This is a genomic window from Klebsiella spallanzanii (genome assembly GCF_902158555.1).
Lineage (GTDB): Bacteria > Pseudomonadota > Gammaproteobacteria > Enterobacterales > Enterobacteriaceae > Klebsiella > Klebsiella spallanzanii.
Genome location: NZ_CABGGS010000004.1, coordinates 173,015 through 230,685, shown reverse-complemented (window position 1 = coordinate 230,685; position 57,671 = coordinate 173,015). Strand labels below are relative to the sequence as shown.

Genomic DNA, 57,671 nt, shown 5'->3' with positions numbered 1-57,671 from the left:
TCTTCGGTTTTGTTCTGGGCCTGCCGGTTGGCGTACTGCTGTACGTTACGCGCCCAGGGCAAATTGTTGCTAACGCGAAGCTTTACCGCACGCTGTCAGCGGTGGTAAACATTTTCCGTTCGATTCCGTTTATCATCCTGCTGGTCTGGATGATTCCCTTCACTCGTATAATTGTAGGAACGTCGATTGGCCTGCAGGCTGCTATTGTCCCGCTGACGGTGGGCGCGGCGCCATTTATCGCCCGTATGGTGGAAAATGCCCTGCTGGAGATCCCAACGGGTCTTATCGAAGCCTCCCGTGCGATGGGCGCTACGCCGATGCAGATCGTGCGTAAGGTTCTGCTACCGGAAGCGCTGCCTGGCCTGGTGAACGCGGCAACCATTACTCTCATTACGCTAGTCGGCTATTCCGCTATGGGCGGTGCCGTTGGTGCCGGTGGGCTGGGGCAGATTGGCTACCAGTACGGCTATATCGGCTACAATGCAACGGTGATGAATACCGTACTGGTATTGCTGGTTATTCTGGTTTACTTAATTCAATTCTCTGGCGATCGTATCGTCCGGGCTGTGACTCACAAATAACATTACACACAATACCGAATCTTACAGGAAGGAAATAACATGGCCTTTAATTTCAAAACCTTTGCGGCGGTCGGCGCGTTAATCGGTTCTCTGGCTCTGGTGGGTTGCGGTCAAGACGAAAAAGACCCAAACCATATTAAAGTTGGCGTTATCGTCGGTGCGGAACAGCAAGTTGCTGAAGTTGCACAAAAAGTTGCAAAAGAAAAATACGGTCTTGATGTTGAGCTGGTAACCTTCAACGACTATGTTCTGCCAAACGAAGCGCTGAGCAAAGGCGATATCGATGTCAACGCCTTCCAGCATAAACCGTATCTTGACCAGCAGATTAAAGACCGCGGCTACAAACTGGTTTCCGTGGGTAACTCTTTCGTTTATCCGATTGCTGGTTATTCGAAAAAAATCAAATCGCTGGATGAGCTACAGCCGGGCTCGCAGGTCGCCATTCCTAACGATCCAACCAACCTGGGTCGTTCCCTGCTGCTGCTGCAGCAAGTTGGTCTGATCAAACTGAAAGAAGGCGTTGGTCTGCTGCCAACCTCTCTGGATATTATTGAAAACCCGAAAAACCTGAAAATTGTTGAGCTGGAAGCCCCGCAGCTGCCGCGCTCTCTGGATGATGCGCAGATCGCCCTGGCGGTTATTAATACCACCTACGCCAGCCAGATTGGCTTAACTCCGGCAAAAGACGGTATTTTTGTAGAAGGTAAAGAGTCTCCGTATGTAAACCTGATTGTTGCTCGTGAAGACAACAAAGATGCGGAAAATGTTAAGAAATTTGTTCAGGCTTACCAGAGTGACGAAGTTTACGAAGCGGCCAACAAAATCTTTAACGGTGGCGCGGTGAAAGGCTGGTAATCTTTTTTCAGCGTAATATCATGCAGGACGGGCTTTATGCCCGTCTTGTCATTTATGCAAGCACCTGATTCAATAGCGCCCTGTTTGATTATTTATTGAGGAAATACTATGCGTGCTTTACCGGTCTGTTTGTTAGCACTCATGTTAAGCGGTTGTTCTATGCTAAGCAGATCTCCCGTCGAGCCTGTACAAAGCAACGTAACTCCGCCAGCCAAATCGGAACCGGCAAAACCCAAAGCGACGCGCCCGGCCCCGGTAAGAATCTATACCGATGCAACTGAACTGGTGGGTAAACCTTTCCGCGAGCTGGGAGAAGTGACTGGTGAATCATGCCAAGCCTCAAATCAGGATTCTCCCCCAAATATTCCGACAGCCCGCAAGCGTCTGCAAATTAATGCGGCCAAAATGAAAGCCAATGCCGTGCTGCTGCACCGCTGCGAAGTCACCAGCGGAACCCCTGGCTGCTATCGTCAGGCGGTCTGCCTTGGTTCGGCTCTTAACGTTACGGCGCAATGAGTGCTTTTCAGTTTGCGCAGATAGGCGTTATTCGATCGCCCTATAAAGAAAAATTTGCCGTTCCTCGCCAGCCTGGATTGGTCAAAAACGGCGGCGGTGAATTACATCTTCTGCCCCCCTATAACCAGGCCGACGCCGTGCGCGGCCTGGAAAGCTTCAGTCATCTCTGGGTACTGTTTGTTTTCCATCAAACGATGGAAGGCGGCTGGCGCCCGACAGTGCGTCCTCCCCGCCTCGGAGGCAATGCGCGAATGGGCGTTTTCGCCACCCGTTCAACCTTTCGCCCTAACCCCATCGGTATGTCACTGGTCGAGCTAAAAGGTATTCGCTGCCAGAAAGAACTTGTCGTTCTTGAGTTGGGCAGTCTGGACCTGGTGGACGGAACGCCGGTCGTGGACATCAAGCCTTACCTGCCCTTTGCCGAAGCGCTGCCGGATGCCTGCGCCAGCTATGCCCAGCAGGCTCCGCAGGCGGAAATGACGGTGAGCTTTACACCAGAAACGGAATCCCAGATCCTGGCCCTGGAAAAACGCTATCCGCGGCTCAAGCTGTTTATTACCGAGGTTCTGGCGCAAGACCCGCGGCCGGCATATCGTAAAGAAGAAGAGGCAGGAAAAACCTACGCCGTCTGGCTGCTCGATTTTAACGTGCGCTGGAGAGTGATTTCGTCCGGTTTTGAGGTCTTTTCTCTCGAACCACGCTAATTTTATTTTCCTCTCTTTTGGCATCTTTGCCACACTGGTAAACTAAACCACTTTTTTTGTGTCAGGCTGGCTTCCAGCCTGTATCGATCGTCCAAATGGAACCGTAACAACATGCGTACTAGCAAATACCTGCTCTCCACTCTGAAGGAGACACCTGCCGACGCCGAGGTTATCAGCCATCAGCTGATGCTGCGCGCCGGGATGATCCGCAAGCTGGCCTCCGGGTTATACACCTGGCTGCCGACCGGCGTGCGCGTTCTGAGAAAAGTCGAAAAAATCGTGCGTGAAGAGATGAACAACGCCGGTGCGATCGAGGTGTTAATGCCGGTAGTTCAGCCATCAGAGCTGTGGGAAGAGAGCGGTCGTTGGGAACAGTATGGCCCGGAGCTGCTGCGTATTGCTGACCGTGGCGATCGTCCGTTCGTACTCGGCCCAACGCATGAAGAAGTCATCACCGACCTGATTCGTAACGAGCTCAGCTCTTACAAACAGCTGCCGCTGAACTTCTATCAGATCCAGACCAAATTCCGCGACGAAGTGCGCCCGCGCTTTGGCGTAATGCGCTCCCGCGAATTCCTGATGAAAGATGCTTACTCTTTCCATACTTCTCAGGAATCCCTGCAGGAGACCTACGACGCGATGTACGCTGCGTACAGCAAGATCTTCAGCCGTATGGGGCTGGATTTCCGCGCGGTACAGGCTGACACCGGTTCTATCGGCGGCAGTGCCTCCCACGAGTTCCAGGTACTGGCGCAGAGTGGCGAAGATGACGTGATCTTCTCTGACTCTTCCGACTATGCGGCCAACATTGAATTTGCTGAAGCCGTTGCGCCGAAAGAGCCTCGCGCAGCTGCCACTCAGGAAATGACCCTGGTCGATACGCCGAACGCGAAAACCATCGCCGAGCTGGTTGAGCAGTTCAACCTGCCAATCGAGAAAACCGTGAAAACCCTGCTGGTAAAAGCGGTAGAAGATAGCAAATCTCCGCTGATTGCCCTGCTGGTTCGCGGCGATCACGAGCTAAATGAAGTGAAAGCCGAAAAACTGCCGCAGGTTGCCAGCCCGCTGACCTTCGCAACGGAAGAAGAGATCCGCGCGCTGGTGAAAGCAGGCCCAGGTTCTCTGGGTCCGGTTAACATGCCGGTTCCGGTCATTGTTGACCGTACCGTTGCCGCCATGAGCGATTTCGCCGCAGGTGCAAATATCGACGGCAAACACTACTTCGGTATCAACTGGGATCGCGACGTCGCAACCCCGGAAGTTGCGGATATCCGCAACGTCGTCGCAGGCGATCCAAGCCCGGACGGTAAAGGTACGCTGCTGATTAAACGCGGCATCGAAGTCGGTCACATCTTCCAGTTGGGTACCAAGTACTCGGAAGCGATGAAAGCCTCCGTACAGGGCGAGGATGGCCGTAACCAGATTCTGACGATGGGTTGCTACGGTATCGGGGTGACTCGTGTGGTGGCAGCAGCCATCGAGCAGAACTTTGACGATCGCGGGATCCTGTGGCCAGAAGCTATCGCGCCGTTCCAGGTGGCGATTCTGCCGATGAACATGCACAAGTCCTACCGCGTGCAGGAGCTGGCCGAGAAGCTGTACGCAGAGCTGACCGCCCAGGGCATTGAGGTACTGATGGACGACCGTAAAGAGCGTCCAGGCGTGATGTTCGCCGATATGGAACTTATCGGTATTCCGCACACCATCGTGCTGGGCGATCGTAACCTCGACAACGACGATATCGAATACAAATATCGCCGCAGCGGCGAGAAGCAGCTGATTAAAACCGGCGATATCGTGAGTTACCTGGTACAACAAATTAAAGGTTAACGCCAACTGAGGCTCTGGTTTCCAGAGCCTCTTTTTTTACAAGGATTGTAATCATGGCTAAACGAGTGGCAGATTGCTGCCTGCTTATTCCCGCATTGATATTGCTTTCCGCCTGCACAATGGACGTAGGCCAGCCAGAGTCTTCAGCATCCGCCATTAACCCGCAATCAACGCAATGGGCAATAAAATTTCAGCGTCAGGGCTCAGTAACCAACAAAACGTTGCTTGAGATTAGTGAACAAGACCTGCGTCCCGGCGACCTCCTTTTCTCTTCCAGTATTGGCGTGACATCATTAGGGATCCGTGCTTTTAGCACCTCTTCCGTTAGCCATGTCGCTATCTATATCGGTGATAACCAGGTTGCCGAAGCAACCGGCGCAGGGGTTCAGATTGTTTCCCTTCAGCAAGCCATGCAGCACAGCGATAAACTGTTTGCGCTAAGAGCGCCGACCCTCACGCCGCAACAGGCCGCAGGCATTAAAAACTTCGCGTATAAAAACAGAGACAGTGGCTACAATTACCGCGGCATCATTGAATTTGTGCCCTTTATGGTGACAAAACAACTGTGCTCCCTGAATCCATTCTCCAGAGATTTTCGCCAACAGTGCGTTAATGGCCTGGCCAAAGCGCAGCTCAGCGATGCGGATAGCGCAGAGAAGAAAGCCTGGTTTTGTTCTGAGTTTGTCAGCGATGCCTTCGCGAAGGCCGGACACCCGCTGACGATGGCCCAACCGGGCTGGATTAGCCCATCAGACCTGCTGCATATGCGCGAGGGTGATGTAGCAAACTTTAAGCCCGAAACACAATTGCAGTATGTCGGGCATCTTAAGTTGGGAATTTATATTAAGACAAGCCGCCTCGTAGGGCTTAATTAACGAGAATTGCAGTCTTCGTTTTGGTAAAACTTCCCTGCCGAATCGACTGCCAGCACTTTCACCGGCGCTCCCGAATCCGGATTTGCGTCAAGCGTAAAGTGCCCCTCAACCACCAGCAGTACCGGACGGGTATCCGTCCCGCGCGCGGCGGCATAATCGCGCTCAAGCTGAGCATTATTCGCGACAGCCACCCGCTTACCGGTGGCGCAATCGGTAAAGGTCGCGGCATCCGCCATATAGAAGTACATTCCACGCATCGCCATCGGCGTAATCGGCAGGCTGGCTTTGACGGATTCAAGCGTGTAATTCAACGTCGACTCTATTGGGTTACCATCGCGATCGAGCATCTCCAGCTTGTCGCCCTTCGCCCGGTAATAGGACTTCTCACCTTTGCTATCGGTCAGCACCAGCTTATCGGCCGTACGCGCCCAGCTACCGTATGACGCAAAAGAGGAAGGTTCACGACTCACGCCCTGATAGCGTTCATTCATTACCCAGGTGCCGTCTTTCTCAAGAAAGAGCGAGGTTTCGATGCCTTCGCAGTCGGCGCACGGCAGCACGCCTCGCCAGCTTTGCTGCATTGGTTTTAGTTCTTCCATCGGCGCTGGCTGTATCGCTTCTACTTCCGAGCGATGGTTACAGCCGAATAAGGCAAAAAGCGAACAGGCCGCCACGACTGAGAATACGATTTTCTTCACTGTAAATTCCTTATCATCCATTCCACCGGTTCGCCATACCCTTAAGGGCGAACTTTCCCACGCAGCGCTTTGACTGAGGACTTCTGCGCCTTCGAAGCAAGCCGACGCTCTTTTGACGCCCGAGTCGGTCGCGTCTCCCGGCGACGCTTTTGCACTGCGGTTAATTCTTGTATTAAAGCAACCAGACGAACTATCGCCGCTTCGCGATTCATTTCCTGGCTGCGATATTCCTGAGCCTTAATGATAACCACACCATCGGCAGAAATTAAGTGGTGGCTGGCGGTAAGCAGACGCGCCTTATAATGCTCTGGCAGGCTCGATGCTTTGATATCAAAGCGCAAATGAATTGCCGTTGATGCCTTATTGACGTGCTGACCGCCCGCGCCCTGCGCGCGTATCCCGGAAAGTGAAACCTCTTCATCCGCAATCGCTACGCTGCGGCTAATCGTAATCATGCTGGTGTTTGCCAGGCCGTCAAATGAATTTCCAGATTATTCTTAGCATCAGATAACCAGATACTGCCGTCCTGGATGGTCGCCTGTAGCGACATCGTACGATCGGCAAAAGCGCTGAGCTGTGCCAGCTGAGTATCATCTAAATACCACACCGTCAGCTTTGAAAACTGTGCCATTTTGCTCTTATTCTGCTGCCACCAAATTTCTGCCGCTCGACTATTATAGGCAAACAGCGCCACCTCTTGCGCCCGCGAGCAGGCTTTTTTAATCCGCCGCTCATCCGGCAGCCCTAGTTCAATCCACAGATCCACGCCCAGATGATCGTTAAGCAGCCAAAGTTCCGCTTCATCGTCGGAAGACAAACCGCGGGTAAACTGCAGACGCTCGTCGGCGTATTTAATCCACGCCAGCAGGCGCAGCATCATGCGCTCCTGGGTTTCTGACGGATGCTGGGCAAGCGTCAAGCTGGCATCCAGAAACTGGTTGCGGTCAAGGTCGGCTACATTCACCGTCGCCTTATAAATAGTCGCTTTTAGCGCCATGAGTAAACTCCTGATAAAAATGGCGTACATTGTAGCTAAACTAGCGACAAAAGGCTGTCAGCAATCAAAGGTTCCCCTTTCATCCTGCTGATATTGCTTAAATGACTATGGTATAGTCACCTTGCTAAACAGAGTTTATCTTCGTAGGCTTAAACTTACATCCCACGGTTAAGTCAGAACGCTGACAGGAGGGCATGTGGACAAATATTGTGAGTTAATACGCAAGCGGTATGCGGAAATAGCCAGCGGGGATCTGGGGTATATCCCGGATGCGCTCGGTTGCGTGTTGAAAGTATTGAATGAGGTTGCGGCGGATCAAGCCCTTGCTGAGTCAGTCAGGGAAAAGGCCGCATATGCGGCGGCAAACTTACTGGTGAGCGATTATGTCAATGAATGATACTTATCAACCCATCAATTGCGATGATTATGACAACCTCGAGCTTGCCTGTCAGCACCATCTGGTCCTGGCGCTGGCGCTAAAAGATGGCGAACAGTTACAAGCGAAGGCCAACGATCTTATCTCGCGCAAAAATATCGAGTATCTGGTTGTGGAACTCGCCGGCGACGTCCGCGAGCTGCGTCTGGATAAAATCGCCAGCTTCAGCCATCCGGAAATCGGTACGGTAGTCGTCAGCGAATCCTGAATCAAAACGGGTGGCTCAGCCGCCCGTTTTCCTCCATAGCATCTGCACACCTTCACCTTCCTGAACTTTCCCATCCTCGGTGACAAACAGACCATCTGCCGCGGCGATTAGCGTTTCGCCATAAAACAGTAACGGCGTGGTATCGCGACGCCAGGGGGCAACGCCCAGCTCTTGCCAGATTTTTTTCAGCTTACGCCCACCGTGCCGGCCCACAATATGCAGATTACCGCTGGCGCGAAAGCGGATGCTTACCGCTTCTCCTGTGTGCGGCCTGCGCAATGGTCCTCCGGGCAGTAACGCCAGCTCACCGAGGCTATCAGGTAGTAGCAGAGGCTTAGCGATATCCCCCCACTCCAGCACCGTCTCACTCTGACCTGGAACGTACTTAACCCAATACAGCCGCTGCTGATAGCGACGGACGGTAAATTGACCAAGGCGCAGACAGGGGAAAGCGTCTTCCCGGGCCTGCGCGACCTCACGCCAGATTCGCTCCGGTACCTCACGTGAAGGCATCGGCGCATGATGCCCTGCCAGCCAACGGCGTAGCAGCGCGGCCCGACGCGGCGCGCTCATGGTCATCAAGGGTTCGATTGCCAACGCGCCCCCCTCGTCAACCAGCGTCGCCAGCTCCTCCGCTAACATCTCATCCAGCAGTTGTTCCTGTTCGCCGCACAGGCTGGCGCTACGCGCGACGGCCTCAGCAAAGTGCGGCCAGCGCGCGCAGATCTGCGGAACTATCCGCAAACGAAGAAAGTTGCGGTCATAAGCGTCATCCTGATTACTTTCGTCTTCAATCCAGGTGAGCTGTTGGTCCATCGCCCACTGGTGTAACGCGTCTCGGCGTTCATCGAGCAGCGGACGCAGCAGTTTCGTTCCGGCAAAATCAGACTCGCCGGCCATCGCCGAAAGCCCTGTAGGACCACTCCCCCGCTTCAGCGCCAACAGAAAGGTTTCACACTGATCGTCAAGATGCTGCGCGGTGACCAGCACTTCGCCAGGCGCAAGAGCCGCACGAAACGCCTGATAGCGCGCCTGACGCGCATGGGCCTCAATCCCCAGCCCTTCATCCGCAAGCACAACCCGTTCGACTAAAAGCGGCACCTGCCATTGCTGGCAAATTTGCTGGCAGTGCGCCACCCAGCCGTCGGCATTAGCGCTGAGTCCGTGGTGAATATGAATTGCTCGCAGTTGAATCGTTGGATCCTGTTCACGCCAGCAAACCAGGCGGTGTAAAAGAACTGTCGAATCCAGCCCGCCGCTGAAGGCCAGCAAAAACTGGCGGTGCGGTTGGAGCTTTTGCGCAATATCCGGGATTATCATCATGAGAGTACTAACAGAGGAAAGCGTGTCCGGCACGTTACCCGGCGGGACACGCTCTGACAAGAATTACTGTTGATAAATCTCCAGCGGCAGCCCGTCTGGATCGTTAAAAAAGGTAAAACGTTTATCGGTGAACGGATCGATACGAATACCTTCACAAGTGACGCCATGCGCTTCAAGGTGAGCAACGGCCGCGTCAATATCATCAACGCTAAACGCCAGATGACGTAAGCCGCAGGCCTCAGGACGGCTCGGACGTGAAGGAGGAAACGGGAAAGAAAACAGTTCAATGACATATTCGCCATTCAGCGCCAGATCGCCCTTCCATGAATCGCGCTCTTCACGGTAAAACTCGCCCTGGAGAGTAAAACCAAGAATGTCGCAGTAGAACGCCTTACTTTTCGCATAATCCGTCGCAATGATGGCAATATGGTGAACCCGTTTTAAACCCAGCATGGTAAAACTCCTCCAGTTGAAGCCGATAACGTTACTCGCTCAGTTCATTATTGCGCAAGCGCTTAGTCATTTTTTAAGACTCGAACGTGGTACACGCCATCTTCATCACGTTTCGCACCATGGATATCCGTTTCAAAGCCCGGATAATGGCGGCCAATTGAACACAGCATCAACAGAAAATCGAGCACCGCGCGGCTCTCCTCGGTGATCATCTCACCCGGCATCAATAACGGCACGCCAGGAGGGTACGGCAGGATCATATTCGCCGAAATTCGTCCAACCAGATTTTCCAGTTCAATGGTTTCCACTTCACCTTTAATCTGCCGCTGCCAGGCCTGGTGTGGCGTCATTTTCATCTCCGGCAAAACATCGAAAGCGCTGAGCATCAGCTGCGAAAGCTGGTGCTGGCGAATCAGCCGATGAATGCCCTGCGCCAGATCCTGAATGCGCATATTGCGATAAAAATCCGGATCTTCCGCATAGAGATCCGGCAGCATATTCTTCACCCGCAAATTCAGATCGTAAGAGCGTTTAAACTCGGTCAATCCGCGCAATAATCCCATAGCTCGGGTTTTATCAATCCCTATACTGAATAGAAACAACAGGTTGTACGGCCCCGTTTTCTCGACCACAACGCCACGTTCATCAAGGAATTTCGCCACCAGCGCGGCCGGTATACCTTCGCTATCCATATTGCCCTGTTCATCCATACCGGGCGTCAGAATCGTCACCTTCACCGGGTCAAGGAACATGTGGTCTTCATCGGCATCCTGAAAACCATGCCACTGTTCACCGGGGGAAACTGACCAGCACAGGGCTTCATCAATCTCTTCCGGCTGCCAGATATCAAAGAACCAGCCGTCAGACTCTTCGCGCAACCGCTGAACCTCTTTGCGGAAATCCAGCGCCCGTTCAATTGAACGCTGGATTAGCCGCCTGCCGGAATTACCGCGCAGCATTGCGGCTGCCGTTTCAATAGAGGCAACGATCGGGTAGCTCGGGGAGGTCGAGGTGTGCATCATAAAGGCTTCATTAAAGGTATCTTCATCGTAGCGACCTTTAATATGGATAAGCGAAGCCTGCGATAACGCGGCCAGCATTTTATGCGTCGACTGCGTTTCAAAAATAACTTTCCCCGGAATGCGGTCGCCGCTCATTCCGCTTTTGCCCTGATAAATCGGGTGAAAATGGGTATAGGGCACCCAGGCTGAGTCAAAGTGGATTGACGGCACGTCGAGGGTCTCTTTGATCCAGGTGGTGTTATACAGCAGCCCGTCATAGGTGGAGTTAGTGATCACCGCATGTACTGGCCACCCGGCACCGCCAGTAGCATTCACTTTTTGCTGAATGTTATCGCGGGTAAATTCACGCTTCGGAATACCGCCGAGGATCCCCAACGCGTTGCGCGTCGGTTTTAGCCACAGCGGCACCACATCGCTCATCATCAATAAATGAGCCAACGATTTATGGCAGTTGCGATCGATAAGCAGGGTACTTCCCGCCGGAGCGGAATACATACCGACAATTTTATTCGACGTCGAGGTGCCGTTAGTCACCATGTAGCTTTGCTCTGCCCCGAAAGCGCGGGCGATATACTCTTCAGCTTCCAGATGCGGGCCGCTATGATCAAGTAGAGACCCCAGTTCCGTCACGGAGATAGAGACATCAGCTTTTAGGGTATTCCCGCCGAAGAAATCATAAAACAGGCAGCCAACCGGACTTTTTTGATAGGCCGAGCCGCCCATATGCCCCGGCGTACAGAAGGTATATTTCCCTTCCTGGACATAGTTAAATAATGCTTTGGTAAACGGCGGGGTAATGTTGTCAAGGTATTCGCGGGTGTACTGGCCGATGCGGGTCGCAATTTCCTCAGAAAGCCCGAGAGCGTATTCAAAGAACCATAGCGTCATACGCAGGTCCTGACTGCTGACATCCATCGTCGAATGCGCGTTGATAAACGCGTAAAGCGGCAGATACTCATTTAAGCGATTAATATCGCTGCACAGGTCAACGCTATATTCATCCCAATCAAAAATAACCCCGCAGATCCGCGGATTATGCTCGATGAACTGCAAAAGGTCGGCGCTATTTTGCGGCCAGATGGTCTGGAAGCCTTGCCGTTGCAGGGCGGCTTCCAGCTCTTTGATCGGTTCGTCTTTATAATAGACGCCGTGGGGTCCCATGATCGCAATGATATTCACGCTTTCCTCCAGGAATTTACCTAAGGAAAGCATAATAACACCCGCCAGCGCTAAACACTGGCGGATTTATCTATATTACAACGCTTTCCACGCATCGCCCCAGGCAATACCAGCACCAGGCTCATAGTAGGTCGGAGCACTGTTGCACCATGCGCCTTCCGGCAGTGGTTTACACTGGTATAGCGCGCCGTGGTTATTAACAATATCACCCGCTTTCCAGGTCTGGGTGCTGCTCCAGGAAGGATAGCTAATGCTACCGCCATCAGTTTCACCGGTTGCTTCATCCGCTGCGGCTTTAGCTTTCACGTTCAAAGTATACGTTGTGATACTGGACAGCGTACCATCGCTCACCGTCAAACTAACCACGTACTGAGCATCCTGATCTTTCTCCGGCGCGGTAAAGGTCACTACTGCTTTATCCTGACCGCTGACAGTCTGACCATCCTGCGACATCCAGGTATAGGTCAGCTTGTCGCCGTTGGCATCGGTAGAACTTTCTGCACTCAGGGAAACCTGGGCACCCGCTTCAATGGCACCAATTGGTCCAGAAATACGAGCAACGGGCGCAACGTTAGTTTCCGGCGCTGGCGTGGTATCGTCGGTCGTATCAGTCGTCGTATCGGCCTGACCGCTATCATCTACGATGTTGACGTTAAAGTGGCTCTGGACACATTTCGCATAGTCGCCCGCTTTAAAGGCGGTATACGGCGTCTGGTAGCCCACCAGTTGGCAAGCGTTAGTTTTGCCGTCAGAGGTATCCGCGCTCCATCCCCAATCTTCTTCCCAATAAATCGGTAATGCGCCTGCGCCACCTTCATCAAACTGCTTCATGTTCTTACAGCCAAGTACTTCATCATCGGCAATTGGCACTTTCAGGTAGTTTGCAAACTCTTTGTAGTAGGCAATACGGTTCAGAGACTGTGCATTCTCATCCGCCCCGCCGCATTCAACGCCACCGTTAATAATCTGAATGGTAACCCCAAAACCTTCAACCAGACCGTTCGATTTATCATGGTCATTAGGCACCCAGGTCCCGTCGATCACGTGCAACATAGAAGGTTTCGGCGGCTGCGGGTAAACGAAGAAGAAGACAGCGCTTGCCAGGTTCATCCAGGTATCCGCTACCAGTTCAGGTTTATCCAGCAGCGGACGGACGTCGCCATCGTACATGGCATCGGAGAACGGACCGTAGTTGTAGTTATAGGAGAGCTGCTTCGCGCCGCGGCCAAAGTAGCTCAGGTAGTCGCCGTCCTTATCTTTGCCGCAAGGCCAGGTCTGCCCCTGCCAGATATCCGGGTTACATTCACCGTTGTAGCCGCCTTTCTGGCCTTCTACCCAACCCACCTCTCGCAGATAGACCAGCGCCTGACGCCACTCGGGAATATCGCGCCAGCTTTCATGACCGCCGGTTTCCTGGGCAAAGTGGGCAAACATAGTTGCCAGGGATTTACGGCAGATAGCATCGCTGTCACGCCCATCGGTATAAGTACCGCAAACAGCCGGGAATTTACCGATAGCTTTCAGAAAGTTAGAGTATGTATATTCTGCAGCGCGCATCGGGAACAGATATTCCCAATCCTGTTCAGACAGCATGCTTTCCACACGCTTAACGTTTGCCGGATTGCTCACCAGACCCGGTTCGATTTTTTCAACTTCGCTGTTAGGCAGCGTTTGAATCGATGATTTTACCGATTCCATCAGCGGAAAATCGGTTAATGCCTTTTCTTTAGCGGCCAGATCGCTCGCCTTAATGGTTGTCGCTTCCGTTGCGCCAAGCAACGGTGCGGCCTGTGCGGCCCCCAGGCTTAACATGATCCCTGCGGCCACGGCGCTCAATGCGACGGTTTTATACAATGCCATAGTATTTCTCCTTTATCCTTGTTAACTGCCTGCCGGGTCGCAATACCTGGCAGTTGCTGCAGTTTTAGGGGAGACGGGCATCATCCGCTAATCACATTACCTCTCGCTGATCTCATCTCGCATCAGTAAACAACACATAAAAAAAGGGCCGGAAAATCCGACCCTTAGAGATAAAATATGAGATTAATAATCAGGCGTAGCCGTAGCTCATCAGACGCTGATAGCGACGGTTGAGCAGCTCTTCTTCGCCCAGCACGTCGAGGTCAGCCAGATCGGCCAGCAGTTGTTCTTTCAATGAGGCCGCCATCACTTCCGGATTACGGTGCGCGCCGCCCAGCGGCTCAGGAATGATGGAATCAATCAGCTTCAGCTCTTTCAGACGCGGGGCAACAATCCCCATCGCTTCAGCGGCCAGCGGCGCTTTATCGGCGCTTTTCCACAGAATGGACGCACAGCCTTCCGGGGAGATAACGGAATAAGTGCTGTACTGCAGCATATTCACTTTATCGCCCACGCCAATCGCCAGCGCGCCGCCGGAACCACCTTCACCGATAACGGTACAGATAACCGGTACGCTCAAGCGCGACATTTCACGCAGGTTACGGGCAATCGCTTCAGACTGACCGCGTTCTTCTGCGCCAACTCCCGGATAGGCTCCTGGGGTGTCGATAAAGGTGATGATGGGCATTTTGAAGCGCTCAGCCATCTCCATCAGGCGCAGCGCCTTACGATAGCCTTCCGGAGCAGGCATACCGAAGTTGCGGCGAATTTTCTCTTTGGTTTCGCGCCCTTTCTGGTGGCCGATAATCATCACCGGGCGCCCATCCAGACGCGCAATCCCGCCAACGATAGCTTTATCGTCAGCGTAGGCGCGATCGCCAGCCAGTTCGTCGAATTCATCGAAAGCCAGGCGGACATAATCCAGGGTGTATGGGCGACGTGGATGACGAGCCAACTGGGCTACCTGCCATGCACCAAGATCGGCGAAGATCTTGCGCGTCAACTCTACGCTTTTTTCACGCAGTCGATGCACTTCTTCATCGATATTAATATCCAGTTTCTCATCCTGGCGGCTTACCGCAGTCAGAGAATCGATTTTCGCTTCCAGCTCTGCAATCGGCTGTTCAAAATCAAGGAAATTCAGACTCATAGTATTCCTGTATTAGTCAAACTCCAGTTCCACCTGCTCCGAGCCGATAAGGCCACGCAGATCGTTAAGTAAACGATCGCTCGGAGAGACGCGCCATGTTGCGCCAAAACGCAACCGCGCGCGCGCATCCGCCCTCTGATAATAGAGGTGTACTGGAATGGTTCCCGAACGATGGGGTTCCAGAGACTGACGGAGTCGGTTTAAAAGCTGGTCATCAATTTGCCTGTCCGTCAGCGAGATAGCAAGCCCGCGAGCATATTTTTCCCGGGCTTCGTCAATGTCCATGACTTCACGAGCGGTCATTTTAAGCCCCCCGCTGAAGTCATCAAAGCTGACCTGTCCGCTGACGATAAGTATGCGGTCTTTTTCCAGCAATTGCTGGTATTTATCCAGGGCGTCGGTGAATAACATCACCTCCAGACGCCCGGAACGGTCATCCAGCGTACAGATGCCGATACGATTACCGCGCTTGGTGACCATGACCCGCGCGGCAATAACGAGCCCCGCCGCCGTGGTCACTTTACCACGATCGGTCGGATGCATGTCTTTGAGTCGTACGCCGCCAACATAGCGCTCGATCTCTTTCAAATACTGGTTAATCGGGTGCCCGGTCAGATAGAGCCCCAGGGTCTCCCTTTCGCCATCCAGCACCACCTGCTCCGGCCAGGGCTGGCAGCTGGCGTAGGATTGTTCAATTTGTTCCGGCTCTTCCGCCAGCACGCCAAACATATCAGCCTGACCAATAGCTTCGGCTTTAGCATGCTGATCGGCAGCCTTCAGCGCATCGCTCAGTGAATTCATCAACGCCGCGCGATGCGGCCCGAGGCGGTCAAAAGCCCCGGACATAATCAGTTTTTCCAGCACCCGACGGTTGAGCTTTTTAATATCCGTACGCGCGCAAAGATCGAATAATTCGCGGAAATAGCCGCCCTGATTACGGGCTTCAATAATCGCTTCAATTGGGCCTTCGCCGACGCCTTTAATCGCGCCGATACCGTAAACGATTTCACCATCGTCGTTAACGTGGAAATGGTACAGGCCGGAGTTAATATCCGGCGGCAGGATTTTCAGCCCCATTCGCCAGCATTCATCCACCAGCCCAACGACCTTCTCGGTGTTATCCATATCGGCGGTCATTACCGCCGCCATAAACTCGGCCGGATAGTGCGCCTTCAGCCACAGCGTCTGGTAAGAAACTAAAGCATAAGCGGCGGAGTGCGATTTGTTAAACCCATAACCGGCGAATTTCTCCACCAGGTCAAAGATTTTCATCGCCAGCTCGCCATCAACGCCGCGCTTTTTCGCCCCTTCTTCAAAGGTGCCGCGCTGCTTGGCCATCTCTTCCGGTTTTTTCTTACCCATCGCACGACGCAGCATGTCAGCGCCGCCGAGGGTATAGCCGGAAAGCTCCTGGGCAATCTGCATGACCTGTTCCTGGTACAGAATGATGCCGTAGGTTGGCTCCAGTACCGGTTTCAGACATTCGTGCTGCCACTGTACGTCCGGGTACGATATCTCTTCGCGCCCGTGCTTACGGTCGATAAAGTTATCTACCATCCCCGATTGCAGCGGGCCAGGACGGAACAGGGCTACAAGGGCTATCATATCTTCGAAGCAGTCGGGCTGCAGACGTTTGATCAGATCCTTCATGCCACGCGATTCAAGCTGGAATACCGCAGTGGTTTCCGAACGTTGCAGCATGTCGAAGCTTTTCTTATCATCCAGCGGGATAGCGGCGATATCCAACGGTGGCTCGCCGTTCTTCTCGCGGCGGGCGTTGATCATCTCCAGCGCCCAGTTAATGATGGTCAACGTTCGCAGGCCGAGGAAGTCAAACTTCACCAGCCCGGCGTATTCCACATCGTTCTTATCGAACTGAGTAACCGGATGCTGACCCGCCTCATCGCAGTAAAGCGGCGCAAAATCGGTAATTTTCGTCGGTGCGATCACCACCCCACCCGCATGTTTACCGGCGTTACGGGTGACCCCTTCAAGCTTACGCGCCATATCAATCAGCGCTTTAACCTCTTCATCCGCCTCATAAATTTCAGGCAGCTGCGGTTCGGCTTCAAACGCTTTAGCCAGCGTCATGCCCGGATCGGGCGGCACCAGTTTGGAGATACGGTCTACAAAGCCGTACGGGTGGCCCAGAACACGGCCCACGTCGCGGATAACCGCTTTCGCTGCCATGGTACCAAAGGTGATAATTTGCGATACCGCATCGCGACCGTACATGTCCGCAACGTGTTCAATCACCTGGTCGCGTTTCTCCATGCAGAAGTCAACGTCGAAGTCGGGCATGGAAACACGTTCCGGGTTAAGGAAACGTTCGAACAGCAGGTCAAATTCCAGCGGGTCAAGGTCGGTAATTTTCAGCGCATAGGCCACCAGCGAACCCGCACCGGAACCACGTCCCGGCCCAACCGGCACGCCGTTATCTTTCGACCACTGGATAAATTCCATAACGATCAGGAAGTAACCCGGGAACCCCATCTGGTTAATAACCTGCAGCTCAATGTCCAGGCGCTCATCATATTCAGGACGGCGTTGACTCCGTTCATCCGGATCGGGGAACAGGAACTCCAGACGCTCTTCCAGACCCTCCTTGGATTTCTTAACCAGATAATCTTCGGTGGTCATGTCTCCGGTCGGGAACTGCGGCAGGAAGTATTCGCCGAGACGCACGGTTACGTTACAGCGTTTCGCGATTTCAACGGTATTTTCCAGCGCTTCGGGAATATCGGAAAACAGCTCGCACATCTCTTCTTCGCTGCGCATATACTGCTGCGAGGAGTAGTTACGCGGGCGCTTAGGGTCATCCAAAGTAAAACCGTCGTGGATAGCCACGCGGATTTCATGGGCGTCGAAGTCGCCCGGTTCGAGGAAGCGAACATCGTTGGTCGCCACCACCGGCAGGCCCCGGTTTTCCGCCAGTTCCACCGCGGCATGCAAATAGGATTCTTCATCCTGACGACCGGTACGAATTAGCTCAAGGAAATAACAGTCCGGAAAATGTTCTTCATAAAAATCAACGCACTGATCCACAAGCGCCATATTTCCGCGCAGCAAGCTGCGGCCCACGTCGCCCATACGCCCGCCGGAGAGCAAAATTAGCCCTTCTTTTAGTTCAACCAGCCAGTCGCGGTCGATAATCGGGCCTGCTGCACCGTAGCCGCGCTGGTAAGCCTTTGAGATAAGCAGCGTTAGATTCTGATAGCCAACATTGTTAGCAGCCAGCACCGTTAGCTGGCTCAGCTCATCGCCAAGCAGCTCGCTCTGGACGTGAAAATCAGCGCCAACAATCGGTTTAATCCCGGCACCATGTCCCGTTCCGTAGAACTTCACCAGCCCGCAAAGGTTGGTAAAATCAGTGATCGCCAGCGCAGGCATACCGAGCGCGGCCGCCTTTTTCACTAACGGCCCGGTTTTCGCCAGGCCATCGATCATGGAATAGTCGCTGTGCACCCGCAGGTGTACGAAACGTGGTTCAGCCATCTTCAGATTCCGCGTTACTTAATTGCTTGCGTGTCAGTTCAGGACGCCAGGCCCAGCGCGCGTTTTACCGGGCCAAAGCTGCGCCGATATTGTTCGATTACGCCATGTTCCAGCAGCTTTTGCAGATGAAAAGCGGTGGGATAACCTTTGTGTTGTGCAAAACCGTACTGGGGGAATTGCCGATCCAGTTCGGTCATTTCAGCATCGCGCGTCACTTTCGCCAGAATAGACGCGGCGCTGATTTCCGCTACTCGACTATCGCCTTTAACAACAGCCAGCGAAGGTACAGGTAGCGGCGGACAGCGGTTACCATCAATAAGAACAAACTCAGGGGAAATACTCAAACCCGCAACAGCACGCTGCATTGCCAGCATGGTAGCGTGCAAAATATTCAGTTCATCGATCTCATGCGGCTCCGCACGACCGAGGCTCCAGCACAGCGCTTTTTCTTTGATCTCATCAAATAGCGCAAGGCGACGTTTCTCACTTAATTTTTTGGAATCATTAAGACCCACAATTGGTTTTGCCGGGTCAAGAATCACCGCAGCAGTCACTACCGCGCCAACCAGCGGACCGCGTCCGACTTCATCGACTCCGGCAACCAGATGGGTATGCGGGTAAACAAATTCCATCATTTTGCTAACTCCAGTACTGCGTCCGCCGCCTGCTCATCAGCGTTGCAGCGGATCTGCTGATGCAGGGTGCGGAAGGTTTCATGCATATCGTGGCTGGTTTTACCATCGACCAGCAGCGGCTTCAGCGCGTCGGCTAACGCCTGCGGCTGGCACTCATCCTGCAGCAGCTCTTTGACCAGCTCACGCCCGGCCAGGAGATTTGGCAACGACACATAGTCGGTTTTAACCAGCCGCTTAGCTAACCAGAAGGTAAATGGCTTCATACGATAACCAACCACCATCGGGCACTTGGCCAACATACACTCCAGCGCCGCCGTTCCCGAGGCCAGCAGCGCAGCATCGCTGGCGATCATCGCATCACGCGCCTGACCGTCCAGCATATGCACGGCGAGATCCGGCGCAGTTTCTGCTTTAATACGCTCGAACTGTTCCCGACGCTTCGCGTTGACCAGAGGCACAACCACTTCCAGGTCAGGATAATAGCCTCGCAGGATCTGCGCCGTTTTCAGGAAATCAGCGCTAAGCATCTCGACTTCAGCCCCACGGCTACCGGGCAGTAGCGCCAGACAGTGTACGTCACGGGCAATTCCCAAACGGTCGCGCGCGGCGCCTTTGTCCGGATCCAGCGGCATCGCATCCGCCATCGTGTGACCGATAAACCGGCAGGGAACGTTAAACTTGTCATAAAACGCTTTTTCGAAAGGCAGAAATGCCAGCACCAGATCGGTGGATCTGCCAATTTTGAAAACGCGTTTTTGTCGCCATGCCCACACCGACGGACTGACGTAATGGATAGTTTTGATACCCTGCTTCTTGAGATTACCTTCAAGGGTAATATTGAAATCAGGGGCGTCAATACCAACGAAAACGTCTGGCTTAAGTTCGGTGAATCGACGGGTAAGATCGGCGCGAATATGCAGCAGTCGACGCAGGCGACCCAGCACTTCCACAATGCCCATCACCGCCAGCTCTTCCATCTCATACCAGGCTTCGCAGCCTTCGGCCTGCATCAATGGCCCGGCAACACCGACAAAGCGGGCATCAGGTATGCGGGATTTGAGCGCTCGAATAAGACCTGCGCCAAGAATATCGCCGGAGGTTTCTCCGGCGACCAGGGCAATCGTCAGGGGACGCGATTCAGTCATTAACGAATCAGGCCGCGCGTAGAGCGGGCAAAGAAGTCGCTGAATGCCTGAACTTCAGGGTACTGTGCCGCCAGCTCGGCAATCTCGGGTTTCGCTTCGTCCAGCGTTTTGCCGCTGCGGTACAGCAGCTTATACGCGTTACGAATCGCGGTGATCGCCTCACGGCTGAAACCGCGGCGTTTCAACCCTTCGATATTGACGCCAAACGGCGTTGCATGGTTGCCCTGAGCAATAACAAACGGTGGCACATCCTGCGCGACGCCTGAGCAGCCGCCAACCATCACGTGCGCGCCAATAATGCAGAACTGATGCACTGCGGTCATGCCGCCGATGATAACAAAATCATCCAGCGAAACATGGCCCGCCAGCGTTGCGTTATTGGCCAGAATACAGCGGTCACCCAACGTACAATCGTGCGCCACGTGGGCGTTGATCATCAGCAGGTTATCGCTGCCCACCTTCGTTAATCCACCACCCTGTACTGTGCCACGATGAATGGTGACGCTTTCGCGGATGCGGTTGCGATCGCCAATTTCCACGCGGGTGGGTTCGCCAGCATATTTCAGATCCTGGTTAACTTCACCGATGGAAGCGAACTGATAGATCTCATTGTCGCGGCCAATTTTAGTATGGCCATTAATGACAACGTGAGACTTCAGTACGGTGCCTTCGCCGATTTCGACGTTAGCGCCAACAATACAAAACGGGCCAATGTGGACGTTAGCGCCAACAACGGCACCTTCTTCTACAATGGCGGTAGGATGAATAAAGGCGGTTTTATCAATCACGTATCAGGCCTCCCGGCTACGGGCACACATCATCGTTGCTTCGCAAACCACTTTTCCGTCCACCAGCGCAACGCCTTTGAAACGCGTCAGGCCGCGGCGGGTTTTCTCAAAAGTGACTTCCATAATCATCTGATCGCCAGGCACGACCGGACGTTTGAAACGCGCTTCGTCAATCCCGGCAAAGTAATACAGCTCGCCCGGTTCCAGTTTTCCAACGCTTTTGAATGCCAGAATGCCGGTAGCCTGAGCCATCGCTTCCAGAATCAGTACGCCCGGTAAAATCGGCTTACCAGGGAAATGCCCCTGGAAAAACGGCTCATTTACAGAAACATTTTTTACTGCGCGCAGAAAACGACCTTCTTCAAAATCCAGCACACGGTCTACCAGCAGGAACGGGTAACGGTGAGGCAGAAGTTCCAGAATCTCTTCAATGTGCAGAGTATGAGTGTCAGTAGTCAAAATACTCTTCCTGTCTAAATATACTAAAAGGCAATAATAACACGGCCTGCGGCAATCTCATGAATGCAACAGGCCGAAAATTTAATGTGGCTGGATGCAGCACTAATCTTGCTGATTAACCTTGCGCTCGATGGCTTTGAGACGCTTGCTCATATCATCAATATTCAGAACCAGCGCAGCCGTTTTACGCCAAACCTTATTCGGCTGCAGCGGGATACCTGAAGAGTAAACCCCTGGCTCGGTGATAGGACGCATAACCATCCCCATCCCCGTAACGGTGACTTTATCGCAGATCTCCATATGCCCGTTGATCACGCTGGCTCCGCCAATCATGCAGTAGCGGCCAATTTTCAGACTGCCTGCCATGATCACGCCGCCGGCAACCGCGGTATTGTCGCCAATCACCACGTTATGCGCAATTTGACACTGGTTATCGATAATCACACCATTACCGATGACGGTATCGTCCAGCGCGCCACGGTCAATGGTCGTACAAGCACCGATCTCCACGCGATCGCCAATAATCACGCGACCTAACTGTGGGATCTTTACCCAGTTACCGCGATCGTTAGCGTAGCCAAAGCCATCTGCCCCGATCACCGTGCTGGACTGGATCAGGCAATTTTCGCCAATCTCAATGTCGTGGTAAACGCTGACATTGGCCCATAAACGCGAGCCAGAACCTATTTTCGTATTTTTCCCAACAAAGCATCCGGCACCGATAATAACGTTGTCACCGAGCACAACGCCCGATTCAATAACGGCATTCGGGCCAATAGCCACGTGGGTACCCAGCTTCGCCGTAGCATCAATGACCGCACTGGGTGCGATATCCTGCGCCGGCTGCGGCGTGGTATCAAGAATTTGAGCCATGCGCGCGTAGGTCAGGTAGGGATTACGCACTACCAGCGCGGCGCTCTGGGCAAAGGGCAAATCATCCTGCGTCATCACGACGGCAGAGGCCTGGCAAGCGGCCAGGTGTTCACGGTACTTTGGATTTACCATGAAAGTAATATGGCCCGCTTTAGCGGACTGCATGGACGCAACGCCGGTGATGACGATATCGCCATCACCGTGTAGTTCTGCATCCAACTGCTGGGCTAAATCAGCCAGTCGAATTGAAGGCATTACTTATTTAACCTGTTTCAGCACGTCAGCGGTGATGTCTTTTACATCGCTGCTGTTGTATGCAACGGCATTGGAGTCAACAACCAGATCGATGCTCTGATCTTTAGCCACGCTCTGTACAGCAGACTGGATACGAGTCACCAGCTTGCCGCGCTCTTCGTTAGAACGACGTGCACGATCCTGTTCGAAAGACTGTGCTTTCTGGGAGAAAGTCTGGCGCTGCGCCATCACGTCTTTTTCCAGTTTGGTACGGTCAGAGCCCGCTTTCATGGACTGCAGACGCTGCATTTTAGACTGCAGGTCGCCTTCCATACGCTGAAGCTCGCTCGCGCGGCCTTTGAACTCGTTTTCCAGCGTGTTAGAAACGCCTGTTTTCTGGGCAACCTGTTGGAACAGGCTGTTCATGTTAACCATTGCAATTTTATCTGCCGCCTGAGCGGAAGTTACCATTGCTAAACCCAGACCTGCAGCTAATAACCACTTTTTCACAATTAACTCCTTACCATCCCATGAGTACCCAGGGGTACCGTTATTTGCGTGGCCAGGCGATAACCTCAGCTATCGCCAATAGTCAGCGCTATACTGCACTTACATTCCATTGTAGCTAACACAATTACCAGGTTTTACCGATGTTAAACTGGAATTGTTCAGCTTTGTCTCCATCGTACTTTTTAAACGGCTGGGCGTAGGAGAATACCAACGGCCCTAACGGCGACATCCACTGTACTGCGATACCCGCAGACATACGAATGTTGTTCGGATCGCTGTAGTCCGGCACGCCAATAGCTCGAGTGTCGGCGGTATTCTGCCAGTTCGTATCCCATACGGTACCCATATCCCAGAAGACGGAAGTACGGACCGAGTTCGCATATTTATCACTGATAAACGGCGTTGGGGTGATCAGCTCCAGGCTGGCAACCGCCATAGCGTTACCACCGACCGCATCGTCAGATTTACAGTCTTTACCATCAGTATTAGAGCACTCTTCGTAGTCATCATCATCCCCAGCATAGGCCCCAGATTTATAGACCGCCTTCGGACCGATGGTATTAGACTGGAAGCCACGCACGGTACTGGAACCACCCGCGTAGAAGTTCTCATAGAACGGCATCTCTTTGCTTCCAATACCGTCACCATAACCCAGTCTGGTACGTCCCAAAACTACCCATTTGTGATCGTCATCAATCGGCACATAGGTTGCCGTATCCAACGTCGCTTTATAGTATTCGTTATCAGAGCCGGGAATGGTGACTTTACCATTCAGGTTGACGCGCGAACCTTCGGTCGGGAAGAAACCACGGTCCAGCTTGTTATACGTCCAACCGTAGTTGAAGGTGAAATCATCAGCAGAGAAGCTGTTGGTATTATCTGTACCCATTGATGCAAGGTAACGATCCATCGCCACCTGGGGTTGCATATTAGACAGCTTGTTATGCACATAGCCCAAGCCCATACGCAGCGAATTATATTCGTTTACCGGGAAGCCCAACGTGAGGTCCGTACCATAACTTTTATTGGTATAGTCAGACAGGTCGGCATCGTTAGCATCAAAGTCGTTATAGAAGACACGACCACCGAGACTGACACCGTCCACGGTAAAGTACGGGTTGGTTACCGACAGTTCAGTATAGGTCTGATAATCGTTTTTGGTACCGTTAATCCCAACGGAATAACCTGTACCTAACCAGTTATCCTGCTGAACGCCGGCCTGGAAGCTCACACCGCTCTCAGTACCGTAACCAACGCCGAAGTTAAAGCTACCGGTGTTACGCTCTTTAACCTTGTAAACAACGTCAACCTGATCCGGGCTGCCCGGTACGCGCTGCGTATCGGTATCAACCGTTTCAAAGTAGCCTAAGCGGTTCAGACGATCTTTACCTTGATCGACCAGGTCGCTCCCCAGCCAGGCGCCTTCCATCTGACGCATTTCGCGACGCAGAACGGCATCTTTCGAAGTATCGTTGCCTTCAAAGCGAATTTTACGCACGTAGTAGCGGTTGCCCGCATCCACGTTGACGTGCAGCTTCACGGTCTTATCGCTATCGTTGATTTCCGGCTGGGACTGAACGCGCGGATAGGCATAGCCGTAGCGACCGAGGAGTTTCTTAATGTCATTCTCCATTTTGGTCACTTTGGTGCCGTTATACAGCTCGCCCGGCTCGACTTTAGTCAGCGTTTCGATTTCTGCCGAATGTCCTGCCAGGTCCCCCGTCACCTGAACACCAGAAAGCTTATACTGATCGCCTTCGGTAATGTTGATGGTGATGTAGATACCTTTTTTATCCGGCGTCAGGCTAACCTGCGTGGAATCGATGTTGAAACGAGCATAGCCACGATCCAGATAGTAGCTGCGCAGAGTTTCAAGGTCACCAGCCAGCTTCTGTTTCTGATATTTACGATCGCCAACTACGTTCCACCATGGCACTTCATCGCGCAGTTGGAAGGTAGAAATCAGTTCATCGGTGCTGAATGCATGGTTGCCGACGATGTTGATCTGCTGGATTTTCGCCGAGACGCCTTCCTGGAATACCAGTTTCAGGTCGACACGGTTACGCGGCAGCGGCGTCACGACAGCTTTTACGCTGGCGCTGTACTTACCGACGCTGTAGTAGAAATCTTCCAGCCCTTTTTCGATATCAGCAAGCGTAGTGCGGTCGAGGGATTCCCCTACGCGTACGCCGGATGCCTCAAGGTTTTGCTTGAGCATGTCATCTTTCACCGACTTGTTGCCGGAGAAAGTGATGCTGGCAATCGTTGGACGCTCTTTCACCTGCACCAGCAGGGTATCACCATCGCGCAGAACGCGAACGTCCTCAAAGTTGCCAGTGGCAAACAGAGCACGGATGGTGTTACTGATATCATCATCGGTTACGGTATCGCCAGGACGCACTGGCATACTGAGGAGGGCCGCACCAACAGCGACACGCTGAAGGCCTTCGAAATGAATGTCCTTCACCACGAACCCGTCAGCACCGTATACGGTTGCGCTGCTAAACAGCAGCGACGCTATGAGCAACTTTTTCATCGCCATCGTTATTATGCGTTCTTCCTAACAAACTCTCTTACAACCGAGAGAAATCATTGAAAAGTGCAAGCCCCATTAACAGCACCAGCAGTATTGAGCCAATGCGATAACTAAAGTCTTGAACTCGCTCGGATACCGGTCCGCCTTTCAGCTTTTCAATCGCCAAAAACAGCAAATGTCCCCCGTCAAGAACAGGAAGCGGGAACAGGTTGATTATTCCGAGGTTCACGCTAATCAGCGCAAGGAACATCAGGTAATAAATCAGCCCGTACTCCGCTGACATCCCAGCCCCCTGGGCGATAGAAATCGGCCCGCTGAGGTTGTTCAGTTTGACATCACCGGTTATCAATTTGCCCAGCATCCTGACCGTTAACGACATCAGCTGCCAGGTTTTATCCGTGGCTTCAGCGATGGCGGCAAACGGCCCGTACTGACGCACTGTCTTATATTCATCAGGCAGCGGGATGACCTTAGGTACGACCCCTGCAAACCCCTCAGCTTTGCCCCTGGTGGACTTTGAATCTGGCGTCAAGGTTACCGATAAAGGACTCCCCTGCCGTTCGATGTCCAGAACTAACGCACTTCCCGGATTATCACGCACAAGATTAACAAACGTCATCCACTGCGTTAACGGTTGACCATCGACTTTAACGATCCTGTCGCCCGCTTGCAAACCCGCCTTCTGCGCCGCCGAGTTAGATTGAACTTCTGCCAGGACGGTATCAATCTGCGCGCTGCGCGGCTGAATGCCTAACGAAGCGACCGGATCTTGTTTATCCGGTTCAAACGCCCAGTGCTGCAGATCGAGGATTTTATCCTGGCGTTGATTAGTCCCGAAAGGGGCGACGGTAACTATTGTTTGCCGATCGCCTATCTTCGCCACCAGCGCCATACGCACTGCATCCCAATCAGGCGTTTCGATACCATCTATCGCTTTAAGTTCCGTTCCTTTTGCAATTTGTGCTTGCGCGGCAATCGAGTTGGGCGAGATATCGCCAACAACCGGACGAACGCCAGGGACGCCGATAATGAAGACTAGCCAGTAGGCAAAAATAGCAAAAAGGAAGTTGGCGATAGGCCCAGCGGCAATAACAGCAGCACGCTGACCAACGGTTTTGTTGTTGAAGGCGTAGTGGCGCATCTCGGGTGCCACCGGCTCGACGCGTTCGTCGAGCATTTTGACATAGCCGCCTAACGGGATAAGAGCAATGACGAACTCCGTGCCCTGCTTATCGCAGCGCCGCCAGAGAGCTTTACCAAAACCAATGGAGAAGCGCTCAACGCGGACGCCACAGCGGCGAGCAACCCAGAAATGGCCGAACTCATGGACGGTAATCAACACGCCCAACGCAATAATAAAAGCAGCCAAATTCCAGAGAACGCTCAGCATAAAACCTTCCGTCAAATCGTCCTGAAAACCAACAATAGCAGACACGCGAACACGGGTACCGCAGCCGTCAGGCTATCAATACGATCCAGAATACCGCCATGTCCGGGAATCAGATTCCCGCTATCTTTAATGCCAGCTTCTCGTTTAAACATGCTTTCTGTGAGATCGCCAAGTACCGAGGCCAAAGCCGCAATAACGGAGCAAACCAGCAGGACCGTCGGCGTGACATCCAGATGAGCCCACCAGCCGTAAGCCCATGAGATAACTGCCGCCGTGAGCAGCCCACCAAAAAATCCCTGCCAGGTTTTGCCCGGAGACACTTTTGGCGCCAGCTTATGCTTGCCGAACATTTTACCAAACATGTAGGCACCGGAATCCGCGCCCCAAACCAGGATCATCACGTACAGCAACCACAGCGCACCGCTGTAGTGATCATCGGCATAATGCCAGGCGCGCAGCGCCAGCATGCCCCAAAAAAAGGGGACAATGGTCAGGATGCCAAAAATCAGACGTAGCGTTTTTGAGTTACGCCAGAAGGCGGCAGAAGCGGGATAGGTCAGTACCAAAATAAGCGCAACTATCCACCAGCCAAATGATGCCCATAGCGACCCCTCAACCAACGGTTGGTGAACGTCGTAATGGTATTCCGGCATAAGAAAAAGCATCAGCGCCAGCAGCAGGCCGCAAAGCACCGACAGCCAGACTCTCTGCGTTGTTGAAGTGAAACCGCTAAATTGCCCCCACTCCCACGCAGCGAGCATACAGACGACCAGCGTGACGATGGCAAAACCCGCAGGCGGCAATAGAAAAAGCGCCGCAATGACGACGGGGATTAAGACGAAAGCAGAAATCAGGCGATACTTCAGCAAAAGTGACCCCCATCAGGCATTGTTGCCACCCGGCTCAGTGCCGCCGAAACGACGCTCTCGATTAACAAAGGCATGGAGTGCACCTTCAAAGTCCTGTTCAGCGAAATCGGGCCAAAGAACATCCGTAAAGTAAAGTTCGGCATAGGCAATTTGCCAAATCAAAAAATTACTAATGCGATGCTCTCCCCCGGTCCTAATAACTAAATCTACGGGAGCCAGTTCATGCATGCAGACCTGCTGACTCAGCATCTCTTCCGTGATTTGATCGGGCTCGAGTGCCCCGTCTTGTACCTGTTTGGCCAGATGTCGAACGCCCTGAACGATATCCCAGCGTCCACCGTAGTTCGCGGCAATGTTCAAGGTCAAGCCGGTGTTATTCTCAGTCAATGCTTCCGCTTTGCGGATACGCTCTTGCAAACGCGCATTGAAGCGCGTGGTCTCACCGATAATACGCAGACGCACATTATGCCTGTGCAGGCTTTTCACTTCGCTATCCAACGCCCAGACAAACAGCTCCATCAGCGCACTGACTTCCTGCGCCGGGCGGTTCCAGTTTTCACTACTGAACGCGTATAACGTCAACGCTTCAATACCATTATTAGCCGCGAAAGAGACGGCGCGACGCACGGACTTCGCGCCGGCTTTATGGCCGAAAGCACGAATTTTTCCTTGCCGTTTCGCCCAGCGACCGTTGCCGTCCATAATAATGGCAACATGGCGACAACCATGCGCAGGCGACATTTCGCTGACAGTTTGATTAGCAGACAACATAACGCGTTTTAAGTCCATAATAAGGATTAGCTAAGCCACCAAACACGGGCCACCGGTCAGCGCTGGATACGCATTTTTATCCGGTACCGGAGCTACGGCCAATCGCAGAGAACAACCAAAAGCTTTACGCAAAAAAGCCGTGTTTTGCCACGGCCACCGTAATCTTTCACAACAAAATGCAACGATCGGGTGGCGCAGACTATATCACCGAAGCCCAGCGCCCACAAATATCACAGTGAGTATCAGAATTTGCTCCGAGCGGCCAGTAACTGGCTTGCGCTCACCCGAGCCATCGCGTCAATCTCCAGCACTTCATCAATACTTTGCGGCTCATTTAGCGTCTGTTGATCCAGGACCGACTGATTGACTGCTGCAATATCAGTGAAACGGATATCACCGTTCAGGAACGCGGCTACGGAGACTTCATTCGCCGCATTCAGCGCCGTTGTCGCCGCCTGCCCCACATCAAAGGCATCCATCGCCAGCTTCAGGCAAGGATAACGCCCGTAATCCGGTGCGGAGAAGCTCAGGTTACTCAACTGGCAAAAGTTCAGCGGTTTCACTCCAGAGTTAAGACGCTTTGGCCACCCCATAGTGTGGGCAATCGGCGTACGCATATCCGGCTCGCCGAGCTGCGCCAGGACGCTGCCATCCTGGTAGCGCACCATCGAATGAATTACCGATTGTGGATGGATCAGGACTTCCATTTGCTGCGCTGAGGCATTAAACAACCAGCGAGCTTCGATATACTCCAGTCCCTTGTTCATCATGGTGGCTGAGTCGACGGAAATTTTGCGCCCCATTGACCAGTTTGGATGATTACAGGCCTGGTCTGGCGTCATTGCCGCCAGTTCGGAAATCGCCGTTTCCCGAAAAGGGCCCCCGGAGCCGGTCAGCAGAATCGACGCCACGCCGTTCTGCGTTAAATCAGCGTATCCCAGATTGTGTTGAATTGTTTCCGGCATACTCTGAAAAATCGCATTGTGTTCGCTATCAACCGGCAGCAGACGAGCCCCGAACTGCTGCACCGCCTCCATAAACAGGCGACCACAGGTCACTAGCGACTCTTTGTTCGCCAGCAGCACCGTTTTCCCGGCGCGAATGGCTGACAGCGTCGGTACCAGCCCTGCCGCTCCGACAATCGCCGCCATCACCTGATCAACATCGTCCAGTGCCGCAACCTCAGCAGCGGCCTGCTGGCCACTCATGACTTCAGTACGGCTGCCGTGTTCGCGGAGTTTTGTCCGCAACAGCTCAGCACTGTGCGCATCATCCATAACCGCGTAACGAGGGGAAAATTCCAGACATTGTTCAACCATGCGGTCGACATTTTTCCCGGCGACCAGCGCGGTAATAGAAAAGCAGTCAGGATTATGGCGCACCACATCCAGCGTGCTGCAGCCGATAGAACCGGTCGAACCGAGAACGGTTAATTGCTTCATGAGACGCCCAGAAGAATTAAGACAGGATAAAAAGCAAAACGCCGCCAGCAAGCCCTTATGCATCAATTATCAGGTGAGAGCGGAGGCACAGAGCCTTTGACATGGTGCCAAAGGCTACAAGGCCAGCCGTCTAAACGCAATCCCGAAAATTGAGCGTACGGTCTCCTGTACGGCGTTTCAGATTTTACGCAGGCCGCACTTCCGGCCCGCGAATTGGCAGAGAATCAGAACTGCATCAGTTCCGCTTCTTTATCCGCCAGCGCCGCATCAACTTTCTTGATAGCAGCGTCGGTCATTTTTTGCACGTCGTCCTGAGAGCGGCGATCGTCGTCTTCGCTGATCTCTTTCTCTTTCAGAAGTGCTTTTACTTTGTCGTTGGCGTCGCGACGAACGTTACGCACGGCAACGCGCGCCTGTTCAGCTTCACCACGCACGATTTTGGTCAGATCTTTACGACGTTCTTCGGTCAGAGGCGGCAGCGGAACGCGGATATCGCTACCGGCAGAGCTTGGGTTCAGACCAAGGTCGGAAGCCATAATCGCTTTCTCAACGGCCGGGCTCATGGAGCGATCGAAGACGTTAATCTTCAGCGTGCGGGAGTCTTCTACCGTTACGCTAGCCAACTGGCGCAGCGGAGTCGGCGTACCGTAGTATTCCACGATAATGCCATCCAGCAGGCTGGGAGAAGCACGACCCGTGCGTATTTTGCTGATTTGGGTTTTGAACGCTTCGACGCATTTATCCATGCGTACTTCAGCATCTTTTCTGATATCGCTAATCACGTTACGAATCCTTGAAAACTTGTCTCAGACAGACCAGACGGTCGCCCACCACAAAAGTGAGCTAAGTATAGTCATGTTTATGCTCAACGTATTTCATACTACGGGTCAACCGCAGTATTCCATCCATGAGCATGTTGAAAACCATCGGGCCATAAACCCGTAAAAGTAAGGCCGAATATTACCCGCATTTGACGCTGACGGGAATTACTCCGTAATTAATGTGCCTTCTTTTTCACCCATCACCACGCGACGCAGCGCGCCAGGCTTATTCATATTGAATACGCGAATCGGCAGTTTGTGGTCACGAGCCAGGGTAAAGGCTGCAAGATCCATCACTTTCAGCTCTTTATCCAGCACTTCGCTGTAGGTCAGCTGATCGTACATGGTAGCAGAAGGATCTTTGGCCGGGTCTGCGGTAAATACACCGTCAACTTTCGTTGCTTTCAGAACAACATCGGCTTCAATTTCAATACCGCGCAGGCAAGCTGCGGAGTCGGTGGTAAAGAATGGGTTACCGGTGCCCGCGGAAAGAATCACCACGCGGTTGTTACGCAGCAGGCTGATAGCTTCAGCCCAGCTGTAGTTATCGCACACACCGTTCAGCGGAATCGCTGACATCAGGCGGGCGTTCACATAGGCGCGATGGAGAGAATCACGCATTGCCAGGCCGTTCATGACCGTTGCCAGCATGCCCATGTGGTCGCCCACAACGCGGTTCATACCCGCTTTCGCCAGACCAGCACCACGGAACAGGTTACCGCCACCAATCACTACGCCAACCTGAATACCCAGCTCAACCAGTTCTTTGATTTCCTGAGCCATGCGGTCAAGTATGCTTGCATCAATACCGAAGCCTTCTGAACCTTGCAGAGCTTCGCCACTTAACTTAAGCAGAATACGTTTGTAGACGGGTTTTGCATTGGTAGCCATGTTTCTTTCCTGAGACTGTCAACGAATGAGATGAGTTAATTCCGGCGACATTGTACGTCGCTTTTCAGCGTGCCCACTATAGCGGTTGGCTGAATTTACACATTAGGCGCAAAAAGAAGCCGCCCTCAGGCGGCTCCTTTTGAAAATTAAGACTGCTTGGACATCGCAGCAACTTCTGCTGCAAAGTCAGTCTCAACTTTCTCAATGCCTTCACCCACTTCAAAGCGGATGAAGCCGGTTACGTCAGCGTTGTGCTCTTTCAGCAGCTGAGCAACAGATTTGCTCGGGTCCATAACGAACGGCTGACCGGTCAGAGAAACTTCGCCGGTGAATTTCTTCATGCGGCCTTCAACCATTTTCTCTGCGATTTCTTTTGGTTTACCAGACTGCATGGCGATGTCCAGCTGAACCTGGTACTCTTTTTCTACCACGTCAGCGGAAACGTCTTCCGGCTTAACGAATTCAGGCTTGCTTGCAGCGATGTGCATAGCCAGCTGTTTAACCAGCTCTTCGCTCGCGCCTTTAGCCGCAACCAGAACGCCGATACGCGCGCCGTGCTGGTAAGAACCCAGAACTTCGCCTTCCAGGGAAGAAACGCGACGGATGTTGATGTTCTCACCGATTTTAGCAACCAGCGCTACGCGTTCTTCTTCGAACTGCGCTTTCAGAACTTCAACGTCAGTGATTTTGCCAGCAACAGCTGCGTCCAGAACTTTGTTAGCAAATGCCTGGAAACCACCATCTTTAGCCACGAAGTCAGTCTGGCAGTTAACTTCCAGAATGATGCCGTAGGTGCCATCGATTTTAGTGATGATTACGCCGTCAGCAGCAACGTTGCCTGCTTTTTTCGCTGCTTTAATAGCACCGGACTTACGCATGTTTTCGATTGCCAGCTCAATGTCGCCGTTCGCTTCAGTCAGCGCTTTTTTGCAATCCATCATGCCTGCGCCAGTACGCTCGCGCAGCTCTTTTACCAGGGATGCGGTAATTTCAGCCATTCTTAAATCCTCGGGAGATATTATCTGCCCGGTTACAGGAACCAGACAGATTTGAAAGTGAAAAAGGGGCCGCTAAGAGGCCCCTATTTATACACGGTACTAAATAAGGGTGTGCCTTATTATTCAGCTTCTACGAAGCTTTCTTCCGCCTGGGAAGCCAGATCCTGAGAACGGCCTTCACGAACGGTAGCAGCAACAGCGCCCAGGTACAGGCTAACCGCACGGATTGCGTCGTCGTTACCCGGGATAACGAAGTCAACGCCGTCCGGATCGGAGTTAGTATCAACGATAGCAAATACCGGAATACCCAGGTTGTTTGCTTCTTTGATTGCGATGTGCTCGTGGTCAGCGTCGATAACGAACAGTGCGTCCGGCAGGCCGCCCATGTCTTTGATACCGCCCAGGCTGTTTTCCAGCTTGTCCAGCTCACGAGTGCGCATCAGCGCTTCTTTCTTGGTCAGCTTGTCGAAAGTACCGTCCTGGGACTGAGTTTCCAGGTCTTTCAGACGTTTGATAGACTGACGAACGGTTTTCCAGTTAGTCAGCATACCGCCCAGCCAGCGATGGTTCACGAAGAACTGGTCGCAGCTGTTCGCAGCGTCTTTTACCGCTTCGCTTGCAGCGCGTTTAGTACCAACGAAAAGGATTTTGCCTTTACGAGAAGAGATCTTGTTCAGTTCAGCCAGAGCTTCGTTGAACATCGGTACAGTTTTCTCAAGGTTGATGATGTGAACTTTGTTACGCGCGCCGAAGATGAAAGGCTTCATTTTCGGGTTCCAGTAACGGGTCTGGTGACCAAAGTGAACACCAGCCTTGAGCATGTCGCGCATGGAAACAGTTGCCATGTTTAAAACCTCTATAGATAAAAGTTGGGGTTATGCCTCCACGTATCCCATATTACCGACCCCAAAGGGCACCCCGGAATATGTGCCGATACGTGTGTGTTATTACACAAAGTGAGATTTGTCGCTTCAGTCCATCTTGTGTAGTCTTCGAATGGAACAGAAGTCCGGCGCGCTTTATACCACAAAACCAATCCAGACACCAACTGTTGTTGACGTAGCGTGCTGTTAATGATTCTCAATTTGGCAGCAGGACACCCGGACTGTTAACATTGATCGGACATAATCTATTATTGTCGAAAAAATCGACACTGCTGGACACTATCCATGGCTATTTCTATCAAGACATCTGAAGACATCGAAAAAATGCGCGTTGCCGGTCGCCTGGCCGCTGAAGTGCTGGAAATGATCGAACCCTACGTCAAACCGGGCGTCAGCACCGGTGAACTGGACCGCATCTGCAACGATTATATCGTTAACGAGCAAAAAGCCATTTCCGCCTGCCTGGGCTATCACGGCTATCCAAAATCCGTCTGCATCTCTATTAATGAAGTGGTGTGCCACGGGATCCCGGACGACGAGAAATTGCTGAAAGATGGCGATATCGTCAATATCGACGTTACCGTGATTAAAGATGATTTCCACGGCGACACCTCGAAGATGTTTATCGTTGGTAAACCAACAATTCTCGGCGAGCGCCTGTGTCGCATCACCCAGGAAAGCCTGTATCTGGCGCTCAAAATGGTTAAACCGGGTATTAACCTACGCACCATCGGCGCGGCTATCCAGAAATTCGTCGAAGCCGAGGGCTTCTCCGTTGTCCGCGAATATTGCGGTCACGGCATCGGCCGTGGTTTCCATGAAGAGCCTCAAGTGCTGCACTACGACTCTGCGGAAACCAACGTGGTTCTCAAACCGGGCATGACCTTCACTATTGAGCCGATGGTCAATGCGGGTAAAAAAGAGATCCGCAGCATGAAAGATGGCTGGACGGTAAAAACCAAAGACCGAAGCTTGTCTGCGCAGTATGAGCATACTATTGTGGTGACAGACAACGGCTGCGAAATACTGACGTTACGCAAGGATGACACCATCCCGGCGATAATCTCGCACAACGAATGATGAAAAGCCGGCGCCAGCCGGCTTTTTTATGACGGGCGATAGTTTTTTCTTATGGTGGCGCGATGAGCAACTCTTTATCTGATACCGTCTCCCCTTCCCTGTCTGGCCAGCCGGATAATCCGGGCGACTGGCCGCAGAGCGATTTCAACTGCGCCGCTATTAAGACGCATATCGACACTTTCCAGCACTGGCTGGGCGAAGCTTTTGATAGCGGGATCGCCGCAGAAAGACTGATTGAAGCACGTACTGAATTTATCGATCAGCTACTCCAGCGTTTGTGGGTTGAATACGGTTTCGGTTCAATCAACGACATCGCTTTAGTCGCCGTTGGTGGCTATGGCCGCGGTGAACTCCATCCGCTTTCTGATATTGACCTGCTGATTCTGAGCCGCAAAAAGCTGCCCGATGAGCAGGCGCAAAAGGTTGGCGAGCTGCTGACGCTACTGTGGGATATCAAACTGGAAGTCGGCCACAGCGTACGCACCCTTGAAGAGTGCCTGCTGGAAGGGCTGTCAGATCTCAGCGTCGCCACCAATCTGATTGAATCACGCCTGCTTATCGGCGATGTCGCGCTATTTCTTGAACTGCAAAAGCACATCTTCAGCGACGGTTTCTGGCCATCGGAAAAATTCTTTGCAGCAAAGATTGAAGAGCAGAATATACGCCATCAGCGTTATCACGGTACCAGCTACAACCTGGAGCCGGACGTGAAAAGCAGCCCCGGCGGCCTGCGCGATATTCATACTCTGCAGTGGATCGCTCGCCGCCATTTCGGCGCCACTTCGCTTGATGAGATGGTGGGCTTCGGTTTCCTCACTGAAGCCGAGCGCAACGAGCTTAACGAGTGCCTGCATCAGCTATGGCGTATTCGTTTTGCTCTACACCTTGAGCTTAATCGCTACGATAACCGCTTGCTATTCGACAGGCAGTTCAGCGTCGCCCGCCGTCTGCGTTATGAAGGTGAAAGCAACCAACCGATCGAACATATGATGAAGGATTTCTTCCGCGTCACGCGTCGGGTAAGTGAGCTTAACCATATGCTGATCCAGCTGTTCGAAGAAGCCATTCTCGCGCTTACCGAGGATGAGAAACCGCGACCCATTGATGATGATTTTCAACTGCGCGGTACGCTTATCGATCTACGCGATGACACGCTGTTTATTCGCGAACCGCAGGCTATTCTGCGCATGTTCTATATGATGGTGCGTAACAGTAGCATCACCGGTATCTACTCCACCACGCTTCGCCATCTGCGCCACGCCCGTCGCCATCTGACGCAGCCGCTTTGCTATATCCCGGAAGCGCGAACCCTATTCCTCAGTATGCTACGCCATCAGGGAGCGGTCAGCCGCGGGCTGCTGCCAATGCATCGCCATAGCGTACTGTGGGCCTATATGCCGCAGTGGTCGCATATTGTCGGTCAGATGCAGTTCGACCTGTTTCACGCCTATACCGTTGATGAACACACTATTCGCGTACTGTTGAAGCTCGAGAGTTTCGCCAAAGAAGAGACCCGCAGCCGTCATCCGCTGTGCGTTGAGCTGTGGCCACGCCTGACGCATCCAGAGTTAATCTTTATTGCCGCCCTCTTCCACGACATCGCCAAAGGCCGCGGCGGTGACCATTCGATTCTCGGCGCACAGGACGTGCTCAAATTCGCAGAACTTCATGGTCTGAATTCACGTGAAACCCAGCTGGTCGCCTGGCTGGTGCGCCATCATCTGCTGATGTCGGTCACCGCCCAGCGTCGCGATATTCAGGACCCGGAAGTGATTAAGCAGTTTGCCGAAGAGGTGCAAACCGAGAACCGCCTGCACTATCTGGTCTGCCTGACCGTTGCCGATATCTGCGCCACCAACGAAAATCTGTGGAATAGCTGGAAGCAAAGCCTGCTGCGCGAGCTCTACTTCGCCACCGAAAAACAGCTGCGCCGGGGGATGCAAAACACCCCGGATATGCGCGAACGAGTACGTCACCACCAGCTACAGGCGCTGGCGCTGCTGCGGATGGAAAATATTGATGAGCGTGCCCTGCACCAAATCTGGAACCGCTGCCGCGCCAACTACTTCGTGCGCCATACGCCAAACCAGCTTGCCTGGCATGCGCGTAACCTGCTTCAGCACGATCTCAGCAAACCGATGATCCTGCTCAGTTCCCACGCCACGCGCGGCGGTACCGAAATTTTTATCTGGAGCCCGGACAGGCCGTATCTGTTTGCTGCGGTCTGCGGTGAACTGGACAGGCGTAATCTGAGCGTCCACGATGCGCAAATCTTCACCACCCGTGACGGCATGGCAATGGATACCTTTATCGTTCTTGAGCCAGACGGCAGCCCGCTTTCCGCCGACAGGCACGAAATGATCCGTCTGGGGCTGGAGCAGACTATTACCCAACGTAGCTGGCAGCCACCAGCTCCGCGTCGTCAGGCGGCAAAATTGCGACATTTTTCCGTCCCGACGGAGGTTAACTTCCTGCCAACGCATACCGATCGAAAATCGTTCCTTGAGCTAATCGCCCTCGATCAGCCGGGTCTGTTAGCGCGCGTTGGCCAGGTGTTTGCCGACCTCGGAATTTCGCTCCACGGGGCGAGAATTACGACAATTGGTGAGCGAGTAGAAGATTTATTTATAATCGCCACGGCAGACCGGCGTGCCCTTAATAATGAGCTACAGCAAGAAGTGCAACAACGGTTGACAGAGGCCCTCAATCCAAACGATAAAGGGTAGCGAATTTAAATGTACATACACAAAGTCATTCGAGCTGCATCAAGGCGGCCAGGGAGAGAGCCTCAGGAGCTTACGATAGTCTGTGACTGGAGCGAACAAGCGCAGCTAATGCAGAGGCAGCTTGAAGGATGAAGTGTATAAATGGAAAGAGAAACGATGCAGCAATTACAGAATATTATTGAGTCCGCCTTTGAGCGTCGCGCCGACATCACGCCGGCAAACGTGGATACCGTAACCCGCGAAGCGGTTAATCAGGTGATTTCTCTGCTTGATTCCGGCGCACTGCGCGTCGCTGAAAAAATCGACGGTCAGTGGGTAACCCATCAGTGGCTGAAGAAAGCGGTTCTGCTCTCTTTCCGTATTAACGATAACCAGGTTATCGATGGTGCGGAAAGCCGCTACTTCGATAAAGTCCCAATGAAGTTTGCGGATTATGATGAAGCGCGTTTCCAGAAAGAAGGTTTCCGCGTGGTTCCGCCAGCGGCCGTTCGCCAGGGCGCGTTTATCGCTCGCAACACGGTTCTGATGCCATCTTACGTGAACATCGGCGCATACGTTGACGAAGGCTCCATGGTTGATACCTGGGCGACCGTCGGTTCCTGCGCGCAGATCGGCAAAAACGTTCACCTGTCCGGCGGCGTCGGCATCGGTGGCGTACTGGAGCCGCTGCAGGCAAACCCAACTATCATCGAAGATAACTGCTTCATCGGCGCGCGTTCCGAAGTCGTCGAAGGCGTAATCGTCGAAGAAGGTTCCGTTATCTCCATGGGCGTGTATCTGGGCCAGAGCACCAAAATCTACGATCGCGAAACCGGTGAAGTATTCTACGGTCGCGTTCCTGCGGGTTCCGTAGTGGTATCCGGCAACCTGCCGTCGAAAGATGGCAAATACAGCCTGTACTGCGCGGTCATCGTGAAGAAAGTCGACGCGAAAACGCGCGGCAAGGTCGGAATCAACGAACTTCTGCGTACCATCGACTAAGCAGTATAAAAAGCGGGAGGCATCCCGCTTTTTTTATATATTAAGCTGGCGAAGATAGATTTTTTCGTTAATTATTCAAAGATTACGATGATATCAAAGGTACCGTTATGTACGATAATCTGAAAAGTCTTGGTATTACCAATCCTGATGAAATCGATCGCTATAGCCTGCGGCAGGAAGCCAATAACGACATTCTGAAAATCTACTTTCAGAAGGATAAAGGCGAGTTTTTCGCCAAAAGCGTTAAGTTCAAATACCCGCGCCAGCGTAAAACCGTTGTCGCCGATGGCGTTGGTCAGGGATATAAAGAAGTCCAGGAAATCAGCCCGAACCTGCGCTATATCATCGATGAACTGGATCAAATTTGCCAACGCGATCGCACTGAAATCGATCTTAAGCGCAAGATCCTTGACGATCTGCGTCATCTGGAAAGCGTTGTCACCAATAAGATCAGCGAAATCGAATCCGATCTGGAAAAACTGACGCGCAACAAATAACTCTTCATGTTCGGGCCAGATTCTGGCCCGGCATCCCGTTCCTCATCCTCTTTTGCCTCACTTGCTCATCACCCGCAACACCATCGGATATCAGTTTTTCTTATCTAATATCATTTCACACCATTTAGCTATCCATATGAATTAAAAGATTAAATATTTCATATATGTTCAATTATCCATATAAAGGAGGTCATAACGATGACACAGGAAATTGAACAAACATGTTATTCATTGCAGTCCGCTCCCTGGCTTGATAACGCAGGCTTTGAAAAAGGGCGTAAACACGATCGCCAGGCGCTGGGTTTTATTCTGCCCGCCAATACGCAGCTCCAAATCCGCCAGCCGGATATCAGCAATGGCAAAGCAACGCTGCGCCTGCTCTGTAATGATACAGAGGTAGAGAAAAGCATCACCCTGAGCAGCAGCTGGCAGACGGTCAGCACGACGGTAGACTCCGTCCCCTTTATCGATACCCTGTTTACCGGGCAACCCGGCGAGTTCAAGGTTGTTTACCAGCAACCGGCAAGCACAGCGCCGCTACCATTCTGGAAAAAGGATCAATCCGAAGATACGTTCTTCCTCACCTGGGAGAAAAACGCGTCGCCGTTCGCGCTGGTCGATCTGGATGTTATCAACCTTCTGCTGCCTTACGCCGATCGCGACAATGCCATGAAAGCGGGTCTGTCCGCCTTGCACAGCTACTACACAAACGTTATCACTCACTATAACGAATGGGCCGGGCTAAGCGATAACCCGGACTCGCCGCTGGATAAGAACATTGCCAACCGCTACTTCATTCGGGCGGATAAACATGGCGTCGGCGCGGCCTACTATCTCCCTACCTGGTGCGCGCAAAACGCCTCAACGGTTGGGGAGGGCTGGCTCGATAACGTTGCCACACAGTGGGTTATTCTTCATGAAATCGGCCACGGCTATCAGGGCAAATTTATGCAAGACGCCGATATCCCCGTCAATGAAGTGTGGAACAATATTTACGCCTCTTTCTACCAACAACACACGCTTAGCCAGGATAATCATCTATATACCGATGGCTGGTTATATAATTATGGCCAACAGTCCACGCTAGAGCAGCAACTGATCAACCACATCAAAAACCGTGAACCGCTCAGCAGTTGGGGCCTTCGCCCTCGCTTACAATTCCTGATGTTGATGTTGCTTAAAGCAGGTTCAAAATCCTTCAGTACCTTCAACCAGAACTATCGCAAACTGGCCAATAGCGAAAACTTCCAGCCATCGGATTACCATCTTGCCGATATGCTGGCGAACGCCATTGCTACCTCAGCCGGCTATGACGTGACTCCTTTTATCAACTTATGCGGCGTGACGACGGAAGCCACTACCCGCGAGCAAATCGCCGCGCAGGCGGCAAAACCGCTCTGGCCGCTCTACGATCTGTTGCCGCAAAGCGAATGGGAAAGCGCGCGTCAGCAGCTGGGGCTGGATTCCAGCGTCTGGCTGGTGGATAACGGCGAGCTGGCGCAGCTAAATAAAAAAGGCAACCTGTCCCTGACGCTGGCTATCGACCGCCCGGAGCAAATCTATGGCCGCACCCTCACTATCAAGGACAACTGTGGAACTCGCTACTCGATGGTTGTCAACGATAACACACTGACGCTGAGCGATGTTCCAATCGGTATTTACCATATCGATTTACCTAAGGGCCGCTCGCAAAAATATCTCCCGGACACCCACTACATCACCATCCGGGAAGGTCTTAACGCGATTACCGTTAACTATGTCCCGCAGGAAGATACGGCCGGACGCAACGCGGTATTTAACTTTTTAGGTCTTAGCGATAATCTTTTCGCCCGTTTGTCCGTTGATTACGAAAACAGCCAGCTGATCATGAATGTGACTAACGCGACCCCGCACAGCTACTTCGCTAACCAGCTATATGCCAGCGTAACCGTACTCTCCGCGAGCGGCGAAAAAGTCTTTGAACAAAAGATGAACGGAACGAATTGCACCACCGGTAAGGTGGTCATTCCATTCAGCCCTCACTATCACCTCTATATTTATCATGCCGAACCGGGCCGTCTGAAAGCTTCCCCAGGCTATCTGACGCTGGTGGCGAAAGAAAAATATCAGCTGCTGCGCATTGATGATAATGGACTGTACAACTTTATGCTGAACAACAATCCGGCAGAAGATTTACAGGCTATCTTCCAGCATAACGCGCAACGGATCCGCGACCTGGCCCTGTCTTCCGACCAGGACAACGCTGCGAGTAAAAACGATCTCTGGCTGATGCTTCCCCACATTGAGGAACCCGCACGCAGCGCTCTGAGTAAGGAGTATGCCGACGCGCTTCCCACGGATAACAGCGCACCCGGCGAACTGACGGGCAAGAGCGTTACATTGCATCTGAAAGGACAAGGAAATAATGAATTCTGCCAGATAGTCATTGATAACCAGCAACAAACCATGACGATCGCAACGCGTTCCGGCTATCCACATGCGTATTACACCTCTACGATGTACGCCAATATCACCGTGAAGAGCCAAAATGACGTCGTGCTCTATAACCGCAGCTATATCGGCGCCACTAATAATTCAGCAAGCAGCGAAACTATCGCCTTACAGGAAAATATGATTATTGATATTTTCCATGATGAGCCGTTCCGCTCCAGCGCAAGCAACAACACAAGCAATGGCGCCGTAACGCTGAAGAAATACAATAGCTGGCGCGTGGTGAAAGAGGGACTGGAAGAATACACGCTAACGCCAACGGAGCCGGAAGAAGATACTGCGGAAACAGAGGAGGAAACGCAGGATGTCGCCGCGCTATATGGCGATCAATTCACCTGGCAGCTACTTGGCGATAATGACATCCGTTTTGCCAGTATGGAGATGGATATTGGCAACGGGCAGCTGACTTTTACCGCCGTTCCCGGCGTGCCGCATAAAGATTTTTCAATAACTTATGCGACAGTCAACGTCTACAATACGCGCGGTACGGTAGTTTATCGCCAGTCAATTAAAGGTTCGTCGGAGCTTGGCGACTATATTGATACGGCAATATTAGATGAAGGCTACACCATCGAAGTATTCCATGCCGAAGCAGGAGAGCGTTCCGTCATTATCAACCCGCTAAATGGCAAATCCTGGCAACAGCCTAATACCGTGACCTGGCAAGTCACTGCCCGTGGGCTTCAGCGCCTGTAATTCGTCATCCCACTCCCGCCGCAGGCGGGAGTATTTTTAGCGCTGCTCATCCAGCTGTAAAGCAATATACAACAGCAGACGATCGTCAAAATTCCCCAGATCCAGCCCCGTCAGTTCAGAAATACGATTCAGGCGATACTCCAGCGTATTACGATGAATAAACAGCGCCTTTGAGGTGGCCAGCGGCTGTACGTTATGACGGAACCACGCCTGCAAGGTACGCCGCAGCAGACCGTTGTTATCCATCGCTTTCAAACGAACCAGAGGGCGCGCCAGCTCGTTGGCCTGCCAGCCGCCACGCAGGCTATCGAGCAGCACCGGCAGCATCAAATCCTGGTAAAAATAGCTTCGACTTTCCGGCATTCTCTGCTTGCCGACCATCATCGTCGTTCGGGCAGTACGGTATGAACGCGCGATGCTGCCCGGGCCGGTAAAGAAGTTGCCCAGCGCCACGCGAAAACGCAGCTGACCGTTTTCTTTCATCCTGCTAATCAACTGTTCAACACGCTTGCAGTGGTCTTCCGCATCCCAGCGGCCAAAGGCATTCAGCGCGGGTTTCAGTACCACCATTTCGGTCAGCGAGACAATAGCCACCAGATTATTACGATCCGGCGTGGTCAGCGCAGTTTGTAGCTGCTGCAGCTCCGCCATCGCGCTATCAACGCCCAACTGACCGCTGTCCACCTCAATCATCGCCACCACGCGCGGCTGGTTGAGATCGATACCCAGACGCTGCGCCCACTCGGTCAGCGCCGGCGTGTTCTCTTCCGCCTGAATCAGGTTCATGACCAGCTCTTCACGCAGACGGCTATCCTGAGCCAGGAGATGCATCAGCCGCGACTGCTCCAGCATCATCTCCGCGGTCATACAGACCAGTTCACCGTACTTACGTAATGACTCCGGTTCACCGGTCAGGCCGATTACGCCAACGATTTCCCCTTCCAGACGCAGCGGCAGGTTGATCCCCTGACGCACACCGTGCAAATGCCGGGCCACCGCATCATCAATATCGACTACGCGTCCCTGTGACAGCACCAGCAACGCCCCTTCGTGCAATTCACCAATTCGCTCGCGATCTCCGCTGCCGATAATGCGCCCGCGGGCATCCATTACGTTGATATTGGTATCAATGATGCGCATCGTGCGCGCCACGATATCCTGCGCCATTTTGGTATCAAGATGCCAGCCAGCCATGTAACCCTCCCGTGAGCAGGCTATCAGCATAAAAGAGTTGGCAATAGGCCGCATTGTGCATTAGCACAAAGCCAGGATAAGAAGTATGGAGTTGTGGGAGGTGTCACAGAACGAAAAACGGAATGGCCTTCAGAGTGAAAAAAGCCCCTTCCCTCCGCAAGGAGAAAAGGGGCTTTGCAAGCCGATGTGGATTACTGCATCAGCAGGTAGATAGAGGTATCGCCACGCTGAATATTCAGTGCCAGAACCGACGGTTTGGCATCAAAGATTTTGCGCAGGTCGGCAATATTTTTCACCGGCTGCTGGTTAGCACCAACGATGATATCGCCTTTCTTCAGGCCAATCTGCGCTGCCGGAGTCCCCGCTTTCACGTTGCTCACGACGACGCCTTTATCCTGGCCTTTGTTGCTCATTTCCGCACCTTCAATACCGTTGAAGATGGTGCTTGAATCAACCTGATTCTGATTGCTTTGCTGCAGCTCAACGGTCGTCGTTACCGGTTTACCGTCACGCAGCAGGCCAAGCTCAATTTTGCTACCGATAGGCATGGTACCCACCTGAGCACGCAGCGCGGCAAAGCTGCTGATCGGTTTGCCGTTCAGCGTAGTGATAACATCACCCGCCTTGATGCCCGCTTTAGCCGCCGCTGAATTCGGCATGACCTGGCTGACGAATGCGCCGCGCTGAGCATCGACTTTCATCGCTTTCGCCAGTTCGGAATTCAGCTCGGTCCCCATAATGCCCAGTTCGCCGCGTTTAACCTGGCCAAACTTAACCATCTGATCGGTCAGGTTTTTAACCATATTGCTCGGAATAGCAAAGCCGATACCAATGTTGCCGCCGTCCGGTGCCAGAATCGCGGTATTGATACCGATCAGCTCGCCGTTCAGGTTAACCAGCGCGCCGCCGGAGTTACCACGGTTAATCGCCGCATCGGTCTGGATAAAGTTTTCATAGTTTTCGACGTTCAGGCCGCTACGACCTAACGCGGAAACAATCCCTGAGGTCACGGTCTCACCCAGGCCAAACGGGTTACCAATCGCGACGGTGTAATCGCCGACGCGCAGGGCGTCAGAGTCCGCCAGCTTAATTGCGCTCAGGTTTTTCGGATCCTGAATTTGAATCAGCGCAATATCAGAGCGCGGGTCTTTGCCGACCACTTTCGCGTCGAACTTACGACCATCGCTCAGTTGAACTTTGATAGTCGTGGCGTTATCCACAACGTGGTTATTGGTAACGACATAGCCTTTAGCGGCATCAATGATAACCCCGGATCCGAGGGCCATAAATTTCTGCTGCTGGCCGCCATCGCTACCCGGTGCGCCACCCTGTCCGCCGCCCTGACAGAACGGAGAACTTTGGAACGGGGAACCATCCTGGCAGAACGGAGAATTATCCCCGAAGAACTGCTGGAAGTTACGCGGCATCCGCGGCGTATTAACGGTGGTGCTCCCCTCAACGTTAATGCTCACGACCGACGGCATCACTTTTTCCAGCATCGGAGCCAGACTTGGCATCTGCTGCGCATTAGTGGCTGAAGAAGCTGTTTCTGCCGCGCTCGCAGAGAGAGGGGACAACGCCAGACTTAAACTCAGAGCCAGGGCACTCATTGCTAACGTGGTTTTTTTCATATGTTTCAATCTCGATTTCAGATAACGAATAGTTGCTGTGTACGTGACTATCAGAGTCATTTTATAGCGCGAAGTTCCAGAATGAAGTTTCGGCAAAAGTAAAAATTTATTGTTCGTCTTTACAAAACTCACGCTTATTCTACAGCCATCAATCGTCGATATTCATCCCATGCATACAAGTCGGTCATTCCGCTGATATAGTCCTGAATGAGACGGCAACGATAATAATATTCCATCACCGGAAACTCCGGGTTGTTGCGTGAAATCTTATTTACGGCCTCTACATAGGCCAGCCGATGGCGAGTTGAAAGTTTCTGGAAAAGGCGTGAAGCAATCGGCAAACTTCGCACCCGCTCTTTTTCCACCAGCAGATTAAACTCATCCAGCGATAATTTAAGCAACGGCTGGTAAATATCCAGCAAACCGCTAATAACGCGATAACCCTGTAGTTCCAGTTGCTCAACATCAGGATGGCTAAACACATGTTTTACCGCAACATTTTTATAAAGCTCAAGCAATTGGCTGCAATCACTATCGTCTTCAAGCAGCGCATGATTAAAATCGCCGCTAAAAATCGCCGCCAGGTTATCAATAAACCGACGCGCCGCGTAGGGTACCAGCTTATTCAGCGTGTTAACCCGTAAATACATAAAAAACTGATCTTCGGTACTCCGGCTAAGAGAATTCGCACGCGATTTCTCCCAGGCATTTTCGACCACTTGATTAAACAAGGAGCCTTTTTCATGAACACCCCAGGCATCATAGAGATGCTGATAAAGCTGCTCTACGCTGAAGATGCGTTTTTCTACCGCATCCTCAAGGTCGGCGACACAATATGAGATGTCATCCGCGGCTTCCATAATCCACGTTAATGGGAATCGATTGTAAGGAGCCAGATCCAGTTCTTTACGCAACCTCGCAACATAGCCCTCTTCGGCTAAATAATAACCAGGTTTCTTCATTAAATAATTGTGGCTGACGGGCGGCTCGCCTCGCCACCATGCCGGACGGGTATATTTTAAAATACAGCCCACCTGCGCCCAGGTGAGATTCATTCGCATCAGCGTATGTACTAAACGGATACCTTGCGCATTTCCCTCAAACCAGCATAAATCCTGGCGAACTTTGCGGCGAAGTTCATTTAACGGCCCTTCCCCCTCCTGCAAACGGAGCGATTCGACCACACAACGATCGTCGGTTAATGGCTGACTTGCCGCATCGCCGGGGAATAGCCGCTGGCTGAACCAGTCGTTGATTGCCGCTTCGCCAAAATGACCAAAAGGTGGGTTGCCGATATCATGCATCAGGCAGGCCATTTCAACGATGCTTTCAAACGGACCGGTGAGCTCATCCAACCCATAACTTTCCAGCAGCTTCTGCTCTTTCAGGCGACTCAACACCTCTTTGGCGATATAGCGGCCAACCTGCTGAACTTCAAGGGAGTGGGTCAGGCGGGTACGCACCGCAGCATTGCGCTCCAGCGGGAAAACCTGGGTTTTTTGCTGCAACCGGCGGATCGCCGGTGAATTAACAATACGCCCGCGATCGCTTTCGAAAATTCGCAGAATTTCACGCTCCGTCTCAACGCCCTGCGGTGAACGGTAGCGGCGACGCCAGTTAATCTTGTTGCGAAAATCGATCTTAGCCATGATCTCCCCCGAGCGAGCAATAACGTTTCCTTCTAAGCGCATGATAGACTATGCCGCTAAAACCCACATATCGCGAGTAAATCTATGAAAATCGGCATTATTGGTGCTATGGAAGAGGAAGTTACCCTTCTGCGCGACAAAATTGACAACCGCCAGACCATCACCCTCGGCGGTAGCGAAATCTACACCGGCCAGCTTCAGGGTATCGACGTCGCTCTGTTGAAATCGGGTATTGGTAAAGTGGCCGCCGCCATGGGCGCAACGCTGCTGATGGAACACTGTAAGCCGGATGTCATTATTAACACCGGGTCTGCGGGCGGTCTGGCATCCACGCTGAAGGTCGGCGATATCGTCGTTTCCGACGAAACGCGTTACCACGATGCTGACGTCACCGCGTTTGGCTATGAATATGGCCAACTGCCTGGCTGCCCTGCCGGTTTTAAAGCTGACGAAAAACTGATTGCCGCCGCGGAAACCTGCATCAAAGCGCTGAATCTTAACGCAGTACGCGGTCTGATTGTCAGCGGCGATGCCTTTATCAACGGTTCCGTTGGTCTGGCAAAAATCCGTCAGAACTTCCCGCAGGCCGTGGCGGTCGAAATGGAAGCAACGGCCATCGCGCACGTCTGCCACAACTACGGCGTGCCGTTTGTTGTCGTTCGCGCCATTTCCGATGTTGCCGACCAGCAGTCCCATCTGAGCTTTGACGAGTTTCTCGCCGTTGCCGCTAAGCAGTCCACCCTGATGGTGGAAAACCTGGTGCAGCATCTGGCTCGTGGCTAAGTCGCTCAAAAAGGCGCTTGCCGCCCTGCTGCTGCTCGCCCCGGCGTGGCTTTTTGCCGCGCCGCGGGTGGTTACGCTCTCACCAGCCAACACTGAGCTAGCTTTTGCCGCCGGTATTACGCCAGTTGGCGTCAGCAGCTATTCCGATTACCCACCAGAAGCCGCAAAAATAGAGCAGGTCTCCAGTTGGCAAGGGATGAATCTGGAGCGCATCGTCGCTCTCAAACCCGATGTGGTATTGGCGTGGCGCGGTGGCAACGCTGAACGCCAGGTTAACCAGCTAAGCTCGCTTGGTATTAAAGTTATCTGGGTTGAAACGTCTACCATCGAAGATATCATCACCACGCTTCGCCAGCTGGCGCAATGGAGCCCGCAGCCGGAAAAGGCGCGGCAGTCGGCGCAGGACATGCAGGATGAATACCAGGCGCTAAAAACCCGCTATGCCGGGGTGCCGAAAAAGCGGGTGTTTTTACAGTTCGGCGCCAACCCTCTCTTTACCAGCAGCAAAGGCTCGATTCAGGATCAGGTTCTGACGCTTTGCGGAGGAGAAAACATTTTTGCCGCCAGCCGGGTTCCCTGGCCGCAGGTCAGCCGCGAACAGGTGCTGGCAAGGCAGCCGCAGGCGATTGTCATTACCGGCGATGCCAGCAAACTTCCCGCCGTTGAGCGCTACTGGCAGAATCAGCTAAAAATTTCGTTTATTGTCCTACATGGCGACTGGTTTGAACGCGCGAGCCCACGTATTATCCTCGCCGCAAAACAACTCTGTACTGCGCTTGAGCAGATAAAATAATCACCTGATAACCCAGGGAACTGACGATGCTTGTCTATTGGCTGGATATTATTGGCACCGCCGTGTTTGCCATCTCCGGCGTCCTGCTGGCTGGAAAGCTGCGCATGGACCCTTTCGGCGTACTGGTATTAGGCGTAGTCACCGCGGTGGGCGGCGGAACCATTCGCGATATGGCTCTAGCTAACGGCCCGGTATTTTGGGTGAAAGATCCTACCGACCTGGTGGTGGCGATGGTGACCAGCATGCTCACTATCCTGCTGGTGCGTCAGCCACGTCGGCTACCTAAATGGGTGCTGCCGGTACTGGACGCCGTCGGTCTGGCGGTATTTGTCGGTATTGGGGTGAATAAAGCATTTCTTGCCCACAGCGGGCCGCTAGTTGCCGTCTGTATGGGCGTTGTCACCGGCGTTGGCGGGGGGATTATTCGCGATGTGCTGGCGCGCGAAATCCCGATGATCCTGCGCACGGAAATCTACGCCACGGCCTGCATTGTTGGCGGTATCGTTCACGCGACGGCGTATTACACTTTCCGCGTTCCGTTAGAAAATGCAGCAATGATAGGGATGGTCGTCACGCTGGTGATTCGCCTGGCGGCAATTCGCTGGCACCTGAAGCTGCCAACATTTGCGCTTGATGAGAACGGGCGGTAATAAAAGCAAAACGGTAACCTTAACGTTACCGTTTTTAGCGTTTGCTCCCTCTCCCTGTGGAAGAGGGCGGGGGTCCATCTTTAGACGCTGAACGAGGAACCGCAGCCGCAGGTGCTTTTCGCGTTCGGGTTGGTCACGATAAAACGCGAACCTTCCAGACCTTCGGTATAATCGACGGCTCCGCCGACCAGATACTGCAGGCTCATTGGGTCAACCACCAGACCGACGCCCTGCTTCTCGATAGTCATATCGCCATCGTTAACCTGATCGTCAAAGGTGAAGCCGTACTGGAAACCGCTGCAGCCACCACCGGTGATATATACGCGCAGTTTCAGGTTCGGATTGTCTTCATCCGCAATCAGGTCTTTTACTTTAATCGCTGCGGCTTCGGTAAACTCCAGCGGCAACGCTACGTCATCACTCATTTTATGCTCCCATTGCTACTTCTGACCGGTTAAAGAATAACCCGACCTTTTGAGCCATTATCCAATACCCGAGTAAATCGTTCAAGTATTCTCCCCGCCGACCGGCTGCGCCTTTGCTTCCTGTTCCGCCTTTTGTTTTGCCAGGGTACGCTGCAGAATGGTCGAGTATAAAGGCTTACCGCCGAGGAATTGTGCCAATAGTGTTGCGCCGAGGCAGGTAATAATCATTGGCAAAATGAGCTGATAGTTATCGGTCATCTCCAGCACCAGTACAATACCGGTTATCGGCGCGCGGACCGAGGCGGCAAGCAGCGCCCCCATACCGGCAATGGCAAACGTCCCCGCATCCAGATGATACGCCGGAAACAGCGGCGTTGCCGCCATGCCGAACGCGGTTCCCAGCAGCGTCCCCAGCGCCAGCATCGGCGCAAAGATACCGCCAGGCGCGCCGGAAGAGAAACAGAGCAGCGTGGTAATCACCCGGGCGATAAAAATAAACAGCAGCAGGCCGACGGAAAAATTGCCCGCCGCGGCAATAGGAATCAGGTTAAACCCACCGCCGGACGCCGTTGGCTGAATCAGCCCAAGCACGCCGCAGCTGCCGCCGATCAGGCCGCCAATCAGCACCCACTTTTTGATATTTCCACCATGAATGCGCTGGAACATATCCTGGGTACGCAGCACCAGCGTATTAAACAGTGGGCCGATGCAGCCAAAAATCATCCCGAGGATCAAATACAGCCACAGCGTATTGACCGGCGCGTTGCTCAGCTTGCCAACCTCGATAACCGCGTGATCGCCGTTAAAAATGCGAAAAACAATCGTCGACATTATCACGCCGGTAAACACGGCTTTAATGGAGATCAGGTTGTAACGAAACTGCGGGCGCATCTCTTCAATAATAAACAAGATACCGGCGAGCGGCGCGTTAAATGCGGCGGAAAGTCCTGCGGCGGCACCGGTCGCCAATAGCGTATGGCGCGCTTCCGGACTGCGCAGGCGGAATACATCTACCACCATGCGCCCAAGGTTGCCACCAAGCTGCACCATCGGTCCTTCACGCCCCAGCACCATCCCCGCCCCCAGCGTACCCATCCCGCCGATAAACTTCACCGGCAGCACGCGCCACCAGCGCACGGGGCGCAGCTCTTCTAATGCGCCTTCTATTTCCGGGATCCCGGAGCCGCCCGCTTCCGGCGCAAAACGACGCACGAGGAAATAGCCCACCATCGCCAGCAGCGCAGAGCAAATAAAAGCCAGTGGCCAGACCAAAAACCAGTGGTCCGCCACCTCAACCAGCGCGCCAATGCGCAGGTTTTGTACCCAGTTGACGCTTTTCTCAAACGCGACGCCGATCAGTCCTGCCAGCGTCCCGACAACGGCCGCCATCAATAAGACCGCCAGCGGCGTTTTATCACGCTGAATCAACCGACGCACGGCATCACCGCGGCGAACACGCACGAACTGATGTGCTGAAGAAGAGGGATTTTCTGCTTTCATGCCATTATCAATTATTGGTAATACAAATGGAAAGATGGGCATTCTAGCCAACCAAACAAGCCCCGTCGTCAAAAAAATACGTCACGACCACATTGTTTCAATTGGGCAAAACTTTCATAACCTTCCTGGAATAACTTAGAATAGCCGACAAAACATTTTTCACGAACCAGGAACCCGGCAATGAGCAAATCTGAAAACCTGTATAACGCTGCGCGTGAACTTATCCCCGGCGGCGTGAACTCTCCGGTACGTGCCTTCACCGGCGTGGGTGGCACACCGCTGTTTATTGAGCGCGCCGATGGCGCATACCTCTACGACGTCGATGGTAAAGCGTATATCGATTATGTCGGTTCCTGGGGCCCTATGGTGCTCGGTCACAATCATCCGGCAATCCGCAACGCGGTGATTGAAGCAGCGGAACGCGGCCTGAGTTTCGGCGCGCCGACGGAGATGGAAGTCAAAATGGCGGCGCTGGTCACTGAACTGGTCCCGACCATGGATATGGTCCGCATGGTGAACTCCGGTACCGAAGCGACCATGAGCGCCATTCGCCTGGCGCGCGGCTTTACCGGTCGCGATAAAATCATTAAATTCGAAGGCTGCTACCACGGCCACGCTGACTGCCTGCTGGTTAAAGCCGGTTCAGGCGCACTGACTCTTGGCCAGCCGAACTCTCCGGGCGTTCCGGCGGATTTCGCCAAACATACCCTGACCTGCACCTATAACGATCTCGCATCTGTGCGCGCCGCGTTCGAACAGTATCCGCAGGATATTGCCTGCATCATCGTTGAACCGGTCGCCGGTAATATGAACTGCATCCCGCCGCAGCCTGAATTCCTGCCGGGCCTGCGCGCGCTGTGCGATGAATTCGGCGCGCTGCTGATTATCGATGAAGTGATGACCGGCTTCCGCGTGGCGCTGGCCGGCGCACAGGATTACTACGATGTCGTGCCGGACCTGACCTGCCTGGGCAAAATTATCGGCGGCGGGATGCCGGTTGGCGCCTTCGGCGGTCGTCGTGAAGTGATGGATGCGCTGGCCCCGACCGGCCCGGTTTACCAGGCGGGAACGCTCTCCGGTAATCCGATCGCCATGGCGGCGGGCTTCGCCTGCTTAACCGAAGTGGCGCAGCCTGGCGTGCATGAAACCCTGACTGAACTAACCAATCAGTTGGCTCAGGGTCTGCTGGACGCCGCCCGTGATACCGGTATTCCGCTGGTAGTGAATAACGTCGGCGGCATGTTCGGCATTTTCTTTACCGATGCGCCCACCGTGACCTGCTATCAGGATGTGGTGAAGTGCGACGTAGAGCGTTTCAAACGTTTCTTCCACCTGATGCTGGAAGAGGGTATCTATCTGGCGCCGTCGGCGTTTGAAGCAGGCTTTATGTCTATCGCCCACAGTGAAGAAGATATCGATAACACTATCGCCGCAGCACGTAACGCCTTCGCGAAGCTGTAATCCTGAATGCCGGGGCAACGCGGCCCCGGCAATAACGTCATGCCTTAAAAAAACACAAATTTGCGTCGGCCGACGCATAACATTGTGCAAACTCGATCGCCTCAAAAGATTGTCATCATTCCGCCTCGTAGAACCCAAAATCGCGGGCAGACACTGTGCAGCCAAAAGCAGATTCTCAGCGAAAACTCAGCCGCAAGGATCGCTCAGGATGACAACGCAATCTTCCCCTACACCGCATGATGCAATCTTTAAACAGCTCATGACCCATACCGAAACCGCCAGAGATTTTATTGATATCCACCTTCCGACAGACCTGCGCACGCTGTGCGATCTCAGCACGCTACAGCTGGAATCAGGTAATTTTATCGAAGAAGACCTGCGCGCCTATTACTCCGATATACTTTACTCCCTGAAAATAAAAGATAAGACAGGCTATATCCACGTACTTATTGAGCATCAAAGCTCACCGGATAAGCAGATGGCTTTTCGCCTAATGCGCTATGCCGTCGCCGCCATGCGGCGACATCTGGAAGCAGGAAATACGCATCTCCCTCTGGTTATCCCCATTCTGTTTTATCAAGGTAAAACCTCGCCCTCCCCCTTCCCGATGAACTGGTACAGCCTGTTCGACTCGCCGGAATGGGCAAAAAAAGTCTACAACCGCCCTTTTCCGCTGGTCGATATCACCGTCATACCTGACGATGCGATTATGCAGCACCGGCGTATTGCGATACTGGAGCTCCTGCAGAAACATATTCGGCAACGGGATCTCATGCTGCTGCTGGAGCAATTGGGGGGCCTGCTGAACGCCGGATACACTACCGCCGAACAGCTAAAAGTGTTATTTAGCTATATGGGGCAGCGCGGTTATACCGCAAACCCTAAGGCTTTTTTCAATGGACTGGTAAGTCATATACCGCAGGAGGAGTCAATGGAAACGCTGGACGAATGGCTGGAGAAGAACGGTAAGGAACTTTTTCTTGAATGGGGCGTTGAAAAAGGTGAAGCAAAGGCTCGGCTAAAAATTGCCAACCGGATGCTGGAAAACGGAATGGAACAGTCGCTGGTCATTCAGCTCACCGAATTAACGGAAAACGAAATCAAACAGTTGCAGAATTCAGGTGGTTGATCAGATGACATCGCGACGCCCGCCGGGCATCGCGATGCCAAAACGCTACCTGCTCTGCTTTCTTAACAGATAGATAAAGTACGGTGCGCCGATAAAGGTCGACAGCAGTCCCGCCGGGATCTGGTACGGGAACATCATCATTCGGCCACACCAGTCGGCGAACACCAGCAGCACCCCACCAATCAGCCCGGACATCACCATATGCGGCATCGTACGTCGAAACCCCATCATACGGGCAATATGCGGTGCCATTAGCCCCACAAAGCTCAATGGACCAATGGTTAACGTCGCGGTGGCGGTCAGACATGCCGCCAGCAGCAGTAGCCCAATACGCGACGGCGTCAGTGCCATCCCGACCGCTCTCGCCGCTTCGCCGCCCAACGGCAGAATCGTTAGCCAACGGCGACATAGCGGGGCCAGCACCAGCAGGATCAGCATCACCATGCCGCTACGCACGACTAACTCTGGCGTCGCGCTGTAGGTTGAACCGGAAATCCACGTCAGGATCTGCGCCATTCGCGGATCGCCGCTGGCCTGCAGCATCATCAGCAGCATGGTAAACGCAGTACTCAGCGCCATCCCCGCCAGCAGCATACGATGCGGTGAGAACCCGCCGCGCCCGGCAGCAATCAGGATGATCAGCAACGTTGCGGCGGCCCCGATGCTACCAGCAGGCAGCAGCCAGCCAAACGCATTGCCCGGCACAAAAAACAGCATCACCACCACGCCGAACGCCGCGCCGGAGCTGATCCCGAGCACTTCCGGGCTGGCCATCGGATTACCGGTTAGACGTTGGATAATGCAGCCCGCCACCGCCAGCATCATGCCGGCAAACAGCGCCGCCAGAATGCGCGGCCAGCGCCAGGGCATCAGTTGATCCAGTAACGTACCGCTGGCCCAGTGCCAGCCCTGCGCGTCGCGACCAAAAGCCAGCGCAACGATAATTGCCAGCAGCAAAATCACCAGGCCGCCCAGCGCAAACCACAGCACATTTTGCCGTTCAGCCAATACCTTATCGCCACCGTTCATCACCGGCGCGCTAATACTACGCAGGCGCGGCAGCAGCCATAGCAGCAGCGGCGCGCCAATCAGCGCGGTCACCGAGCCAGTGGAGACTTCCATCCATACCCGGGTCAGCCAGAGGATAAGCTGATCGGAGAGCCACAGCAGCAGCGCGCCAATCAGGGCCGCCAGCAGCAGGCGCGACAACAGACGGCGCGCGCCCAGCATCTTCGCCAGCAGAGGCGCGAACAGACCGATAAAACCAATAATCCCCACCGCATTCACCAGCAGCGCGCTAATGATAATCGCCAGCGTCAACGCCCCCAGCCGAGCCAGCGAGAGCGCCAGCCCGAGGTTGCGCGCCACGCCGTCGTCCAGCCCCATCAAGGTCAGCGGACGCAACAGCAGCAGAGTTAAAATCGCTCCGCCCAACAGCTGCGGCCACAGCCGCTGCACCACGCTCCAGTCGGTCTGCGTCAGGGTGCCGGTGCTCCACAAGAACATGCTTTGTAGCTGGTCGTGATGGAAAATCGCCATCAGCTGATTGAGCGCGCCGCAGTAGAGACTGACCACCAGCCCTGCCAGAATCAGCGTTACCGGCGAAAGGCGTTTGCCCCAGGAGACGCCAAATACCAGCGCACCGACCAGACACGCCCCGGCCAGCGCGGCAAACTGCGACGCCAGTACGCCAGGGATTGCCCACAGTGTCGTTACCGTCATCCCTAGCTGCGCGCCAGTCGCCACGCCAAGAGTCGTCGGCTCCGCCAGCGGATTACGCAGCACCTGCTGGAACAGTACGCCCACCAGCCCCAGTCCGGCGCCGACCAGCAGCGATATTGCCAGCCGCGGCAGCAGGCTGTAGTGGAACAGCATCTGGGCGATATTATCGATATTCGGTTGCCAGAGCGCCTGAACCCATTCGCTTCGCGGCAGCGCCACGTTAAGGTTGAACAGCGTTAGCGTAAAAGCGGCGATAAGGAGTATCGAAAGCAACAGTATCGCCAGAGGAGAAATTCGCTGCCTCACGCCGGACCTCCCTGCGCATCGGCCAGCACGCGGGCAAAATACATCGCCGATAGCGTCGCACCGTAGAACCACACCGCCGGGACGCGCTGAAAACGCCCTGCGCGAACAAAGGGCATCGCCCGCCACAGCGGCGTCGCCATAAGCTGCGCCATTTCCCGCTCATTGCCATGATCGAAGCAGATAACGTCAACGTCCCTGTAGGCCGCCAGCCGGTCAATACCGACGGTAACGCTCCCCCAGAAGGTGGTTTCCCCCTGCCAGGCGTTTTGGATATCAAAGCGTTCGAGCACTTCCTGAAACAGACAGTTTTGCGCAAAAACCAGCACGTGACGAGTATCAAGCAGGGTAATCATCAGTAGCGGGCGATCGGCGCGTTTGGCAAAGCGTGGCCGCAGGCTCTCCATCAGCGCGTCAAACTCCGCCAGATGGCGTTTCGCTTCCTGCTGTTTGCCGATCAGTTCAGCCATTTCACTAAGTGACTGCTGAGCCATCATCAGCGGGCGCTTACCGTCGCTGAAGGTGAATCCTCGCCCGGGCGCAATCCGCGCCAGTTTTTCCGACGAGGGACCATATCCTGCCGACCAGACCAGAAATGATGGTTTCATCTGGGTCAGCAGTTCAAGATTCGGCTCGGTGCGCAGCCCGACATCAATCACCGAGTCCGGCAGCGCAGGTTCATTAACCCATAGTCTGTAGTTCGGGATATCGGCGACGCCATAAGGCGTGACGCCCAGCGCCAGCAGCAGCTCGACCGGCAGCCACTCCAGAGCGACAATACGCTGCGGGTCAACTTCCGCCGCCCGCGCGCCGCGCATCTGCCACAGCAGCGGCGACAGAGCCATCGCGGTCAGCAGGCGCCGCCGCGTAATTAGATTCAGGTTTTCCATTAATAGACAAAACTTACCGGCGCAGCGCCAGCCGGATGCGGCAGGATCCCCATCGGAATACCGTAAATTTGTTCCAGGGTTTCACTGCGCATCAGTTCCGCAGGCGTTCCCTGAGCAATCATCTCACCGCCGCGCAGAGCAACCAGATAGTCGCAGTAGCGGGCAGCCATATTAATATCATGCAGGACGGCAATAACCGTCAGCCCGCGCTGCTGGCTAAGACGGTGAACCAGTGCCAGAACATCCACCTGGTGGGCGATATCCAGCGCCGAGGTCGGCTCGTCGAGCAGCAAACAGCGGCTATCCTGGGCTACCAACATGGCAATCCACGCGCGCTGACGTTCGCCGCCGGAGAGGCTATCCACCAGCCGATGAGCCAGCGGTTTTAGCCCAACCAGCGCTATCGCCTCTTCCACTTTCTCGCGATCCGCTACGCCAAAGCGCCCCAGCGCCCCGTGCCACGGATAGCGACCGATAGCCACCAGTTCACGCACCGTCATGCCCTCCGCTGGCGGCAGCTGCTGCGGCAGGTAGGCGACTTTGCGGGCAAACGCTTTGCTGCCCCAGCTGTCGAGCGGCTGACCGTCGAGCAAAACATCACCTTCCGAAGGCGGCTGATGGCGGCCCAGCATTTTCAACAGCGTCGATTTTCCGGAGCCGTTATGGCCAATCAGGCCAGTCACTTTTCCCGCCGGGAAGGTTAATGAGAGAGGATGCAGCAACGTGCGGCCGGGCACGCGGAAGGTCACGCGGTCCAGCGAAAACGTAGTATCGGAGTGCGGAGTGTTTTCCTGCATAACGGGACCCGGTAAGAGGCGCGGCGAACCGCGCCCGTTAAGTGGTTAGAAACGGAAAGTTGCGGTTGCCACGACCTGACGCTCTGCGCCCCAGTAGCACGCGTATTCACTGTAGCAGCTGGAAACGTATTCACGATCGAACAGGTTGTTGACGTTGACCCCAATCGACGATCCCGGCAAACCAAAGCGTGCCAAATCGTATTTCACGGTAGCATCCATTACAGCGTAACTTGCCACATTGAAGGAATCATTTTTATTCCCCGTAGAAGTGTCATTCTTGTAATAGCTCACCGTTGAACCGACATAACGCGCACCGGCACCCAGCGTCAGCCCGCTAAGCGCGGTTTCGTGGAAGGTGTAATCTGCCCACAGTGATGCCATATTGCGTGGCACTTCCGCCGGACGTTTGCCGTTAAACACGGTGTCGTGTTGGTATTCAGCGTCAGTGTAGGTATAGGACGCGGTGACGTTAATATTGGCGTTCACCGCCGCTTTCGCTTCCAGCTCAATACCGCGAGAGCGGATCTCACCAGTCTGGATACTGAATGCAGAATTATTTGGATCCGCCGTCAGGTTTTTATCTTTGGTCAACTGATATACCGCCGCCGTCAGCACAATCGGCATATCTTTCGGCACATACTTAACCCCCGTTTCATACTGTTCGCCGTGGGAAGCATCGAAGGGTTTTCCATCCCGGGACGATCCGGAAACCGGTTCGAAAGACTGGCTGTAGCTGAAGTATGGAGAGATACCATTATCGAACAGATAGTTAATTCCACCGCGCCAGGTAAACTGCTGATCGTGGTTTTTAGCCAGCGAGTCAGAAGAGCGAGTCAGAGTTGAAGC

At 53.5% G+C, this 57,671-nt stretch carries 51 protein-coding genes (2 of these 51 running past the window's edge); 18 read left to right on the top strand and 33 right to left on the bottom strand.

Annotated features, from left to right (window positions below):
* The 6 genes from FN082_RS07380 to FN082_RS07355 form a co-directional block, all read left to right on the top strand.
* Nucleotides 1-581: the 3' portion of a methionine ABC transporter permease MetI gene (locus FN082_RS07380; protein ID WP_139537064.1), read on the top strand. Its footprint begins 73 nt before the window's first position; 581 of the gene's 654 nt are visible here — the last part of the coding sequence; the start codon falls outside the window, past its left edge; its stop codon occupies nt 579-581.
* A gap of 39 nt (nt 582-620) precedes the next feature.
* Nucleotides 621-1,436 carry a methionine ABC transporter substrate-binding lipoprotein MetQ gene (gene metQ, locus FN082_RS07375; RefSeq protein WP_004098791.1) on the top strand — a complete coding sequence of 272 codons (816 nt, stop codon included), beginning with the start codon at nt 621-623 and terminating at the stop codon, nt 1,434-1,436.
* 108 nt (nt 1,437-1,544) lie between these two features.
* The gene (gene rcsF / locus FN082_RS07370; protein ID WP_139537063.1) at nt 1,545-1,952 is read left to right on the top strand and encodes an Rcs stress response system protein RcsF; all 408 of its coding nucleotides are present in this window, start codon (nt 1,545-1,547) and stop codon (nt 1,950-1,952) included.
* Nucleotides 1,949-2,656, top strand: coding sequence for a tRNA (N6-threonylcarbamoyladenosine(37)-N6)-methyltransferase TrmO (gene tsaA, locus FN082_RS07365; protein ID WP_142464249.1), 708 nt, complete (start codon nt 1,949-1,951; stop codon nt 2,654-2,656). The genes rcsF and tsaA overlap by 4 nt, the downstream gene beginning before the upstream one ends.
* Before the next feature lie 111 nt (nt 2,657-2,767).
* Entirely contained in the window at nt 2,768-4,486 is a 1,719-nt protein-coding gene (gene proS / locus FN082_RS07360) for a proline--tRNA ligase (RefSeq protein ID WP_139537061.1), read from the top strand.
* A gap of 53 nt (nt 4,487-4,539) precedes the next feature.
* Nucleotides 4,540-5,361, top strand: a complete 822-nt coding sequence (locus tag FN082_RS07355; RefSeq protein WP_142981365.1) for a YaeF family permuted papain-like enzyme — start codon at nt 4,540-4,542, stop codon at nt 5,359-5,361.
* On the opposite strand, the gene nlpE is transcribed toward FN082_RS07355, so the two are convergent.
* Genes nlpE through FN082_RS07340 form a run of 3 tightly spaced genes read right to left on the bottom strand, consistent with a single transcriptional unit; the run spans nt 5,358 to nt 7,056 of the window.
* Entirely contained in the window at nt 5,358-6,080 is a 723-nt protein-coding gene (gene nlpE / locus FN082_RS07350) for an envelope stress response activation lipoprotein NlpE (protein WP_180349509.1), read from the bottom strand. The two genes, FN082_RS07355 and nlpE, sit on opposite strands and share 4 nt — an antisense overlap.
* A 20-nt stretch (nt 6,081-6,100) precedes the next feature.
* Nucleotides 6,101-6,514: an alternative ribosome rescue aminoacyl-tRNA hydrolase ArfB gene (gene arfB / locus FN082_RS07345; protein WP_139537058.1), complete on the bottom strand. Its 414-nt coding sequence runs from the start codon at nt 6,512-6,514 to the stop codon at nt 6,101-6,103.
* The gene (locus FN082_RS07340; protein ID WP_139537057.1) at nt 6,511-7,056 is read right to left on the bottom strand and encodes a YaeQ family protein; all 546 of its coding nucleotides are present in this window, start codon (nt 7,054-7,056) and stop codon (nt 6,511-6,513) included. The genes arfB and FN082_RS07340 overlap by 4 nt, the downstream gene beginning before the upstream one ends.
* Before the next feature lie 196 nt (nt 7,057-7,252).
* On the opposite strand from FN082_RS07340, the gene FN082_RS07335 reads away from it, so the two are divergent.
* Both FN082_RS07335 and rof read left to right on the top strand, forming a co-directional pair.
* Nucleotides 7,253-7,453, top strand: a complete 201-nt coding sequence (locus tag FN082_RS07335) for a YaeP family protein (RefSeq protein WP_004098778.1) — start codon at nt 7,253-7,255, stop codon at nt 7,451-7,453.
* On the top strand, nt 7,440-7,700 hold the full coding sequence (gene rof / locus FN082_RS07330; RefSeq protein WP_139537056.1) for a Rho-binding antiterminator: 261 nt from the start codon (nt 7,440-7,442) through the stop codon (nt 7,698-7,700). The genes FN082_RS07335 and rof overlap by 14 nt, the downstream gene beginning before the upstream one ends.
* Nucleotides 7,701-7,715: 15 nt before the next feature.
* Here the strand turns inward: rof and tilS are convergent, their stop codons facing one another.
* The 21 genes from tilS to rpsB all read right to left on the bottom strand — a co-directional run bounded on the left by tilS (nt 7,716) and on the right by rpsB (nt 33,389).
* Nucleotides 7,716-9,023 carry a tRNA lysidine(34) synthetase TilS gene (tilS, locus tag FN082_RS07325; protein ID WP_185930301.1) on the bottom strand — a complete coding sequence of 436 codons (1,308 nt, stop codon included), beginning with the start codon at nt 9,021-9,023 and terminating at the stop codon, nt 7,716-7,718.
* A 63-nt stretch (nt 9,024-9,086) separates the two neighbouring features.
* Entirely contained in the window at nt 9,087-9,476 is a 390-nt protein-coding gene (locus FN082_RS07320) for a VOC family protein (RefSeq protein ID WP_139537055.1), read from the bottom strand.
* A gap of 62 nt (nt 9,477-9,538) precedes the next feature.
* Entirely contained in the window at nt 9,539-11,677 is a 2,139-nt protein-coding gene (locus FN082_RS07315) for a lysine decarboxylase LdcC (RefSeq protein WP_142981364.1), read from the bottom strand.
* Between the two features lie 75 nt (nt 11,678-11,752).
* A complete protein-coding gene (locus FN082_RS07310; protein ID WP_139537053.1) occupies nt 11,753-13,537 on the bottom strand; it encodes a chitinase in 1,785 nt (594 codons plus the stop codon).
* 190 nt (nt 13,538-13,727) lie between these two features.
* Nucleotides 13,728-14,687 carry an acetyl-CoA carboxylase carboxyl transferase subunit alpha gene (gene accA, locus FN082_RS07305; RefSeq protein ID WP_139537052.1) on the bottom strand — a complete coding sequence of 320 codons (960 nt, stop codon included), beginning with the start codon at nt 14,685-14,687 and terminating at the stop codon, nt 13,728-13,730.
* Nucleotides 14,688-14,699: 12 nt separating this feature from the next.
* Nucleotides 14,700-18,182 (bottom strand): DNA polymerase III subunit alpha, encoded by a 3,483-nt coding sequence (gene dnaE, locus FN082_RS07300; protein WP_139537051.1) that lies wholly within the window; start codon nt 18,180-18,182, stop codon nt 14,700-14,702.
* A 38-nt stretch (nt 18,183-18,220) separates the two neighbouring features.
* Nucleotides 18,221-18,817 (bottom strand): ribonuclease HII, encoded by a 597-nt coding sequence (gene rnhB / locus FN082_RS07295; RefSeq protein WP_139537050.1) that lies wholly within the window; start codon nt 18,815-18,817, stop codon nt 18,221-18,223.
* The gene (gene lpxB, locus FN082_RS07290) at nt 18,814-19,962 is read right to left on the bottom strand and encodes a lipid-A-disaccharide synthase (RefSeq protein ID WP_139537049.1); all 1,149 of its coding nucleotides are present in this window, start codon (nt 19,960-19,962) and stop codon (nt 18,814-18,816) included. The genes rnhB and lpxB overlap by 4 nt, the downstream gene beginning before the upstream one ends.
* The gene (lpxA, locus tag FN082_RS07285) at nt 19,962-20,750 is read right to left on the bottom strand and encodes an acyl-ACP--UDP-N-acetylglucosamine O-acyltransferase (protein ID WP_139537048.1); all 789 of its coding nucleotides are present in this window, start codon (nt 20,748-20,750) and stop codon (nt 19,962-19,964) included. The genes lpxB and lpxA overlap by 1 nt, the downstream gene beginning before the upstream one ends.
* Before the next feature lie 3 nt (nt 20,751-20,753).
* The gene (fabZ, locus tag FN082_RS07280; protein WP_004145858.1) at nt 20,754-21,209 is read right to left on the bottom strand and encodes a 3-hydroxyacyl-ACP dehydratase FabZ; all 456 of its coding nucleotides are present in this window, start codon (nt 21,207-21,209) and stop codon (nt 20,754-20,756) included.
* A 102-nt stretch (nt 21,210-21,311) separates the two neighbouring features.
* Complete coding sequence (gene lpxD, locus FN082_RS07275) at nt 21,312-22,337, bottom strand: UDP-3-O-(3-hydroxymyristoyl)glucosamine N-acyltransferase (RefSeq protein WP_139537047.1); 1,026 nt, start codon at nt 22,335-22,337, stop codon at nt 21,312-21,314.
* Between the two features lie 3 nt (nt 22,338-22,340).
* Nucleotides 22,341-22,826 (bottom strand): molecular chaperone Skp, encoded by a 486-nt coding sequence (gene skp, locus FN082_RS07270; RefSeq protein ID WP_004098757.1) that lies wholly within the window; start codon nt 22,824-22,826, stop codon nt 22,341-22,343.
* A 124-nt stretch (nt 22,827-22,950) separates the two neighbouring features.
* A complete protein-coding gene (bamA, locus tag FN082_RS07265; RefSeq protein WP_142464256.1) occupies nt 22,951-25,368 on the bottom strand; it encodes an outer membrane protein assembly factor BamA in 2,418 nt (805 codons plus the stop codon).
* 31 nt (nt 25,369-25,399) lie between these two features.
* Nucleotides 25,400-26,752 (bottom strand): sigma E protease regulator RseP, encoded by a 1,353-nt coding sequence (gene rseP / locus FN082_RS07260; protein ID WP_139537045.1) that lies wholly within the window; start codon nt 26,750-26,752, stop codon nt 25,400-25,402.
* 11 nt (nt 26,753-26,763) lie between these two features.
* Nucleotides 26,764-27,621, bottom strand: coding sequence for a phosphatidate cytidylyltransferase (gene cdsA / locus FN082_RS07255; protein ID WP_112215830.1), 858 nt, complete (start codon nt 27,619-27,621; stop codon nt 26,764-26,766).
* 12 nt (nt 27,622-27,633) lie between these two features.
* The gene (ispU, locus tag FN082_RS07250) at nt 27,634-28,392 is read right to left on the bottom strand and encodes a (2E,6E)-farnesyl-diphosphate-specific ditrans,polycis-undecaprenyl-diphosphate synthase (RefSeq protein WP_139537043.1); all 759 of its coding nucleotides are present in this window, start codon (nt 28,390-28,392) and stop codon (nt 27,634-27,636) included.
* 242 nt (nt 28,393-28,634) lie between these two features.
* Nucleotides 28,635-29,834 (bottom strand): 1-deoxy-D-xylulose-5-phosphate reductoisomerase, encoded by a 1,200-nt coding sequence (gene ispC, locus FN082_RS07240; RefSeq protein WP_139537042.1) that lies wholly within the window; start codon nt 29,832-29,834, stop codon nt 28,635-28,637.
* 224 nt (nt 29,835-30,058) lie between these two features.
* On the bottom strand, nt 30,059-30,616 hold the full coding sequence (gene frr, locus FN082_RS07235; RefSeq protein ID WP_112215828.1) for a ribosome recycling factor: 558 nt from the start codon (nt 30,614-30,616) through the stop codon (nt 30,059-30,061).
* Nucleotides 30,617-30,820: 204 nt separating this feature from the next.
* Nucleotides 30,821-31,546, bottom strand: coding sequence for a UMP kinase (gene pyrH / locus FN082_RS07230; RefSeq protein WP_004858112.1), 726 nt, complete (start codon nt 31,544-31,546; stop codon nt 30,821-30,823).
* 146 nt (nt 31,547-31,692) lie between these two features.
* Nucleotides 31,693-32,544 carry a translation elongation factor Ts gene (tsf, locus tag FN082_RS07225; protein WP_139537041.1) on the bottom strand — a complete coding sequence of 284 codons (852 nt, stop codon included), beginning with the start codon at nt 32,542-32,544 and terminating at the stop codon, nt 31,693-31,695.
* A gap of 119 nt (nt 32,545-32,663) precedes the next feature.
* Nucleotides 32,664-33,389, bottom strand: a complete 726-nt coding sequence (gene rpsB / locus FN082_RS07220; protein WP_139537040.1) for a 30S ribosomal protein S2 — start codon at nt 33,387-33,389, stop codon at nt 32,664-32,666.
* Between the two features lie 324 nt (nt 33,390-33,713).
* Here rpsB and map point away from each other — a divergent pair, with 324 nt between their 5' ends.
* The 5 genes from map to FN082_RS07195 all read left to right on the top strand — a co-directional run bounded on the left by map (nt 33,714) and on the right by FN082_RS07195 (nt 41,898).
* On the top strand, nt 33,714-34,508 hold the full coding sequence (gene map, locus FN082_RS07215) for a type I methionyl aminopeptidase (RefSeq protein WP_139537039.1): 795 nt from the start codon (nt 33,714-33,716) through the stop codon (nt 34,506-34,508).
* Between the two features lie 62 nt (nt 34,509-34,570).
* Nucleotides 34,571-37,234 carry a bifunctional uridylyltransferase/uridylyl-removing protein GlnD gene (gene glnD, locus FN082_RS07210; RefSeq protein ID WP_139537038.1) on the top strand — a complete coding sequence of 888 codons (2,664 nt, stop codon included), beginning with the start codon at nt 34,571-34,573 and terminating at the stop codon, nt 37,232-37,234.
* Between the two features lie 156 nt (nt 37,235-37,390).
* The gene (gene dapD, locus FN082_RS07205) at nt 37,391-38,215 is read left to right on the top strand and encodes a 2,3,4,5-tetrahydropyridine-2,6-dicarboxylate N-succinyltransferase (protein ID WP_110272474.1); all 825 of its coding nucleotides are present in this window, start codon (nt 37,391-37,393) and stop codon (nt 38,213-38,215) included.
* A gap of 107 nt (nt 38,216-38,322) precedes the next feature.
* Nucleotides 38,323-38,712 carry a DUF3461 family protein gene (locus FN082_RS07200; RefSeq protein WP_004098742.1) on the top strand — a complete coding sequence of 130 codons (390 nt, stop codon included), beginning with the start codon at nt 38,323-38,325 and terminating at the stop codon, nt 38,710-38,712.
* A 198-nt stretch (nt 38,713-38,910) separates the two neighbouring features.
* Complete coding sequence (locus FN082_RS07195; protein ID WP_142981363.1) at nt 38,911-41,898, top strand: putative mucin/carbohydrate-binding domain-containing protein; 2,988 nt, start codon at nt 38,911-38,913, stop codon at nt 41,896-41,898.
* Between the two features lie 36 nt (nt 41,899-41,934).
* Here FN082_RS07195 and cdaR read toward each other — a convergent pair whose 3' ends face one another.
* The 3 genes from cdaR to dgt all read right to left on the bottom strand — a co-directional run bounded on the left by cdaR (nt 41,935) and on the right by dgt (nt 46,372).
* A complete protein-coding gene (gene cdaR, locus FN082_RS07190; protein WP_004098741.1) occupies nt 41,935-43,092 on the bottom strand; it encodes a DNA-binding transcriptional regulator CdaR in 1,158 nt (385 codons plus the stop codon).
* A gap of 191 nt (nt 43,093-43,283) precedes the next feature.
* On the bottom strand, nt 43,284-44,723 hold the full coding sequence (degP, locus tag FN082_RS07185; RefSeq protein ID WP_142464258.1) for a serine endoprotease DegP: 1,440 nt from the start codon (nt 44,721-44,723) through the stop codon (nt 43,284-43,286).
* A 134-nt stretch (nt 44,724-44,857) separates the two neighbouring features.
* Entirely contained in the window at nt 44,858-46,372 is a 1,515-nt protein-coding gene (gene dgt / locus FN082_RS07180; protein ID WP_142464259.1) for a dGTPase, read from the bottom strand.
* Nucleotides 46,373-46,456: 84 nt separating this feature from the next.
* On the opposite strand from dgt, the gene mtnN reads away from it, so the two are divergent.
* From mtnN to FN082_RS07165, 3 genes are read left to right on the top strand one after another with little or no spacing between them, the layout of a single operon-like run.
* Complete coding sequence (mtnN, locus tag FN082_RS07175; protein WP_142464260.1) at nt 46,457-47,155, top strand: 5'-methylthioadenosine/S-adenosylhomocysteine nucleosidase; 699 nt, start codon at nt 46,457-46,459, stop codon at nt 47,153-47,155.
* Complete coding sequence (gene btuF / locus FN082_RS07170) at nt 47,148-47,948, top strand: vitamin B12 ABC transporter substrate-binding protein BtuF (protein WP_142464261.1); 801 nt, start codon at nt 47,148-47,150, stop codon at nt 47,946-47,948. The genes mtnN and btuF overlap by 8 nt, the downstream gene beginning before the upstream one ends.
* 26 nt (nt 47,949-47,974) lie before the next feature.
* Complete coding sequence (locus tag FN082_RS07165; RefSeq protein WP_142464262.1) at nt 47,975-48,598, top strand: TRIC cation channel family protein; 624 nt, start codon at nt 47,975-47,977, stop codon at nt 48,596-48,598.
* 80 nt (nt 48,599-48,678) lie between these two features.
* Here FN082_RS07165 and erpA read toward each other — a convergent pair whose 3' ends face one another.
* The gene (gene erpA / locus FN082_RS07160) at nt 48,679-49,023 is read right to left on the bottom strand and encodes an iron-sulfur cluster insertion protein ErpA (protein WP_110272482.1); all 345 of its coding nucleotides are present in this window, start codon (nt 49,021-49,023) and stop codon (nt 48,679-48,681) included.
* Nucleotides 49,024-49,104: 81 nt separating this feature from the next.
* The gene (gene clcA, locus FN082_RS07155) at nt 49,105-50,523 is read right to left on the bottom strand and encodes a H(+)/Cl(-) exchange transporter ClcA (protein WP_142981362.1); all 1,419 of its coding nucleotides are present in this window, start codon (nt 50,521-50,523) and stop codon (nt 49,105-49,107) included.
* A 180-nt stretch (nt 50,524-50,703) separates the two neighbouring features.
* On the opposite strand from clcA, the gene hemL reads away from it, so the two are divergent.
* Nucleotides 50,704-51,984 carry a glutamate-1-semialdehyde 2,1-aminomutase gene (gene hemL, locus FN082_RS07150; RefSeq protein WP_142466374.1) on the top strand — a complete coding sequence of 427 codons (1,281 nt, stop codon included), beginning with the start codon at nt 50,704-50,706 and terminating at the stop codon, nt 51,982-51,984.
* Nucleotides 51,985-52,192: 208 nt separating this feature from the next.
* Nucleotides 52,193-53,113: an Rpn family recombination-promoting nuclease/putative transposase gene (locus FN082_RS07145; protein ID WP_142981361.1), complete on the top strand. Its 921-nt coding sequence runs from the start codon at nt 52,193-52,195 to the stop codon at nt 53,111-53,113.
* Between the two features lie 45 nt (nt 53,114-53,158).
* Here the strand turns inward: FN082_RS07145 and fhuB are convergent, their stop codons facing one another.
* The 4 genes in view from fhuB to fhuA are tightly spaced (at most 45 nt apart) and all read right to left on the bottom strand, a layout consistent with a single transcriptional unit that may run on beyond the window.
* Nucleotides 53,159-55,141 carry a Fe(3+)-hydroxamate ABC transporter permease FhuB gene (gene fhuB, locus FN082_RS07140; RefSeq protein WP_142981360.1) on the bottom strand — a complete coding sequence of 661 codons (1,983 nt, stop codon included), beginning with the start codon at nt 55,139-55,141 and terminating at the stop codon, nt 53,159-53,161.
* Complete coding sequence (gene fhuD / locus FN082_RS07135; RefSeq protein WP_139537028.1) at nt 55,138-56,028, bottom strand: Fe(3+)-hydroxamate ABC transporter substrate-binding protein FhuD; 891 nt, start codon at nt 56,026-56,028, stop codon at nt 55,138-55,140. Before fhuD ends, fhuB begins: the two co-directional genes overlap by 4 nt.
* Complete coding sequence (fhuC, locus tag FN082_RS07130; protein WP_139537027.1) at nt 56,028-56,825, bottom strand: Fe3+-hydroxamate ABC transporter ATP-binding protein FhuC; 798 nt, start codon at nt 56,823-56,825, stop codon at nt 56,028-56,030. The genes fhuD and fhuC overlap by 1 nt, the downstream gene beginning before the upstream one ends.
* Nucleotides 56,826-56,870: 45 nt before the next feature.
* Nucleotides 56,871-57,671 carry the 3' portion of a ferrichrome porin FhuA gene (fhuA, locus tag FN082_RS07125; protein ID WP_142981359.1) on the bottom strand. It continues 1,413 nt past the right edge of the window, so only the last 801 of its 2,214 coding nucleotides appear in the window; the start codon falls outside the window, past its right edge — the gene reads right to left on this strand; the stop codon is at nt 56,871-56,873.

What these genes read in the sequence shown, in the direction of transcription:
- ispU (WP_139537043.1), bottom strand. Translation starts at nt 28,392, where the DNA reads ATGTTGTCTGCTAATCAAACTGTCAGCGAAATGTCGCCTGCGCATGGT.
- dnaE (WP_139537051.1), bottom strand. Translation starts at nt 18,182, where the DNA reads ATGGCTGAACCACGTTTCGTACACCTGCGGGTGCACAGCGACTATTCC.
- FN082_RS07195 (WP_142981363.1), top strand. Translation starts at nt 38,911, where the DNA reads ATGACACAGGAAATTGAACAAACATGTTATTCATTGCAGTCCGCTCCC.
- pyrH (WP_004858112.1), bottom strand. Translation starts at nt 31,546, where the DNA reads ATGGCTACCAATGCAAAACCCGTCTACAAACGTATTCTGCTTAAGTTA.
- FN082_RS07355 (WP_142981365.1), top strand. Translation starts at nt 4,540, where the DNA reads ATGGCTAAACGAGTGGCAGATTGCTGCCTGCTTATTCCCGCATTGATA.
- rseP (WP_139537045.1), bottom strand. Translation starts at nt 26,752, where the DNA reads ATGCTGAGCGTTCTCTGGAATTTGGCTGCTTTTATTATTGCGTTGGGC.
- mtnN (WP_142464260.1), top strand. Translation starts at nt 46,457, where the DNA reads ATGAAAATCGGCATTATTGGTGCTATGGAAGAGGAAGTTACCCTTCTG.
- tsaA (WP_142464249.1), top strand. Translation starts at nt 1,949, where the DNA reads ATGAGTGCTTTTCAGTTTGCGCAGATAGGCGTTATTCGATCGCCCTAT.
- rof (WP_139537056.1), top strand. Translation starts at nt 7,440, where the DNA reads ATGTCAATGAATGATACTTATCAACCCATCAATTGCGATGATTATGAC.
- fhuD (WP_139537028.1), bottom strand. Translation starts at nt 56,028, where the DNA reads ATGGAAAACCTGAATCTAATTACGCGGCGGCGCCTGCTGACCGCGATG.
- FN082_RS07310 (WP_139537053.1), bottom strand. Translation starts at nt 13,537, where the DNA reads ATGGCATTGTATAAAACCGTCGCATTGAGCGCCGTGGCCGCAGGGATC.
- glnD (WP_139537038.1), top strand. Translation starts at nt 34,571, where the DNA reads ATGAGCAACTCTTTATCTGATACCGTCTCCCCTTCCCTGTCTGGCCAG.
- FN082_RS07200 (WP_004098742.1), top strand. Translation starts at nt 38,323, where the DNA reads ATGTACGATAATCTGAAAAGTCTTGGTATTACCAATCCTGATGAAATC.
- proS (WP_139537061.1), top strand. Translation starts at nt 2,768, where the DNA reads ATGCGTACTAGCAAATACCTGCTCTCCACTCTGAAGGAGACACCTGCC.
- cdaR (WP_004098741.1), bottom strand. Translation starts at nt 43,092, where the DNA reads ATGGCTGGCTGGCATCTTGATACCAAAATGGCGCAGGATATCGTGGCG.
- dgt (WP_142464259.1), bottom strand. Translation starts at nt 46,372, where the DNA reads ATGGCTAAGATCGATTTTCGCAACAAGATTAACTGGCGTCGCCGCTAC.
- rcsF (WP_139537063.1), top strand. Translation starts at nt 1,545, where the DNA reads ATGCGTGCTTTACCGGTCTGTTTGTTAGCACTCATGTTAAGCGGTTGT.
- FN082_RS07145 (WP_142981361.1), top strand. Translation starts at nt 52,193, where the DNA reads ATGACAACGCAATCTTCCCCTACACCGCATGATGCAATCTTTAAACAG.
- rnhB (WP_139537050.1), bottom strand. Translation starts at nt 18,817, where the DNA reads ATGATGGAATTTGTTTACCCGCATACCCATCTGGTTGCCGGAGTCGAT.
- arfB (WP_139537058.1), bottom strand. Translation starts at nt 6,514, where the DNA reads ATGATTACGATTAGCCGCAGCGTAGCGATTGCGGATGAAGAGGTTTCA.
- ispC (WP_139537042.1), bottom strand. Translation starts at nt 29,834, where the DNA reads ATGAAGCAATTAACCGTTCTCGGTTCGACCGGTTCTATCGGCTGCAGC.
- degP (WP_142464258.1), bottom strand. Translation starts at nt 44,723, where the DNA reads ATGAAAAAAACCACGTTAGCAATGAGTGCCCTGGCTCTGAGTTTAAGT.
- fhuC (WP_139537027.1), bottom strand. Translation starts at nt 56,825, where the DNA reads ATGCAGGAAAACACTCCGCACTCCGATACTACGTTTTCGCTGGACCGC.
- rpsB (WP_139537040.1), bottom strand. Translation starts at nt 33,389, where the DNA reads ATGGCAACTGTTTCCATGCGCGACATGCTCAAGGCTGGTGTTCACTTT.
- hemL (WP_142466374.1), top strand. Translation starts at nt 50,704, where the DNA reads ATGAGCAAATCTGAAAACCTGTATAACGCTGCGCGTGAACTTATCCCC.
- lpxD (WP_139537047.1), bottom strand. Translation starts at nt 22,337, where the DNA reads ATGCCTTCAATTCGACTGGCTGATTTAGCCCAGCAGTTGGATGCAGAA.
- accA (WP_139537052.1), bottom strand. Translation starts at nt 14,687, where the DNA reads ATGAGTCTGAATTTCCTTGATTTTGAACAGCCGATTGCAGAGCTGGAA.
- tsf (WP_139537041.1), bottom strand. Translation starts at nt 32,544, where the DNA reads ATGGCTGAAATTACCGCATCCCTGGTAAAAGAGCTGCGCGAGCGTACT.
- FN082_RS07320 (WP_139537055.1), bottom strand. Translation starts at nt 9,476, where the DNA reads ATGCTGGGTTTAAAACGGGTTCACCATATTGCCATCATTGCGACGGAT.
- lpxB (WP_139537049.1), bottom strand. Translation starts at nt 19,962, where the DNA reads ATGACTGAATCGCGTCCCCTGACGATTGCCCTGGTCGCCGGAGAAACC.
- FN082_RS07165 (WP_142464262.1), top strand. Translation starts at nt 47,975, where the DNA reads ATGCTTGTCTATTGGCTGGATATTATTGGCACCGCCGTGTTTGCCATC.
- clcA (WP_142981362.1), bottom strand. Translation starts at nt 50,523, where the DNA reads ATGAAAGCAGAAAATCCCTCTTCTTCAGCACATCAGTTCGTGCGTGTT.
- erpA (WP_110272482.1), bottom strand. Translation starts at nt 49,023, where the DNA reads ATGAGTGATGACGTAGCGTTGCCGCTGGAGTTTACCGAAGCCGCAGCG.
- map (WP_139537039.1), top strand. Translation starts at nt 33,714, where the DNA reads ATGGCTATTTCTATCAAGACATCTGAAGACATCGAAAAAATGCGCGTT.
- FN082_RS07340 (WP_139537057.1), bottom strand. Translation starts at nt 7,056, where the DNA reads ATGGCGCTAAAAGCGACTATTTATAAGGCGACGGTGAATGTAGCCGAC.
- tilS (WP_185930301.1), bottom strand. Translation starts at nt 9,023, where the DNA reads ATGATGATAATCCCGGATATTGCGCAAAAGCTCCAACCGCACCGCCAG.
- dapD (WP_110272474.1), top strand. Translation starts at nt 37,391, where the DNA reads ATGCAGCAATTACAGAATATTATTGAGTCCGCCTTTGAGCGTCGCGCC.
- nlpE (WP_180349509.1), bottom strand. Translation starts at nt 6,080, where the DNA reads ATGGATGATAAGGAATTTACAGTGAAGAAAATCGTATTCTCAGTCGTG.
- bamA (WP_142464256.1), bottom strand. Translation starts at nt 25,368, where the DNA reads ATGGCGATGAAAAAGTTGCTCATAGCGTCGCTGCTGTTTAGCAGCGCA.
- metQ (WP_004098791.1), top strand. Translation starts at nt 621, where the DNA reads ATGGCCTTTAATTTCAAAACCTTTGCGGCGGTCGGCGCGTTAATCGGT.